This is a genomic window from Dactylosporangium sp. NPDC050688 (genome assembly GCF_040654515.1).
Taxonomy (GTDB): Bacteria; Actinomycetota; Actinomycetes; order Mycobacteriales; family Micromonosporaceae; genus Dactylosporangium.
The window spans coordinates 113,258-168,734 of sequence record NZ_JBFAIC010000001.1 but is presented as its reverse complement, the minus strand read 5'-3'; the positions used below and the strand labels follow the sequence as shown (position 1 = coordinate 168,734).

The window sequence follows — 55,477 nt, the reverse complement described above, 5'->3', positions numbered from 1 at the left end:
CGTCGATGTCGGGGTCGTCGGGGGTCACGAGGACCGCCCGGCCGCCGGAGGCGTGCACCGCGTGCACGTAGGACAGCGGGAGCACGGCCGAGAAGGTGTCGTTGAGCCCGAAGCGGGTCTCCTCGGCGTAGGTGGTCAGGCCGATCACCGGTCGCGACATGTCATCAACCTAGTCCCACGGGTGCGAGGTCGTGCAGGATCTCCAGCGCCCTGTCCCGGGCGGCGGCGGGCTCCAGGCCGGCCAGCGGATCCCAGTTGAGGTCGTAGAAGACCTCGGTGACGCCCTGCGTGGCGAGCCAGGCGGTGCCCTCGCGGATCTGCTCGTAGCTGCCGGCCAGCGGCGGGCGGCCGTCGGCGGGCAGCTCCGCGCCGGTGAGCTTGAGCACACCCCGGCAGACGATGCGCGGCTCGGGGCGGCCGGAGGACTCGGCGCCCTGCCGTACCAGCGCGATGTCGGCGGCGATGCCGGACAGGTCGGTCGCGGACCGGCTGACCCAGCCGTCGCCGATCTCGCCCGCCCGGCGGATCGCGGCCGGGACGGCCCCGCCGAGCAGGATCGGCACGCCGGGGCGCTGCACGGGCCGGGGCTCCATGCGGCTCGGCGGCACGGTGTAGAACTCGCCGTCGAAGGAGGCCTCACCGGACCACAGCGCCCGCAGCACCGCCACGTATTCGCGGGTCCGCCGGGCCCGGTGGGCGCTCGAGGCGCCGGTCGCGGTGAACTCGTCCGGCGACCAGCCGCCGCCGAGGCCGAGGTCGACCCGGCCGTCGCTGAGCACGTCGAGGGTCGAGATCTGCTTGGCGAGCACCACCGGCGACACGAACGGCAGGTTGATCACGGCGACGCCGAGCCGGATGCGGCTGGTGCGGGCGGCCGTGAAGGCCAGCGCGACGATCGGGTCGAGGACGCTGCGGTACACCGGAGCGTCGGCGGACAGCAGCCGCTGGAAGGTCCACAGCGAGTCGTAGCCGAGCCGCTCCGCCTCGGCGGCGACCTCCGCGAGGATGTCCGGTGCGGCCCACGACCCTGACACCGGCAGTCCGAAACCGACGCGCATGCGCCCAACCTACCCAGGAATCGCCCGCACGAGCGCGGCGAACGGCCGGACGTCCGCGGCTTCCTCCGGATGCCACTGCACGCCGAGCACGAAGCGGCGCGCCGGGAGCTCGACGGCCTCGATGACGTCGTCGTCGGCCCAGCCGGTCACGGTCAGGGTGCCCGGGTCGTCGACGGCCTGGTGGTGGTACGAGTTGACCTCCGCCACCGCGCCGAAGATCTCGGCGGCCCGGGAGCCGGGCGCGAAGCGGGCCGGGTGGGCGCCGTAGACGCCGGGCGCCGGCTGGTGCCGCTCGTTGCCCAGCACGTCGGGCAGGTGCTGGATGAGCGTGCCGCCGCAGGCCACGGCGAGCAGCTCCATGCCGCGGCAGACGCCCAGCACCGGCAGGTCGGCGTCCAGCGCGGCGGCGAGCACGGCGAGCTCGCCGCTGTCGCGGTCCGGCCGGGTCTTCGTCAGCGGGTGGGCCGGCGCGCCGTAGTGCGCCGGCTCGATGTCCGCGCCGCCGGCCAGGACCAGCCCGTCGAGGCGGCGGATCAGGTCGGCGGCGTCGTCCGGGGACGGGGGCAGCACGACCGGCAGAGCACCCGCCTCCCGCACCATCCGCACGTACCCCGCGGGGACGAGCACGGCCCGGGTGTCCCAGACACCCCAGCGGGCCGGCTCGACGTACGCGGTGATGCCGACGACGGGGGTCACAGCGGGGTGACGTACGCGCCGGTGATGCCGCCGTCGACGACGAACGTGGAGGCGGTGATGAACGAGGCGTCGTCGCTGGCGAGGAACGCGACCGCGCCGGCGATCTCCTCGGGCTCGCCGAAGCGGCCCATCGGCACGTGCACGAGGCGCCGCGCGGCCCGCTCCGGGTCCTTGGCGAACAGCTCCATGAGCAGCGGGGTGGCGATCGGCCCGGGGCACAGCGCGTTGACCCGGATGCCCTCGCGGGCGAACTGGACGCCGAGCTCGCGGGTCATGGACAGCACGGCGCCCTTGCTCGCGGTGTAGGCGATCTGCGAGGTGGCCGCGCCCAGCAGCGCCACGAAGCTCGCGGTGTTGATGATCGAACCCTTGCCCTGCGCGCGCATATGCGGGATGGCGTACTTGCAGCAGAAGTAGACGCTGGTCGTGTTGACCTTCAGCACCCGCTCCCAGGCCTCCAGCCCGGTGTCGAGGATCGAGTCGTCGTCGGGCGGGGAGATGCCGGCGTTGTTGAACGCGATGTCGAGCCGGCCGTACCGCTCGGCGACGCCGTCGAAGAGCGCCTTGACGGCCTGCTCGTCGGCGACGTCGGCGGCCACGAACTCGCCGCCCACCTCCTCGGCGGCGGCCCTGCCCGCGTCGGGGTTGAGGTCGACCGCGACGACCTTCGCGCCCTCGGACGCGAAGCGGCGCGCCGTGGCGAGCCCGATGCCGCTGCCGGCGCCGGTGATGACCGCGACCCGGTCCTGGAGACGAGCCTGCACTTAGACCTCCGTGCTGAAGAAGACGTTCTTGACTTCGCTGAACGCGGCGAGCGCGTCCGGGCCGAGCTCACGGCCGAGGCCGGACTGCTTCACGCCGCCGAAGGGCGTCCAGTACCGCACCGAGGAGTTGGAGTTGACGCTGAGGTTGCCGGCCTCGACGCCCCGGGCGACACGGATGCCGCGGCCGAGGTCGCCGGTCCAGATGGAGCCGGACAGTCCGTATTCGGTGTCGTTGGCGAGGCGGATCGCGTCGGCCTCGTCGTCGAAGCGCAGCACCGACAGCACCGGGCCGAAGATCTCCTCGCGCCAGTGCCGGTCCTGGACCGATGACGCCTCGATCACGGTCGGCGCCATCCAGTAGCCGGGGCCGTCGGGCGCGGAGCCGGTGAACGCCACGTCCTGCACGTAGGACCGCACGGACGCCAGCTGCCCTTCGCTGATCAAAGGCCCCATCTGTGCGGTCTCCAGGGCCGGGTCCTCGCAGCGGAACGCCTTGACCGACTCCTCCAGCAGGCCCATGAACCTGTCGTACACGCTGGACTGGACCAGCAGGCGGGACCGGGCGCAGCAGTCCTGGCCGGCGTTGTCGAAGACCGCGCCGGGCGCGCCCGCGGCGGCCTTGGCCAGGTCGGCGTCGGCGAAGACGATGTTGGCGCTCTTGCCGCCGAGCTCGAGGGTCACCCGCTTCACCTGCTCGGCGCAGCCGGCCATGATGCGCTTGCCGACCTCGGTGGAGCCGGTGAAGCAGACCTTGCGCACGAGCGGGTGGGTGACGAAGCGCTCGCCGACGACGGAGCCCTTGCCCGGCAGCACCGTGAACACGCCCTCGGGCAGCCCGGCGTCCAGCGCCAGCTCGGCCAGGCGGATGGCGGTCAGCGGGGTGAGCTCGGCGGGCTTGAGGACCACGGTGTTACCGGCGGCGAGCGCCGGGGCGAAGCCCCAGCCGGCGATCGGCATCGGGAAGTTCCACGGCACGATGACGCCGACGACGCCCAGCGGCTCGTAGAACGTGACGTCCATGCCGCCGGCGACGGGGATCTGCCGGCCGCTGAGCCGCTCGGGCGCCCCGGCGTAGTAGTTGAGCACGTCGCGGACGTTGCCGGCTTCCCACCGCGCGTTGCCGATGGTGTGCCCGGAGTTGCGGACCTCCAGCTGCGCGAGCTCCTCGTTGTGCTCGTCGACGAGCGCGGCGAAGCGGCGCAGCAGCCGGGCCCGGTCGCCGGGGGCCACGGCCCGCCAGGACCGGAACGCCTCGTGTGCCCGCGCGATCGCCGCGTCGGTCTCTTCCAGGCCCGTGGCGGGCACCGACGCGATGACCTGTCCGGTCACCGGCGAGATGACGTCATGCATGTGGTTCTACAGCCTTTCGAAGCCGCGCTGGAGTTCCCAGTCCGTAACCGCCGCGTCAAACGCTGCCAGCTCGACCCGGGCGTTGTTGGCGTAATGGGCGACGACGTCCTCGCCGAACGCGGCGCGGGCCAGGCCGCTTCCCTCCCAGAGGGTGAGCGCCTCGCGCAGGGTGGAGGGCACCCGCGGCGCGGTGCCGTCCTGGTAGGCGTTGCCGGTGAAGATGTCCTCCAGCGGCAGCTCGTTGCGGATGCCGTGCAGCGCGCCGGCGGTCATCGCGGCGATCGCCAGGTAGGGGTTGACGTCGGCGCCGGGGACCCGGTTCTCGACCCGCAGCGACGCGCCGTGGCCGACGACGCGCAGGGCGCACGTGCGGTTGTCGTTGCCCCAGCGCACGGCGGTCGGCGCGAACGAGCCGGGCTGGTAGCGCTTGTAGGAGTTGATGTTCGGCGCGTACATGAGGGTGAACTCGCGCATGGTGGCCAGCAGGCCGGCCATCGCGTGGTGGAAGGTGGGTTCGTCGACCCGCTGCCCGTCCCTTCTCAGGGAGAAGTGGATGTGGCAGGAGTTGCCCTCGCGCGCGTTCGGCTTGGCCATGAACGTGATGGACACGCCCTCCAACGCCGCGATCTCCTTGGCGCCGTTCTTGTACAGCACGTGCCCGTCGGCGTTGCGCAGAGCCTCGTCGTAGCGGAACGCGATCTCGTGCTGGCCGAGGTTGCACTCGCCCTTCGCACTCTCGGGGACGAGGCCGGCGCCGGCCATGTCGTTGCGGATGCGGCGCAGCAGCGGCTCGATCCGGGCGGTCTGCAGCAGCGAGTAGTCGGCGTTGAACACGTTGGCGGGGGTGAGGTCGCGGTACCCCTTGGCGTACGCCTCCTCGTAGGAGTCGCGGTACGCGACGAACTCCAGCTCGGTGCCGGTGTAGGCGGTGTACCCGGCCTCGGCCAGCCCGGCCAGCTGGGCCTGCAGGATCTGCCGCGGGGAGGCGGCGACGGGCCGCTCGCCGTCGAGCCAGCGCAGGTCCGCCAGGACGAGCGCGGTGCCGGGCTGCCACGGGATGCGCCGCAGGGTGCTGAAGTCGGGGATCATCGCGAAGTCGCCGTAGCCGCTGGACCAGGACGACATCGCGTAGCCGTCGACGGTGTTCATGTCGACGTCCACGGCGAGCAGGTAGTTGCAGCCCTCCGTGCCGTGCGCGACGACCTCCGCCAGGAAGTGCTGGGCGTGGAACCGCTTGCCCTGCAGCCGGCCCTGCATGTCGGTGATCGCCACGACGACGGTGTCGATCTCGCGTTCGGCCACGGCGACGCGCAGCTGCTCGAGCGTCAGCATCGATGCACCCCTAAAGGTCTAGAAACAAACCATAAACTCAACCGAGCAGGCCGCGCAACAGGGCCGCGGTCGCGTCGCAGTGCTCTTCCATCCCGGTGCGCGCCACCACCGGGTCGCCGGCGAGGATCGCCTCGACGACCCGCTCGTGCTGGGCGTCGGAGTGGTCCAGGTTGCGGCGCAGCACCGGGATCGCGGCGAGCAGCCGGTCCAGGCGCAGCTGCACGTCGGCGATCGAGGCGGCCACCGACGTCGAGCCGCTCGCCGCGGCGATCGCCAGGTGCAGCCGGGAGTCGTTGACCCGCCGGGTCCGCGGGTCCCTGGTCCGGGCCGCGGCCAGGCAGGCGACCAGGTGCGCGCGGTCGGCGGCGGACAGGGCGCGGGTCGCGGCCAGCGCGGCGGCGCCGGGCTCCAGGACCCGCCGGAAGTCGAGAGCGTCGTGCAGCGCGTCGCCCATCTCGCGGGCCAGCGCGGCGGCGTCCTGCTCGGCCGCGTCGGCGTGCGATTCGCCGGTGGAGCGCACCACGAACGTGCCGCCGGAGCGCCCGCGCCGCGACTCGAGGAAGCCGGCCTCCCGCAGCGCGGCGATGGCCTCGCGCAGCGTCACCCGGCTCACCTGGAGGCGCTCGGCCAGCTCCCGCTCCGGGGGAAGGCGCTCGCCGACCGGGACCAGACCCAGCCGGATCGCCTGGGCCAGCCGCGCCACGGTGATCTCGAAGGCGTTGCCGCCCCGCACCGGTCGCCACATCGGCACACCCGACAGGGGCTCAGTGGCCACCGGCATCCGCCCTCCTCGCCTCGTGGTCCGGGCGGCGTTCGCACGCCGCCCGGACCACATCATTCCCTAATCGACCGAAGCGGCGGTGTCCTCCGCGACCGCTTCGTCGATCGTGCGGATCGGCCCCTTGAACCAGTGCTTCGCCGACAGCGTCCACCACAGCGCCGCCCCGCCGATGACCAGCAGGATCGCCAGCGGCGCGTAGTTGACGTTCAGCCAGGAGAAGTCCTTGTTGCCGGGGATCGCGGCCGGCGACAGCGGCAGCACGAAGTAGACCGAGATGATCGCGATCTCGGCGACCGCGATCCAGCCCAGCACCTTGTACTTGCTGCCGAGCGTCCACGGGCCGGGCACGAACCGGTCGCCCATCTTCAGCCGCAGGTAGATCGGGATCAGGAAGGCCAGGTACAGGCCGATGACCGCGACGGAGACCACCGCGTAGAAGGCGGTGGGCACCCCGAGCGGGCTCTTCCACAGCGCCGGCAGCGTCAGCACGAGCCCGGCCATCGAGGCGCCGAGGATCGCGTTGACCGGGGTGCCGTTGCGGTCCACCTTGGACCACAGCTGCCAGCCGGGCACGGCCCGGTCCCGGCTGAACGCGTAGGTCATCCGGGACATGCTCGTCACGCAGCTCATGCCGCAGAAGAACTGCCCGATGGTGGAGATGAGGATGACCGCCTTGAAGAAACCGGAGCTCAGCGCCGTCTCGAACACCGCACCCGAGAACCCGTAGGCCGCGGTGATGGCCTCGACGTCGTTCGCCGCGAACAGGAACGACAGCAGCAGGATCCAGCCGCCGATCGCCGAGTAGAAGATGGACCGCCACAGGCCCTTCGCGGCGGCCGTGGACGCGCCCTTGGTCTCCTCCGACACGTGCGCGCACGCGTCGAAGCCGGTGATCGTGTACTGGGTGAGCAGGAAGCCGAACGGCAGCACCAGGAACCAGTACAGCGCGTCGGAGTAGCCGGAGTTGTTGAACCGCTCGGTGAACACGAACTCCAGGCTCTGGTGCTTCTCCGGGACGAACACCAGGATCAGCACGACCGCGGCCGCGCCGAACACGTGCCACCACACCGAGACGTTCTGCAGCACGTCGATGACGTTGTGGCCGAAGATGTTGATGGCCGCGTGCAGCGCCAGGATGATCACGAAGAGCAGGAACGTCAGGTACAGGTTCCCGCTGTCCCACGAGGTGTACGCGTCGAGCACCAGGCTCATGAACGTCGCGCAGCCGTAGTCCACCGACGCCGTGACGGCGATCAGGCCGACCAGGTTCAGCCACCCGGTGAACCAGCCGTGGATCGGCTTGCCCATCTTCGCGGCCCACCAGTAGATGCCGCCGGCCGTCGGGTACGCCGACACCAGCTCCGACATGCAGAAGCCGATGATCAGGATGAAGACCGAGATGAGCGGCCAGCCCCACGAGATGGCGACCGGGCCGCCGTTCATCCACGCCTGGCCGAACGTGGTGAAGCAGCCGGCGAGGATGGAGATGATGGAGAACGAGATGGCGAAGTTGGAGAAGCCGCTCCACTTGCGCCGCAGCTCCTGCTTGTAGCCCAGCTCGGCGAGCCGCTGTTCGTCGGCGTCGACGGTCGGTGATGCCATGGGCACCTCCTTGCGTTCTTAGGGGTGGGGGGTCCTTCCGGAGACCGCCGCCAGGAGCCTGCCGAGTCCGGGGTCGTCCAGTGCCTCCTGGGCCTGACCCCACTTGTCGGCCGCCTCCGCCGCGTAGTCGAACGCGCCTTGGTCCCGGGCCGACAGCAGTCCGTGGTGGACGGTGAACCACAGCGTCCAGGTGACGTTGGACGCGACTTGATACAGCCGGACCCTCGCGCGGAGGGTCTCGTCGGCGTCGGCGAAGTACTCCCCCGCCAGCAGGCCGGCCAGATCCGGGTCGTAGTCGGCCTCCGCGGCGACGTCGCCGAGCTCGAAGGCGGGGTCGTTGTTGCCGGACAGTTGGTAGTCGATGATCCGCACGCCGTCGCCGGTGGCGATGAAGTTCTCCGCCAGCAGGTCGTTGTGGCACGGCACGCTCGGCAGCGGTGCCACGGCGAGCGCGGCCGCGATGGCATCCACTGTGGACGAACGGTCCAGGTAGCCGCCGGGCAGCGGCAGGTCGTGCCGCGCGCAGACGTCGAGCAGTTCGGCGCGCTTGACGAAGATGTCGAAGTCGTTGCCGAACGCCGGCCCCGCGTGCAGCCGCCGGCAGGCGGTCGCGATGGACGGGATGATCTCGGGGCGGCGCACCTCGGCGGCGCCGAGGGTCCGTCCCGGGAGGTACTCGATGACGACCGCCGGCACGTCCGGCAGGACCTCGTAGACCTGCGCGCCGACGGTGTGCGCTGCGAGGACGGTGTTGGCGATCTCCTGCTCCGGCGGGATACCGAGGCCGGCGGCGGACACCGCCGGCTCGAGAACCCGCAGGACGTAGGGCACGCAGTCGACGTCGACCCGGTAGATGTGGTGGGACAGCCCGCCCTGCAGCCGCTGCCATTCGACCGCGCGGCCCATCCACGACGGGACCCGCTCCAGCAGGTCCGCGATGGACGGCACCGCAGTCATGGCACCCGGCCCCTTCGCCGCGCGGTCCGACGCCGGTTACAGACCTTTTACACCCTGCGGGCTGTAGTGACCGGCGTCATAGTGGGGCACAGTTAACGCCTGCCACAGCCGGCCGTCAAGAGGGATCTTCGCGTTTACCGGTATTGCTTCAGACCTTTTACAAGCCCGCCACGTGGGATCACAATCATGCAATGTCGGAGCTTCCAGAGGCTTCCCGTGTCGTGGTGATCGGCGGCGGCGTCGCCGGTTGCAGCGTGGCGTACCACCTGGCGCGGCTCGGCTGGACCGACGTGGTCCTGCTGGAGCAGCACGCGCTGACCGAGGGCACGACCTGGCACTCGGCCGGCTTCGTCGGGCAGCTGCGCTCCACCGTCAGCCAGACCCGGATGATCATGTACTCGTCCGGCCTGTACGCGGAGCTGCGCGACCTGACCGGCCTGGACCCGGGCTGGCGCGGCGTCGGCGGGCTGCGGCTGGCGACCACGCCGGAGCGCGTCGAGGAGCTGCGGCGGCAGGTCAGCTCCGCCACCACGTACGGGCTGGAGCTCGACCTGCTGAGCCCGGCCGAGACGAAGGACCGGCTGCCGCTGCTCAACGTCGGCGACGTGCTCGCCGCGGGCTGGCTGCCCGGCGACGGCTGGCTGGAGCCCGCACAGCTGGCCGCCGCCCTCGCCGCCGGCGCCACCGCGCTCGGCGTACGGATCGTCACCGGAGTCCGGGTCACCGGCGTCGAGACGGCCGCCGGACGGGTCACCGCCGTGGTCACCAGCGCCGGGCGGATCGCCACCGAGGTCGTCGTCGACGCGGCCGGCGCCGCCGCGGGGCACGTCGGCCGGCTCGCCGGCGTCGACGTCCCGATCGTGCCGATCAAGCACCAGTACGTCATCACCGACGCCATCCCGGACGCCGGGTCCACGGTGGACATCCCGACGGTGCGCGACCCCGACCGGATCGTGTACTTCCGCGGCGCCCCCTCGCCGGAGGGCGGGCTGCTCGTCGGCGGCTACGTCCGCGACCCGTCGCTGTGGGACGACCCCGACCCGCTGTCGGCGCCGCGCACCCTGTTCGAGCCCGACCTGGGCAAGTTCGCCGAGTCGTGGGGCAACGCCCGGCACCGGGTCCCCGCCCTCGCCGCGCTGGGCATGGACCGCGTCGTACACGGGCCGGAGGCGTTCACACCCGACGGGGAGTTCCTGCTCGGCGAGACCGCGGTCGCCGGCTTCTGGGTCGCCGCCGGCTTCTGCGTCCACGGGCTCGCCGCGGCCGGCGGCGTCGGCAAGGTGATCGCCGAGTGGATCGTCGACGGCACCCCGGAGTGGGATGTGTCCACGATGGACGTCCGGCGCTTCGGCGCGCACGCCGCGAGCCGCACCTGGGCCGCGACCAAGGCACTCGACGGCTACTCCCGTTACTACGACGTCGTGTACCCGGGGCAGGAGTGGACCGCCGGGCGGCCGCTGCGCCGGTCCCCGGTGTGGCCGCGCCTGGCGACCCTGGACGCCGCGCTCGGTGAGAAGGCCGGCTGGGAGCGGGCGAACTGGTTCGGCGTCAACGCCGCGCTCGCCGGCGACGGCGTGACCGCGCCGCGCGGCTGGGCCGGGCGGTCCTGGTCGCCCGCGATCGCCGCCGAGGTCGCCGCGACCGCCACCGCCGCCGGGCTGTTCGACCAGTCGTCGTTCGCGAAGCTCGACGTGCGCGGGCCGGACGCGCTCGGGCTGCTGCAACGGCTGTGCGCCAACAACGTCGACCGGCCCGTGGGCACCCTCACCTACACCGCGATGCTCAACCACCGCGGCGGCGTCGAGGCCGACCTGACCGTCGCGCGGCTCGGCGAGGCACACTTCCGGCTCGTCACCAGCACCGCCAGCGGCGTGCGCGACGCGGCCTGGATCCGCCGCCACGCCGCGGCGGCCGGTGCCGGGGTGACGGTCGACGACGTCACCTCCGCCCACGGCTGCCTGTGCCTGTGGGGACCGGCCGCCCGCGACATCCTGCAGCCGCTCACCGACGCCGCACTGTCCGACGTGGACTTCCCGTTCATGCGGGCCCGCCGCCTGACGGTCGGCCCGGTGCCGGTCCTCGCCCAGCGGGTCACGTTCGTCGGCGAGCTGGGCTGGGAGCTGTACGCCCCGGCCGAGTACACGCTGACCCTGTGGGACCTGCTGATGGCGGCCGGCGCGCCGCTCGGGCTGCGGCCCGGCGGGTACCGGGCGATCGACGCGATGCGCCTGGAGAAGGGGTACCGCGTCTGGGGCTCCGACCTGACCACGGACACCGACCCGATCTCCGCCGGCCTCGGCCCGTTCGTCGACCGGTCGAAGGACTTCATCGGCCGGGACGCCCTTCCCGACGCCCCCGACCGGGTGCTGCGCTGTCTCGTGCTGGACGATCCCGCCACCGTCTGCCTCGGCGGGGAGCCGGTCCGCGTCGGTGGCGTGCCGTGCGGCCGGGTCACGTCCGGCGGGTTCGGATACCGGGTCGGCGCGTCGATCGCCTATGCCTATCTGCCGGCGACGACGGCGGTCGGCACCCCCGTCGAGGTCTCCGTCTTCGACCGCTGGTCCCCCGCCGTCGTGCGCGCCGAACCCCTCTACGACCCGAAGATGCTCCGCGTGCGCGCCTAAGGTTGCTCGGGCCGGTCAATGACGCGCAGCCAGCTGCCGTCGGGCTGGCGGCGCACGACCTGGACGCGGCCGCCCTTGCCGTCGGCGGAGCGGGTGCCGGTCAGGGCGAGGTCGCCGTTGACGACCGTCGGGATCAGCGGCTCGAGCTCGAAGTGCGGCACGTGCCGGAGCATCTCCTCGCAGACGGCCCGGATCGCGGCCCGGCCGGCGGTGGTCGAGCCCGGCGGGTAGGCCAGGACGGCGCCCTCCTCGTACAGCGCGGCGAGCCCTTCGGCGTCGCCGGCGTTGGCCCGCTCGACGAACAGGCGGGTCAGGTCCTCGGGTGTCTTCGCTGTGCTCGTCATACCTCCACCCTGCCCACCCCGCGTCCATAACGCCAAGAGCACTTCCTGCTGACTTCTAGAATCACTACTTATGGAGTTGCATCAGCTGGCGTACCTCGTGGCGGTGGCCGAGGAGGCGAGCTTCACCCGCGCGGCGGACCGGCTGCGGATCGCGCAGCCCGGGGTGAGCGCGCAGGTCAGGAAGCTGGAGCGGGAGCTGGGCCAGGACCTGCTGGACCGCTCCGGGCGGCGGGTGCGGCTCACCGCGGCCGGCGCGGCGGTGCTGCCCTACGCGCGGGCCGCGCTCGCCGCCGTCGAGGGCGCCCGGCGCACCGCCGCCGAGCTGGCCGGCCTGGCCCGCGGCCGGGTCGCGATCGGGACCGTGACCTCGCACGACGTCGACCTGGCCACGGTGCTCGCCGACTTCCACGCCGCGCATCCGGGCCTGGAGATCACCCTCGCCGAGGACACCACCGACCGGCTGGTCGACGGGCTGCGGGAGGGGCGCCTGGACGCGGCGATCATCGCGTACGACACCCCGCCGCCCGACCTCGACGTGCGGGTGCTGACCGACGAGGCCGTCGACGCCGCCGTCGCCCCGGGGCACGAGTGGGCCGGGCGCCCGGCCGTGCGGGTGGCCGAGCTGCGCGGGCGGCCGCTGGTCTGCCTGCGGGTCGGCACCGGCATCCGCGGCATCCTCGAGTCGGCCTGCGCGGCGGCCGGCTTCGCGCCGCTGGTCGCGTTCGAGGCCGGCACGCCGCAGGTGGTGGCGCAGCTGGCGGCGCGCGGGCTCGGGGTGGCGATCCTGCCGGCGTCGATCGCGCGGGGGCACGCGGGGCTGCATCCGCTGCGGATCACCCGGCCGGCCCTCAGCGGGCGGCTCGGCCTCGCGTGGCGCCGCGAGGGCCCACGCCCGGCGGCGGCCGAGGCGTTCCTGGCCCATTTCGCGCGGTACCGGTAGCGCCCGCCCGCCGGTGGCCGTCCTCGCCGGCCGCCCTGACTCGGAACCGTCCTCCCGCGGCGGCCAGGGTCAGTGGCGGGCGCCCTCGGCGAGGGGGTTGCGGTTGAGCACCGGCCGCAGGGTCGACGCCTTCGCCGACTCGTGGGTCAGGCGGGCGCTGAGCAGCCCGCCCTGCCGGGCGGTGCCGGCGGCGAGGGCCGGCACCAGCGGCAGCAGCCAGTCCACGACGAAGCCGCGGGTCGGCAGCTGGGCGACGACCAGCACCGCCAGCGCGACCACCACCCCCTCCACCAGCCCGCGCCAGGTGGCCCGGCCCGAGGCGGCGAGGGTGGCCCGGCGGGTGATCGTGGCGGTGTCGATCGCGTCGAGCGCCCGGGTGTCGCGGCGGCCGAGGTTGAAACAGGCGCACCCGGCGGCGGTGGACAGGCCGAGCACGGTCGCGGCGACGGTGCTCCTGGTCAGCAGGAACGTCACCCCGAACACCGCGCACCCGGCACCGCAGGCGACGAGGGCGCGCAGCCACTCCTTCTTGTCCCCCGGGTACCAGTAGTAGCGCGTGGTGTTGGGCGATATCTGCCGGATGATCTGGCCCATACGAAGCTTCCCTTTGTTCAGCCGGGTGGCCTCTTGATCATCCTGCACACAGGGGGCGGTTTGTCGGGAAATCCCGGTTTAGAACAGCACCGTGGCGAAGGTGCCCACCTGCTGGAACCCGCAGCGCTCGTATACCGCGCGAGCTGGGGTGTTGTAGTCGTTGACATACAGGCTGACCGATGGCGCCACCCGCCGCAGCGCGTCGCGCACGATCGCGGCGATCCCGCCCCTGGCCAGCCCCCGGCCGCGCCACTCCGGCGCCGTCCAGACGCCCTGGATCTGGGCGGTGTGCTTGGTGACCACGGCCAGCTCCGCCTTGAACACGACCTGCCCGTTGATCACGCGGGCGTACGCGCGGCGGGCCCGGACCAGTTCGCCGACCCGCTCGCGGTACGAGCGCTCGCCGCCGTCGGCGGTCGGTGAGACGCCGACCTCCTCGGTGTACATGGCCACGGCCGCCGGGAACAGCAGGTCGATCTCGTCCGGCCGCACGAGCCGCACCGCGGGGTCGGCGGGCACGGGCGCCGGCGAGGAGGTCGCCATCAGCGGCTGGTTCGGGCGTACGTCCCGCGACGGCCCCCACGACGAGGCCAGCCGGCTCCACAGCCCGAGCACCGCGTCGGCGGAACCGACGATCGACGAGCAGCCGCGGGGCTCGCCGGCGACCATGTCGGCGAAGGCCGCGACGGCCGCGGGCGAGGCGGTGACGGGGATGAGGTTGGCCCCGAGCCAGCACAGTGACTCCAGGTGCCGGCGCGAGCCGTACCCGAAGATCCGGGCGTCCTGACGCCACCAGGCCAGCCCGGCCATCGAGATCCGCTCGGCCACCTGCGCGCCGCCGAACGGGTCACCGTCGAGCAGGCGCTCGACTGAACCGCGTTCAGCGTCGCCGAGGAGCCTCGCCGCCGCCGTCAGCATGCGTACAAGCCTGCCATGCCCGGCTGGGGACGGCCGCACATACCCTGCCCAGTCTCCCCCGTGTCCGCTTCGGGAAGCGCCGCGGGCACCGGGAGCACCGCAGACGCCGGCGGCTCGCGGCGCGGCGCCGGCGGTGGTTTCAGTGCACCGTCACGGACGGGCCGAGGCCGCGCAGCTCCTCCGGCAGGTCGACACCCATCTCCTCGGCGAGGCGCAGGGCCTCCTCGACCAGGGTCTCCACGATCTGCGACTCGGGCACCGTCTTGATGACCTTGCCCTTGACGAAGATCTGGCCCTTTCCGTTGCCGGACGCCACGCCGAGGTCCGCCTCGCGGGCCTCGCCGGGGCCGTTGACGACGCAGCCCATGACCGCGACCCGCAGCGGTGCCGGGAACCCGTCGAGCGCGGCGGTGACCTGCTCGGCCAGGGTGTACACGTCGACCTGGGCCCGGCCGCACGACGGGCAGGAGACGATCTCCAGCCCGCGCTCGCGCAGCCCGAGCGCCTCGAGGATGGCGTTGCCGACCTTGATCTCCTCGACCGGCGGCGCGGACAGCGAGACCCGGATCGTGTCGCCGATGCCCTCGGCGAGCAGCGCGCCGAACGCCACGGAGGACTTGATCGTGCCCTGGAACGCGGGGCCTGCCTCGGTCACGCCCAGGTGCAGCGGGTAGTCGCACTGTTCGGCCAGCTGCCGGTACGCCCGGATCATGACCACCGGGTCATTGTGCTTGACCGAGATCTTGATGTCGCGGAAGTCGTGCTCCTCGAACAGCGAGCACTCCCACAGCGCCGACTCGACCAGCGCCTCGGCGGTCGCCTTGCCGTACTTCTCCAGCAGGCGCTTGTCCAGGGAGCCGGCGTTGACGCCGATGCGGATCGGGATGCCCGCCGCGGAGGCCGCCTTCGCGATCTCCTTCACCTTGTCGTCGAACTGACGGATGTTGCCAGGGTTGACCCGGACCGCCGCGCAGCCGGCGTCGATCGCCGCGAAGACGTACTTCGGCTGGAAGTGGATGTCGGCGATGACCGGGATCTGCGACTTCTTCGCGATCGCCGGCAGCGCCTCGACGTCGTCCTGGCTGGGCACAGCGACCCGCACGATCTGGCAGCCCGAGGCGGTGAGCTCGGCGATCTGCTGGAGCGTGCTGTTGACGTCCGCGGTGAGCGTGGTCGCCATCGACTGCACGGACACCGGCGCGCCGCCGCCGACCGGCACCGGGCCGACCATGATCTGGCGGGACTTCCGGCGCGGCGCGAGCGCCGGCGGGGGGACGGTAGGCAGGCCGAGGCTGACAGCGGTCATGGAGTGCGCCACCTGTTTCAGGGTGATCGGATTGTCCGGTTTACTTCAGGGTGATGGGGTTCACGAAGTCGGCGGTCACCGTCAGCAGGACGAAGACGCCGAGGATGCCTATCACGCCGAGCGTGATGGGCGCCAGCTTGTAGTAGTCGACCCGACCTGGGTCGGGTTTGCCCAGCTTGGCCGCGAACCAGGACCGCAGGCGCTCGAACCAGGCGATCGCGATGTGGCCGCCGTCCATCGGCAGCAGCGGGAACAGGTTGAAGATACCGAAGAACAGGTTGAGGCTGGCGAACAGCAGCAGCAGCGAGGCCCAGTCGCCGAGCTCGAACAGCTCGCCGCCGATGCGGCTGGCGCCCACGACGCTGACCGGGGTCTCGGGGTCGCGCTGCTCGCCGAAGATCGCCTTGAAGAGGTTGGGCACCTTCTCCGGGATGTCCTTGAACGACGCGAACGTGCGCTCGACCAGCGACCAGGTGATCGTGAACGTCTTGTCGACGCCCTCGACCGGCCCGTAGGAGACGTGCGGGATGTCGGAGGTCCGCGGGGCGATGTTGATGCCCAGCAGGCCGCCTTTCTCGAGGTCGCCGGCGGTGATCTGGTCGAAGGTCTTGGTGGCGGGCAGGTCGGCCTTGAGCCGCTCCGCCTCCGGGATCTGCACGGTGCCGCTCATCGTCTTGCCGTCGCGCGTCCAGGTCACCGCGACGGTCTTGTCGGTGACCTTCTTGAGCTCCTCGCGCAGCGTGCCTGAGTCGGGCACCGCGACCCCGTCGACGGAGACGATCAAGTCGCCGGGCTTCAGTCCGAGCTGCGCGGCCGGGCTCTTCGGGTCCTTCGCCGGGTCGCACGCCTTCGGCCCCTTGGTGACCGGGTCGTACTCCCACTTGGTGGAGATGCACTGCGCGACCGGGCCGACACGGACCGGCCAGTCCTCGCTCTTGGTCTCGGGGTCCGGGATGCCCACGAACGAGAACAGCACCCACAGCGTGGTCAGCGCGAGCGCGAAGTGGGTGATCGACCCCGCGCTCATCACGATCGTCCGCTTCCACACCGGGAAGCGCCACATCGCCCGCGGGTCGTCCGCACCGGACTTGCCGGTGGCCGGGTCGATCTCGTCCTCCTGGGGCGTCATCCCCACGATCTTGACGAACCCGCCGAAGGGCAGGGCCTTGATGCCGTACTCAGTCTCGCCGCGCTTGAACGACCAGATCGTCGGGCCGAACCCGGCGAAGTACTTGGTCACCCGCATGCCGAACCACTTGGCGGTCAGCATGTGCCCCGCTTCGTGCAGACACACCGCGACCAGGATCCCCACTGCGAACAGGACGATCCCCACCGTGAACGCCATCAGGCCCCTTTCCCGCCCGCGATCCGCTCGCGCGCATAGGCCCGCGCCCAGGATTCGGCGGCGAGCACGTCATCGACGGTACCTGGTTCGGCAAAGTCCGGTGCGTCCGTCAGCGTCTGCTCGAGCGTATCGACGATGCCGAGGAAAGGAAGGTCACCCGCTGTGAACGCGGCAACACACTCCTCGTTGGCCGCGTTGTAGATCGCCGGGCGGCACCGGCCCGCCTCACCCGCCGCCTTCGCCAACGCCACCGCGGGGAACGCCTCCTCGTCGAGCGGGCGCAGCTCCCACGTGTGCGCGGTGGTCCAGTCCACGCCCGGCGCGGCGTCCGCGACCCGGTCGGGCCAGCCGAGGGCGAGCGCGATCGGCAGGCGCATGTCGGGCGGGCTGCACTGCGCGAGGGTCGAGCCGTCGTGGAACTCGACCAGCGAGTGGATCACCGACTGCGGGTGCACCATGACGTAGATGTCGCGGTACGCCACACCGAACAGCTCGTGCGTCTCGATCACCTCGAGGCCCTTGTTGACGAGCGTGGCGCTGTTGATCGTCACGACCGGTCCCATGTCCCAGGTCGGGTGGGCGAGGGCCTCCTGCGGCGTGACCCCGACGAGCTGCTCGCGGGTCCGCCCGCGGAACGCGCCGCCGGACGCGGTCAGCACCAGGCGCCGGACCTCCCGGGCCGTCCCGCCGCGCAGTCCCTGCGCCAGGGCCGAGTGCTCCGAGTCGACGGGGACGATCTGGCCCGGCTTCGCCACGGCCCGCACCAGCGGACCACCGGCGACCAGGGACTCCTTGTTGGCCAGGGCCAGGACGCGACCGGCGCGCAGGGCAGCGAGGGTCGGCGCCAGGCCCAGGGAGCCGACGACCCCGTTGAGCACCGTGTCGCATGGCCACTGCGCCAGCTCGGTCATCGCGTCGGGACCGGCGAGGATCTTCGGCAGCCGGAAGTCGCCGGTGGCCCAGCCGCGGCGGGTGGCCTCGCGGTAGAAGGCGAGCTGCAGGTCCTGCGCGGCGGTCGCCTTGGCCACCCCGACCGCGTCGACGCCGAGCTCCAGCGCCTGCTCGGCGAGGAGGCGCACGTTGCCGCCGCCGGCGCCGATGGCGACCACGCGGAACTTGTCGGGATTGCGCCGGACGATGTCGATCGCTTGGGTGCCGATCGACCCGGTCGAGCCGAGCAGGACGATCTCGCGGGGGGTCACCCATCCATTGTCTCAGGCGCGCACGTGTGGGGCGCCGCCGATGCCGCGGGGGCACACAGTGGTGCACCCCCGCGACCGACCGTCATCGCGGTGAATCCCAGATGCCATCCCCGTTAGTACGCATGTACCAATTATAGATCATCACTTGTATCCGTGCAATCGATTTACGGGGCGAGACGGTGCAGGTCACGCGGGAAAAGCGTGGTCTCGCGGACGTTCGCCGCGCCGGTCACCCGGGCCACGAACCGCTCCAGCCCGATCGCGAACCCGCCGTGCGGCGGCATGCCGTGCCGGAACGCCTCCAGGTAGGTGCGCAGCGGCCCGGCGTCCATCCCCCGCTCGGCGAGCGCGGCCAGGTAGTCGGCGTGCCGGTGCAGGCGCTGGCCGCCGGTGACCAGCTCGACGCCCCGGAACAGCAGGTCGAAGGAGTTCGACCAGCGCGGCTCGCCGGGCTGCGGGTGCGTGTAGAAGGGGCGTTTGCGCATCGGGTACCCCTCGACGAACACGAAGTCCGAGCCGTGCACCCGCGCGGCCCACTCCCCCAGCGCGCGCTCGTGCTCGGGGGCGAGGTCGGGCTCGTCCTCGGGCGCTCCGGCGAGCTGCAAGGCTTCGCGAAAATGCAGCACCGGTACGTCCACCGGCAGGTCGACCTGGTAGCCGTACGGCCGCACCGCCTCGACCATCGCCCGGATCACCTCGGTGAGCACGGCCATGACGTCGCGGTGGTCGCGCACGAAACCGAGCTCCGCGTCCAGCGACGTGTACGTCGCCAGGTGCCGGGACGTGTCGTGCGGCTCGGCACGGAAGACCGGGCCGACCTCGTACACCCGCTCGAACACCCCGACCATCGTCTGCTTGTAGAACTGCGGCGACTGCGCGAGGTACGCCGGAGCACCGAAATAGTCCAGCCGGAACACGTTGGCGCCGCTCTCCGTCGCGGTACCGACGATCTTCGGGGTGAACACCTCGGTGAACCCCTGCCGGTCCAGCGCCGCCCGGAACGCCCCGACCGCGGCCGCCGACGCCGCGAACACCTTCCTGCGCGCCGGGTGCCGCAGCGTCACCGCGGCGTGGTCCAGCAGCGCCGGCAGCGCCGCCTTGAGCTCGGGCCGGAACAGCTCCACCGGCGGCGGCTCGGCCGGCCCGAGCAGCGTGAACACCGGGTCGGCCAGCTCCGCCCCACCGGGCGCGGCGGCGTTGGCGACCACCCGCCCGGTGACCTCGACGACCTGCTCCTCGCCCGGCGGCTCGGGCTCCCGGCTCACCACCTGCAGCAGCCCGGCGCGGTCGCGCACGACCACGAACGCGACGTTGGCCAGGGTCCGCCGCCGATGGACCCAGCCGGCGACCGTGACGGTCTCGCCGACGTGGCGCGGCAGCTGGTCGGACAGAATGCGATGCATGACACCTCCTGAGGGACTCCGCTCCCCGGAGGTGTGGGCGATGGGGCCGGTCGCGGTGCCACCACACCTTCGCCACGACACGCCGTCGTGACCTCGCTGCATCCGGCTCCGCGGCCGCGCCGCCGTGCGCTTGTCAGGCGCCGGCACGTCCGCATCGTCACCGTGCCCTTCGATGGTAGGCAAGTTTTCCGTTTCGCCGCGACGGGAATTCACGCGCTGTGAGCAGCACCCGGCAGGTCCCCGAGACGCGCCTGATGGCCCGCGACGACCTCTCCGCCGACGACGCCTGGCATGCCCTGCGCCGGCACGGCGGCTGGTGCCTGCTGCGCGACGCCTTCCTGCGTTTCCGGTACGGCGACGGCTTCAGCCACGCGCGCGCCCTCGGCCTGCAGCTGTGCCTGGCGATCGTGCCGTTCCTCATCGCGCTCAGCGGCCTCGTCAGCGACCTGGGCGTCGCCGAGGGCGGCGAGGTGGTCGCCGACACGGTCCTCGCCCTCACCCCCGGCGCCAGCGACGACCTCGTCCACGACCTGCTCGCCGACACCGAGCGCGCCGAGGACATCGGCGAGTTCGCCCTCACCGCCGGCCTGCTCACCGGCATGGTCGCCCTCACCACCGCGATGGCCCAGCTCGAACGCGGCGCCAACCGCATCTACGGCGTCGAACGCGACCGCCCCGCCCACGTGAAGTACGGCCGCGCCGCCCTGCTCGCCGCGGGCGCCGGCCTGCCCGCCCTCACCGGCTTCCTCATGCTCGTGGCCGGCGGCGACCTCGGCCGCTCGGTCCGCGCCCATTACCCCTGGGGCGGCATCTTCGACACCGTCTGGCAGGTCCTGCGCTGGCCCGTCAGCCTCGCCCTCGTCATCACCGCCGTCGGCGCGATCTTCCACTTCGCCCCCCGCCGCCGCCAGCCGTCCTTCTCCTGGCTCCTCTTCGGCGCCGCCCTCTCCACCCTCCTGTGGTGGCTGATCAGCGCCCTGCTCGCCGTGTACGTCAGCAGCAGCGACGCCTTCGGTGCCACGTACGGCGCCCTGACCGGCATCATGGCCCTCCTGCTGTGGGCCAACCTGACGGGCATCGCCCTGTTCCTCGGCATCGCCTTCGGCGCCCAGCTGGAGGCCCTGCGCGTCGGCGTCCCCGAACCGGTCGTCGAGGACCAGTGGGTCCCCGTCGACGAACAAGTCGACCGCGACCCGGACACCGACCCCCAGGCCCTCGCCCACGACCAGCTCGACCCCCCACGCTGACCCCTCGGCCGGCGCCCCACTTGCTCGCCCGCGACATCGATCACGAGCGGCGGAGGGCGGCGCGACCGTGCCACGGCAGGGCGGCAAGGGTCGGTTGGCCGGCCGAGGGCCGCCCCACCAGCACGAGCACCCGTACGGCGAGGAACCACAACACCACCATGAACCCGGTGAATGTTCGTGACCAATCTGGCAGAACAGATATACCGTGCAAATCGCCTCGGAGCGACCTCATTCTCGGACTTCGCCAGCCATGCAGGAGACCGACAACCCGGCACGACCCGGCCAACGGCCCGGCACGGCCCAACGGCACGGACCTCGCAACCCGGCACGACCCGGACGGCACGGCACGACCCAACGGCACGCCCCCACAGCCCGGAATGCCCCCGCAGCCTGGCCCCGCGCGGTCCGACGGCGCGGCACGGCATGCGCCCCGGCCAGCCCGGCCCGGCGACGGCACGGTCCCCCGCGCTTCGCGCGACTCGCCGCAGCGCGGCACGGCTCCACCGCCCAGCGCAGGCGCGGCACAGCCCCGCGCGCCGGAGGTCAGCTGGGTAACCGCTGGCGGGCGGCAGTCGCAACTCGTGGGCTGCCCAGGTCGGCGCGCTGGCCGGCGGCGTTGCCCGCGTCGAAGCCGCCGCCGGTCAGGCGGCGAGGGCGGGCGGTGCGCAGGTCCGGATACTGCTCGTCGACCGCCACGTCGACGGCGCGGTCGCGGTCGGCCAGGACCAGGGCGGTGCCGGGCTGGTCGGGGGCGGCGGCGCGGTTGCGGCGGTCGGCCTCGGCGAAGCGGTGGGCGACCGCCGAGCTGAAGCCGATGAGCCACGAGCGGCGCCAGGCGGCGACCTGCTCGCCCGGCGGGACGGGCTCGGTGAGGACGCCGCGGGCGGCCTGGACGAGCAGGGACGCGAAGAGCAGCTCGACGCCGGCGACGTCGGACTCGAAGCCGAACAGGTGCATGGAGATGCGCAGGCCGTCGCGGGTGCGGTGCTGCAGGCGCACCGAGCGGCAGCGCAGCGACGCGGCGACGACGTGCAGGAGGTGGGCCTTCTCGCGCAGATACGGCGGCTGCAGCTCGACCAGGCGGTTGCCGACGGCCTGCGGGCGGTGGCCCTCGGTGGCGGCGAGCAGGGCCTGGTCGATGCCGTACTTCCCGATGAGCTCGGCGGCCTTGGCGGTGAGCGCCTCAGCCTCCTCACGGGTGCACGCGGGGTCCTCCGCCTTGGCGAGCAGCTTCCGAACCTTCTCCAACACGCACGAAGGCTACCGCCGACCTACGACATTTCCGCGGACGCCGGCTCCGAAGCCGGCACCTCCTCACCCACCCCCGCGCGACGCGAGCGCAGCTCGTGACCCACGCTGGTCAGGCAGCGCCCGCTGGGCAGGTCGAACTTCCACCCGTGCAGCTGGCAGGTCAGCGTGTTGCCCTCGATGACGCCGAAGCGGGTCAGGTCGGCCTTCAGGTGCGGGCAGCGGCGCTGGGTGATCCAGTCGCCCAGCTTGATGTCCTCGGCGTCGGGCTTCTGCTCGGCGAACCAGCCCTCCGCGTACTGCAGCCGCTCCTCCGACAGGCACTTGAAGAACGAGTAGACGAACTCGTTGTACTGGCCGATGCGGGTGGCGGTGAAGCGGCACGACAGGAACAGCGAGTTGACCCAGTCAACCTCCTCGATGAACAGGAGGTGCTCGATCAGCGCCCGCTCGGTGCGGAAGCGGTAGCGGACCTTCTCGTCGGCGTACGGGCGGACCTGCTTGCCGGGGAAGTCCACGACGATCGACTCGACGGAGGTGCCGTCGTAGCCGACGAGGTCGAAGCGGACCGGGCCACCGACGCCCTTCGCCAGGTAGACCGACTCGTCCAGCAGCGGCTCGATGCGCGCCTTCATCTCCTTGAGCACGTCGACCTCGGGATGGCGCCAGGTCGCCTTGGCGGCCTCGATGACGGGGCGCTTGCGCTCCCGCATCTCCTCCAGGTGCTCCCGCTTGTGCGCGAAGAACTCCTCGACGTCGACCGGGTGGGACGTCTGCGCCGAGTCCGGGGTGAGGGTCATCACCGAGCCGGGCAGCAGGACCGTGGAGTTGGTGCCGCCGTACTTGGCGTACTCCTGCTGGAACACCCACTGGTCGGGGAAGATGTTGCCCTCGTCACCGAAGATGTCGTTGAACTGCCACAGGTCGTCGTCGAGGAAGCACGGCGGGCCGGCGATGGGCACCACGTGCGAGGCCTTGAGGTCGTCGATGTACCGGAACGTCCGGTCGAACTGGCGGTCCCGCTTCTGCTTGCCGAACGCCGTCTTCGCCGCCTGCGGCAGGTCGTAGACCATCGGGTACCAGATGGCGCCGGAGAACTGCAGCAGGTGCGCGTGCACGTGGCCGAGCGCGGCGTAGGTGGTGAGGTCGGTCGGGCGGGCGTCGTTCTGGTTGAGGATGCGCACGCCGTCGTATTCGACCCACAGCGAGGAGTCACCGATCGGGCCGTCGGTGGGCGAGGTCAGCGCCTGGATCATGATCTTCAGGCCGCCGTCGAGCTCGTGGACGTGGTCGCTCTTGGTCTCCAGGAACCTGGTGAAGCCGAGCGCCTCCAGCTCGTCACGCATCTCCGAGGTGGGGAACTCGGGCAGCAGTACCGTCGCCTTCTTGGACACGAAACGCTTGAGGTGCTCGGCGTCGAAGTGGTCCCGGTGCAGGTGCGACACGTAGAGGTAGTCGCAGTCGCCGAGGGTCTCCCACTCGAGCAGGGAGTTGTCGGGGAACGGGAACCACGACGCGAAATACGCCGGGTTGACCCACGGGTCGCACAGGATGCTGCCGGCGTCGGTGTCGATGCGCAGGCTGGCGTGTCCGGTCCCGGTGATCCGCACCGCGTTCCTCCCTTGAAACCACAGAAACGTGCCGCACCGACGCTACCCGACCGACCCGCAACCGTCGGTCCGGGTGCCGCATGCCAGACTTTGTCGCGAAGCACACCTGCCAGCGAAAGGACGCGCCGTGGCCGAGCACGAGCCCGTGACCTCCCCCGACCAGCTCAAGCCGGGGCACCCGCGGGCGGCCCGCATCGGTGCCGCCGTCACCGCGCTGCTCATCCTGTCGATGGTGATCGGCAACCACGAGGGTCGAGTCGAGGACATCTGGTTGATCGCGAGCGCCGGTGTACTGGTGCTGGTGCTGGTCGGCGACTGGGTGCTGCGCCGCAACGGCCTGCGGTAGACGCGCCGGTCGGACACGTGGAAAAGGCGCACCGGAACACCGGTGCGCCTTTTCGCGAGCCTGGGTCAGCGGCGCCGGATCACGATGTCGCGGACCTCTTTGAGCGCGGCGTCGACCTCGGCCTCGAAGTAGCCGCCGGGCACCAGGTTGAGGTGCGACGGGTCGAGGTCACCGTCGGTCAGCGGGCCGCCACGGCCGGACAGCGACGCCATGACGCCCTCGAACAGCCGGTCAACCTGGGCGCGGTCGTAGCCGCTGCCGAAGCGACGCAGCTGGAACGTGCGGCGCAGCTGGTCGATGCGGGCCACCTCGGTCGACTGGTGCTGCACCGGCGCCGGCGGGGGCGGGCCGCCGTAGGAGTCGCCGTACGGGTCCCGGTCGGGGCCACCGCCATACGGGTCGCGGTCCGGGCCGCCACCGTACGTGGCCGGCTCGGGACGGTCGCGGTCCATGCGGATCTCGGCGGTCATGTCGGCGCGCGGCGGGCGCGGCGCATCGTAGCCCCGGTCGTCGTCGAACGCGCCACCGTAGGTGGGCTCGTCATACCGGCCGTAGTTCTGGTCGCGGGGCGGGCCTGCGGGGGCGGGCGCGGGTCGCGGCGGCAGGGGCGGGGGCGGCGCCATCGGCGGCGGGCCCATCCGCTCGGGCTGCATCCGCTCCATCGGCGGCGGACCCATCCGCTCCGGCTGCATGCGCTCCATCGGCGGGGGCCCCATGCGCTCGGGCTGCATCCGCTCCATCGGCGGCGGGCCCATCCGCTCGGGCTGCATGCGCTCGGGCATCCGCTCCGGCGCCATGCGCAGCTCGCCGCTGCGGGAGTCCAGCGCCCGGCCGAAGCCACCGCCGCCGCGCTCCTCCAGCTCGGCCAGCTGGCGCTCGACCCGGTCGAGATGCAGGTCGACCTGCCATTCGTCGTAGCCGCCGAAGCGCACGCGGAAGACCACGTCGTGGACCTCCTGCGCGCTCACCGGCGCGCCCATAGGGTCACCGGAGAGGGTGGCCTCAACCCGGTCGAGGAACGAGTCGACCTCGTCGACCTTGTATCCCCGCCGCAGCGCACGGCGCCGGAACCGCTGACCCTGACTCACTGTGTCTCCTCGTTCGCTCGCCGTGCTAGCAAGCCTGTTTCACGCTCTCCCACTGTGCCACCGTTTGAGGCGGCAAGCTGCCCGCAGGCCCCGTCGATCTCCCGGCCACGGGTGTCACGCACCGTGGTCGCGACACCAGCGGCCCGGAGGCGTCGGACGAACTCTCGCTCCACCGGCTTAGGACTAGCGTCCCACTTACTGCCGGGTGTCGGATTGAGCGGGATGAGATTGACATGCGCGAGACGGCCGGACAAGAGCCGGCCGAGCAAATCAGCCCGCCACGGGTGGTCGTTCACATCCCGGATCATTGCGTACTCAATGGACACGCGCCGACCGGTGCGAGCCGCATACTCCCACGCGGCATCAAGCACTTCGGCGACCTTCCAACGTTGGTTGACCGGCACGAGCGTGTCGCGCAGATCATCATCAGGTGCGTGCAGCGACAGCGCAAGCGTCACCGACAGCCCCTCCTGCGTCAACCGCCGCATCGCCGGCACCAGCCCGACGGTGGACACCGTGATGTGCCGCTGGGACAGTCCGAGCCCCTCCGGGGCGGGGTCGGTGAGCCTGCGGACCGCCGCGACGACCCGGTTGTAGTTGGCCAGGGGCTCGCCCATGCCCATGAACACGACCCGCGACAGCCGGTCAGGGCTGCCGGGCAGGACCCCGCGGGCGGCGAGCCCGGCGAACCAGACGACCTGGTCGACGATCTCCGCCGTGGACAGGTTGCGGGTCAGGCCGGCCTGGCCGGTGGCGCAGAACGGGCACGCCATCCCGCAGCCCGCCTGGCTCGACACGCACACCGTCACCCGGTCTGGATATCCCATGAGGACGCTCTCAACGAGAGCCCCGTCGTGAAGGCGCCACAACGTCTTGCGGGTGGCCCCGTCGTCGGTGGCCATCTCCCGTACCGGATGCAGCAACTTCGGCAGGAGCGCTCCGGTGATCGCGTCGCGGCTGCGCGCGGGAAGATCCGTCATGTCGGCGGGGTCGCGGATGAGGCGGCCGAAATAGTGCGCCGACACCTGCCCGGCCCGGAACGCCTGCTCGCCCAGCTCGGCGACGGCGGCACGACGCCCGGCAAGATCGAGGTCGGCCAGGTGCCGTGGTGGCATGGTCGCACGGCGGCCGTCACTGGTCGTGCCGGTCGCGGTGGATGACAGGTTCAGAACGGGCAGCTGTGTCATGACGTCTTCAAGTGTCCCATGCCGAGTCGCGTGATCTTCAGTACCGCTGGCCAAGGGCACTAGGACGGGGGGACCAGGAACGCCAGAACGGCGTACGCGGTCGGCAGGGCCAGCAGGATCGAGTCGAGCCGGTCCATGAGCCCGCCGTGACCGGGCAGCAGGCTGCTCATGTCCTTGACGCCCAGGTCACGCTTGATCAGCGACTCGCCGAGGTCGCCGAGCACCGAGGCGATCGAGACGGCGATCCCGAAGATCGCGCCGTGCCACCAGACGGCGTCGGGCAGCAGCAGCGGCAGCGCCACCGCGCTCCCGGCGCCTGTCCACACCACCGACCCGGCGAAGCCCTCCCAGGACTTGGCCGGGCTGACCGACGGCGCCATCGGGTGCCTGCCAAGAAAGACACCTGTCGCATATCCGCCCGTGTCGGACAGCACCACGGCGAGGATCGTGATCAGGACGCGCACGGCGCCGTCGGACACATCCCGGCCGGGGTGCGCGAGCAGGGCCGCGAACGCGCCGAGGAACGGCACGTAGACCGCGATCAGCGCGCCGGCGGTGACGTCGCGCTGATAGTCGCGGGCGCCGCCGGCGAACCGCCACACGAACGTCATGAGCAGCGTCGCGAGCAGCCCGAGGGGCAGGAGGTCGGCGCCGCCGAACCACGCCAGCACCACCGTGCACGGGCCGCCGACGAGCAGCGGGACCAGCGGCGGGTGGGCCTTGCGGACGCTGACGGCCCGGACCATCTCCCAGATGCCGACGACGACGGCTATCACGACCAGGGCGAGGAACGCCGGGATCCACACAAAGAGCGAGGCGAGCACCGCGCCGCCGAGCGCGACGCCGACACCGATGGCGGCCGGCAGGTTGCGCCCGGCGCCCTTGCGCTTGGGCTGCTGGGCCGCCGGCTGCGGCGCTTCTGCCGGCGCCTGCGCTTCTGCCAGCTGCGGCGCGGCAGGCTGCGGCTGCGCGGTCGCCGCCGGCGGGGGCGGCGCTTCTGCCGGCGGCTGCGCTTCTGCCAGCTGCGGCGCGGCAGGCTGCGGCTGCGCGGTCGCCGCCGGCGGGGGCGGCGCTTCTGCCGGCGGCTGCGCGGCCTCGTCCGGGTGCGGCTCGTCTGAGTGCGGCTCGTCTGAGTGCGGCTCGTCCGGCTGCTGTTTTCTTGGCATAGACGCCTCGGGCGCGGCATCAGTGTGCCGCGCCCTGGTCGAAGGGTTACCGGGGGGCGTCATCAGACCTCGAGGAGCTCTGATTCCTTGTGCTTGAGCAGCTCGTCGATCTGAGCGACGAACCTGTGCGTCAGGTCGTCGAGCTCCTTCTCACCGCGGCGCCCGTCGTCCTCACCCGCCTCGCCGTCCTTGACGATGCGGTCGAGCTCCTCTTTGGCCTTGCGGCGCACGTTACGCACGGCGACGCGCGCGTCCTCGGCCTTGTGCCGGGCGATCTTGATCATCTCGCGGCGGCGTTCCTCGGTCATCTGCGGCAGGTTGATCCGGATCTGGGTACCCTCGTTGTTCGGGTTGACGCCCAGGTCCGAATCGCGGATGGCCCGCTCCATCGCGCCGATCACGCTCGCGTCGTACGGCTTGATGATCGCCATACGCGGCTCCGGAATGGCGATCGACGACATCTGCGGCAGCGGGGTCGGCGTGCCGTAGTAGTCGACCATCACCTTGCCGAACATCGCCGGGGTCGCTCGACCGGTCCGGATGACCGCGAACTCCTCCTTGGCGTGCTCGATCGCGCGCTCCATCTTCTCTTCGGCCTCGAAGAGTGCTTCTTCGATCACGTGGTCTTTCCTCCTCGATCCGGGATGGACTCAGCGGTGATGAGCGTGCCGATCCTCTCACCACTCAACGCGCGAGCCACGCTGTCCTCCCCCTCGGCGCCGAAGACGAGCATCGGCAGCGCGTTTTCCTGGCAGAGGCTGAATGCGGTCTGGTCGACCACCCGCAGGCCCTGCAGCAGGGCCTCGGCGAATGTCAGGCTGTCGAGCTTGCGTGCCGCCGGGTCGGTGCGAGGGTCGGCCGTGTACACGCCGTCGACCCCGTTCTTGCTCATCAGGACCGTGTGGGCGTGGATCTCCAGCGCCCGCTGCACAGCGACGGTGTCGGTCGAGAAGTACGGCATGCCCGCCCCGGCGCCGAAGATCACGACCCGGCCCTTCTCCAGGTGACGGATCGCGCGGCGAGGGATGTACGGCTCCGCGACCTGCGCCATGCTGATCGCGCTCTGCACCCGCGTGTCGATGCCTTCCTTCTCCAGGAAGTCCTGCAGCGCGAGGCAGTTCATGACGGTGCCGAGCATGCCCATGTAGTCGGCGCGGGCCCGGTCCATGCCGGCCCGGGACAGCTCCGCGCCGCGGAAGAAGTTGCCGCCACCGACGACCACGGCCACCTGGACGCCACGGCGGACCACGGTCGCGATCTGGGTGGCCATGTGCCGCACCACGGTCGGGTCGACACCGACCGCGCCACCACCGAACACCTCGCCGGAGAGCTTCAGCACGACGCGCCGCACCCCGATCGGGGCCGGCGTCAGTGCCTGCCTTGCCGCTTCCACAGCGGTGTGCGTCATCTGGGCAACCTTCCCATGTCCGTTCTGCCGCTGAAGGGGATATGACGAGGGGGTCCCGGCCTCCAGTGTGGATTCCGTGACCCCCTCCGCGCCCTGCTATCAGGCCTGGCCGACCTCGAAGTGGACGAACCGCGTCACCTCGATGCCGGCCTCTGCCAGCACCTGCTTGACGGTCTTCTTGTTGTCGCTGACCGACGGCTGCTCGATGAGGACGAAGTCCTTGAAGAAGCCGTTGACCCGGCCCTCAATGATCTTCGGCAGGGCGCCTTCCGGCTTGCCCTCCTCGCGAGCGGTCTGCTCGGCGATGCGGCGCTCCGACTCGACCACGTCCGCCGGGACGGCGTCACGGGTCAGGTACTTCGGCCGCATGGCCGCGATCTGCATCGCGACACCACGGGCGTCGGCGACGGCGGCCTCGTCGTCCTTGCCGCTGAACTCGACCGCGACGCCGACCTGCGGCGGCAGGTCCGGGCTCTTACGGTGCATGTAGATCGCCACCGGCGAGCCCAGGACCGCGAAGCGGTTGATGACGAGCTTCTCGCCGATGCGCGCCGACTCGGTCTGGATCAGCTCGGCCACCGTGCTGTCGCCGAGCTTCGAGCCCAGCAGGGTCTCGAGGTCGGCCGGCTTCGTCTCGTCGATGTGCTTGGCCAGCTTCTGGCCCAGCTCGACGAACGCCTCGTTCTTGGCGACGAAGTCGGTCTCACAGTTGATCTCGACCAGGCCCGAACCGTAGTGCGCGACCAGGCCGTTGGCGGTGGTGCGACCGGCACGCTTGCCGACGTCCTTGGCACCCTTGATACGCAGCAGCTCAACGGCCTTGTCGAAGTCGCCCTCGGCCTCCTCGAGCGCCTTCTTGCAGTCCATCATGCCGGAGCCGGTCAGATCGCGGAGTCGCTTGACGTCCGCGGCGGTGAAGTTGGACATGACTCTCTCTCGCTTGAGTTCGCTCTGTCAGGCCTGGGTGGGTTCGGCGGCGGGAGCGGCGTCGTCGGGCTTGGCACCCTCGAGCAGCTCACGCTCCCACTCGGCGAGCGGCTCGTCGCCGGCCACGACGCCCGGCTCGGGCTTCTGGTCGGCGCGGGTGGCACGGCCCGACCGGGCGATGAGACCGTCCGCGACCGCATCGGCGACCACGCGGGTCAGCAGCGCGGCGGAGCGGATGGCGTCGTCGTTGCCCGGGATCGGGAAGTCGACCTCGTCGGGGTCGCAGTTGGTGTCGAGCACCGCGATGACCGGGATGCCCAGCTTGCGGGCCTCGTCAACCGCGATGTGCTCCTTCTTGGTGTCGATCACCCAGATCGCCGACGGGAGCTTCTGCATGTCGCGCAGACCGCCGAGCGTGCGGCTCAGCTTGGTCTGCTCCCGCGACAGCTGCAGGGTCTCCTTCTTGGTGTAGCCCTGCGCGGTGCCGGTGAGGTCGAGGGACTCGAGCTCCTTCATCCGCTGCAGCCGCTTGTAGACGGTCTGGAAGTTGGTCAGCATGCCACCCAGCCAGCGGTGGTTGACATACGGCTGACCGACACGCGTCGCCTGCTCGGCGATCGCCTCCTGCGCCTGCTTCTTCGTGCCCACGAACAGCACCGAGCCGCCCTCGGCGACGGTGTTGCGGATGTAGTCGTAGGCCTTGTCGATGTAGTCCAGCGTCTGGCGCAGGTCGATGATGTAGATGCCGTTGCGCTCGGTGAAGATGAAGCGCTTCATCTTCGGGTTCCAACGGCGGGTCTGGTGCCCGAAGTGCACGCCGCTTTCCAGCAGCTGGCGCATGGTCACAGCCATGTTCGCGGGATCCTTTCGATCCTGGTTGACACGGCGGTCCGGTCGGTCCGCCGTCCTGGCGCCCGGTCGTCGGCCGTCTCACCCGAGTCAGCGCGAGGCTGTGGATCGGGACCAGGGCGGCCGCCGCCCTGTTTCTCTCGCCCGGCGCGAGAAAGCGGCGGGCTGCGGGAGGGCGCGCGAGGTCGACCGTGCGTGCACGGTCGCCGTTCGGAAGTGTACGCGCAGCGGCGGCCGACTCACGAATCCGCCCCCGGATGCCGCTTTTCGGGGCACGCCCGGCCACCCATAGCGGCTGCTTTACGGATAAACCGCCCAGGGCGGGCGTGGCGCTGCATCGCGGGGCGTCGATCCACCTGATGGACGCCGGCCGTCGGCCGCGGAACCGGGGTGGGCGCCGCGTGGACACGCCGGCGCTTCCCCCGGCCCGCGTGGCCGGCCCTCAGGCGGTCAGGTGGACAGCGCCGCCGCGACGAACAGCACGACGGCGATCGGCAGGTACGCCAGCGGCGTGCGCGACCAGGCCCGCACGCCGGGGGCGGAGGCCGCCGCGCCGCCGATCAGGCCGTACAGGCCGAGGGCGAACATCGGCAGCCCCAGGATCATGAAGATGCTCGCGAGGGTGCCCGCCGCCTCGATCTTGTCAGCGGTCACCGCGGTCAGGAACAACCGCAGCACCGGCAGCTCGAACACGACCGTGAGCACGACCAGCACGACGGCCAGGCCGGGGCGCTTCGAGCGGTACACGGCGCCACCCGGCTCGGCGGCGGCAGCAGCCGGCGGCGGCGGCACCGCGGCGGTCAGGGCGGTCGGCGCGGCGAACGCGTTCTGGTGACTCGGCTGGCTCGGCTGGCTCGGCTGACCGAAGCTCGGGGGCGGCGGGGTCGGCACCGTCACCGCGGGCGGCGGCGGGGCCACGGGCGCGCCCGGTGCGCCACCGGACACGGGCCGCTGCAGGGCGCTGCGGTCGATCGCCTCCGACCGCCTCGACCTGGACACCGACTCTGCGGCGTCGACGAGCTCGGGGCCCGCCCCGGGGCCCGCCGGCAGCGGAGCGCTGAACACGCCGCTCGGGCTGTCCCCGTACGCCAACGGGTCGCCGTAGCTGCGGGCGGCGCTGCGCGGCTCGGGAACCCGGTAGCCGTCGTCGTAGTCGCGGTCCTCGGCGTACCGCGTCGGCGTGTACCCGCGTTCCTCCGCGTAACCCCGCTCGTCGAGGCGGTCGTCCCGGCGGTCGTCCCGGCCGCGGTCGTCATATCCACGGTCGTCCGGATACCAGCGGGGTTCCGCATCCGGGTCCGGGGAGTAGTTCCGGCGTCCATCCACGGTCCGTCACGGTAGGCGCTCCGGATGATCCCCGCCACTCCACGATCCTGCGAGAAACACGACGGTGACCCGAGTCGCATACTCGGTGGGTGACTGACGCCACCCGTGATCAACTCGTCGCCCGGATGCGCCCCTTCGGCACGACCATCTTCGCGGAGATGTCGGCACTCGCCGTGCGGACCGCTTCGGTCAACCTCGGCCAGGGCTTCCCGGACACCGACGGCCCGGCCGCCATGCTCGACGCGGCCGCCGCCGCGATCCACGCGGGCCACAACCAGTACCCGCCGGGCCCCGGCGTCCCCGAGCTGCGCGCCGCGATCTCCGCGCACCAGAAGGCCTTCTGGGGCCTCGACTACGACCCCGACGGCGAGATCATTGTCACGGCCGGCGCCACCGAGGCGATCGCGGCCAGCATCCTCGCCCTGTGCGAGGCCGGCGACGAGGTCGTGTGCTTCGAGCCGTACTACGACTCCTACGCCGCCTCGATCGCCCTCGCCGGCGCCGTCCGCCGCCCGGTGACCCTGCGCGCACATGAGGGCGGCTACGCCTTCGACCCGGCCGAGCTGCGCGCCGCCTTCGGCCCGCGGACCCGGCTCGTGCTGCTCAACTCGCCGCACAACCCGACCGGCAAGGTCTTCACCCCCGACGAGCTGACCCAGATCGCCGCCCTCTGCGAGGAGTTCGACGCGGTCGCCGTCACCGACGAGGTCTACGAGCACCTGGTCTTCACCGACGCCGACGCTCCGCATGTGCCGATCGCGTCGCTGCCCGGCATGCGGTCGCGGACGCTGCAGATCTCCTCGGCCGGCAAGACCTTCTCCTGCACCGGCTGGAAGATCGGCTGGATCTGCGGCCCCCGCGACCTGGTCTCCGCCGCCCTGCGGGTCAAGCAGTTCCTCACCTTCGTCAACGCCGGTCCGCTCCAGCCCGCGGTGGCCGTCGCCCTGGACTCCCCGCCGTCCTACTACGAGCAGTTCCGAGCCGACCTGCAGCGCAAGCGCGACCGCCTGTGTGAGGGCCTGACCGCGGCCGGGTTCGCCGTCCTGCGCTCGGAGGGCACCTACTTCGTCACCGCCGACATCACACCCCTGGGCGGCACCGACGGCGTCGACTTCTGCCTGGCCCTGCCCGAACGCTGCGGCGTGGTCGCGGTGCCCACCCAGGTCTTCTACGACGACGCCTCCGCCGGCCGCCACATCGTGCGGTTCGCCTTCTGCAAGCGCGACGAGGTCATCGAGGAGGCGATCACCCGGCTCGGCCGGCTCTGACACCGCCGCCGGCCACCGCACGCCGCACCGCCGCGACGGCCACGGCGGACACACGAGCCAGCGAGGGCGGCCCGCCAGGACCAGCCCGGCAAACGGCGGCATGGTCGATCCGGCAACCGGCGGAACGGTTGACCCGCAACCGGCTGCACGGGCCGCACGACCGGTGGGCAAACGGGCAGGACCCGTCGCCCGGACCGGCTCGCGCAGCACCCGTCACGATTGCACCGACGACCGGCCCGGCACGCACAGCACCGGCACGGTGCGAGCGCGCAGCAGTCACGGGCGGCTCCTGGGGGCGAGGCGGTAGCCGCCGTCGGCGTGGACGACGAACCCGTGCTGCTCCAGCACCGGCAGGGTCCGCCGGGCGTCGCGCCCCGCGACGCCCGCGACCGCGGCGATCTCCTCCGCCGTGCGGACCGTCCGCGGCGCCACGGCGTCGAGGACGCGCGCCTGGGTCGCGTCCAGGGCGTCCTCGGGGCGCTCCTCGCCGTGGATGGGCTCGGCGAGCTCGCCGATGTGGCCGATCTCCTCCACGATCTCCTCCACCCTGGTGACCAGCACCGTGCCGGGGATGCGCAGCTCCACGTGACAGCCGACCGACATCGCCGAGGTGACCGGGCCGGGCACCACCATGGCTGAGCGCTCCAGCCGGCGGGCGTAGCCCAGCGTGTTGCGGGCGCCGCTGCGGGAGCCGGCCTCGACCATGACGGTGCCGCGGGTCGCCGCCGCGATGACCCTGTTGCGGGTGAGAAACCTGGTCTTGTGCGGCCGCGTGCCCGGCGGCCACTCGGTCATGAGCAGCCCCTCATCGGCGATCCGCTCGAACACCGCCGAGTTGGACACCGGATACACCTGGTCGATGCCGCAGGCGAGCACAGCACAGGTCACGCCGCCGGCGGCGAGGGCGCCCCGGTGCGCGGTGACGTCGACGCCGAGCGCGCCGCCCGACACGACCGTCCAACCGCGCTCCGCCAGCCCGAACGCGAACTCGGAGGCGACGAACTGCCCGTAGGAGGTCACGGCCCGCGCCCCGACCACCGACACGGACCGCTCCAGGGCCTCGTCGAGCCGGACCGGGCCGCGCAGCCACAGGCACAGCGGCGGGTCGGTGTCGCGGCGCAGCACGTCGCCACCGTCCCGGCTGACCCGGGTGAGGTCGTCGAGCGCGGCGGGCCACTCGTCGTCGGCGGCGGTGACGATCCGGGCGCCGAGCTCGCCGGCCCGCTGCGTCATCGCGGCGGCAAGGGTGTCCGCGACGTGCCCGGTCCAGGCATCGGCGGAGCCGGTGCCTGGACCGAGGCCGGCCGCGTCCAGGCGGGTCCGGACGGCACCGGCGAGCGGCTCGCTGACCCCGCCGCGCAACGCCTTGAGCAGCGCCTCCGGCGCGCCCTCCCGGCGCACCAGCAGGCCGAGCTCCCGGCTGCCGGGCTCGACCAGGTGGGCCAGCGCCAGCCGCGCGGCCCGGTCGGTGGTGCTCATCGCCCTCTCCTTGATCGCATCTCGAGTGCCTCGTAGACGTCGTCGAGGCCTGGGCGGTCGCGGCCGTCGAGGTCGGCGACGGTCCACGCGACCCTGGTCATGCGGTCCAGCCCGCGCGCCGACAGCTGACCGCGGTCCATCGCGGTGGACAGCGGCCGCACCACGGTGCGCGGCAGGCGGAACCGCCCGGCGCGCAGCACGGCGGCGGGGACCTCCCCGTTGGACCGGGCGTGCGGTGCCCACCGGGCCGCCGCGGCCTGCCTGGCCCGCCCGACGCGCGCGGCGACCGTCGCCGACGACTCGGCCGGCTCGGCGTCGAACAGCGCCGCCGACCGCACCGCCACGACGTCGACCTGCAGGTCCACCCGGTCCAGCAGCGGCCCGGAGAGCCGGGACCGGTACCGGATGCGCGCTCCCGGCGGGCACTGGCACATCGCGTCGCCGCCGGGCTTCGCGCAGGGGCAGGGGTTGGCGGCGAGGACCAGCTGAGCGTTGGCCGGGTAGACCGTCTCGCCGTGGACGCGGCGCAGCCGCACCTCGCCGTGCTCCAGCGGCTCGCGCAGCGCGTTGAGCGCGCTCGCGGCGAACTCGGCGCACTCGTCGAGGAACAGCACGCCGCGGTGGGCGAGGCTGATCGCGCCGGGCTTGGCGATGCCGGAGCCGCCGCCGACCAGGGCCGCGATCGAGGCGGTGTGGTGCGGTGCCTGCAGCGGCGCCCGGCGGATCAGGCCCGCGCCCGGCGGCAGCTCACCGGCGACGGAGTGCAGTGCCGTGACCTCGATGGCCTCCTCCTCGGTCAGCTCGGGCAGGATGCCGGGCAGCCGCTGGGCGAGCATCGTCTTGCCCGCGCCGGGCGGGCCGAACATCGCCAGGTGGTGCCGGCCGGCCGCGGCGAGCTCGACGGCCCGCCGGCCGCGCTCCTGGCCGAGGACGTCGGCGAGGTCAGCCCAGGGCGGCTGCGCCGGCGGTGTCCCCGGCGGCGGGTCGAGCAGCGCCTCGGTGCCGTGGACGAACCCGATGATCCGGCCGAGGCAGTCGGCGGCGCGGACGCGGATGTCGGGCACCAGCCGGGCCTCCTCGACGTTGCCGGGCGGGACGACGACGAGGTCGGCGCCGGCCCGGCTCGCCGCGAGCACGGCCGGCAGGACGCCGCGGACCGGCCGGAGGGTGCCGTCGAGGCCGAGCTCGCCGAGGACGACCGCGTCGACGAGCAGCCCGGTCGGCAGGTTGGCACCCGCGGCGAGCACCGCGAGGGCCATGGCGGTGTCGAAGCCGGAGCCGTGCTTGCGCACATGCGCCGGTAGCAGGTTGACGGTGATGCGCTGCTGGGGCCAGACGGCCCCGGAGTTGTGCACGGCGGCCCGGATGCGGTCGCGGGCCTCGGTGAGCGCGGCGTCGGGCAGGCCGGACACGACGAGGCTCGGCAGGCCGGGGGCGACGTCGGCCTCGACGACGATCACCTGCCCGACGACGCCCTGCAGGGCGACCGAGCGGATCTTCGCGTAGCCCATCAGAACACCCCGCGGAGGTGTTCGACGCCGACGGTGCGGCCGCCGAGCAGGACGCTCACCACGTCGAAGCGGACCTGCGGCCGCCGGCCGCCGGCGTGCAGGGCCAGCCACCGGGCGGCGAGCCGGCGCAGCCGGACCGCCTTGCGCGCGTCGACCGCCTCGGCCGGCGTGCCGAACCTGCCGCCGCGGCGGGTCTTCACCTCGACGAACACCAGCAGCGGGCCGTCCCGGGCGACCAGGTCGATCTCGCCGGACGGGCAGCGCCAGTTGCGGTCGAGCACGACGAGGCCGCGGGCGAGGAGGTGCCGTGCGGCCAGGCGCTCGCCATAGCGGCCGACGAGCTGGTTGGTGTTCGTCATGCCGGGCAGCCTGCCGCGATTCCGCGGGCGGCGCGCGGCGGTGGCGGCGGATCTGTGGACAACGGGCCGCTTGTGGAAAACCTGCGGCGCGCCGCCCCAGACCCCGCGGACAACGCGCCGCTTGTGGAAAACCTGCGGCGCGCCGCCCCAGACCCCGCAGACAACGCGCCGCTTGCGGTGAACCACGGAGCGCCGTCTCACCCCCTATGGACGACGGACCGGGAAACCGCGGAGCGCCGTCTCAGACCAGTGACAACCGCCATTGCTCCTCGACCACGTCGACGCCGTAGACCGCCGCCGGCGTCGCGCTCTCCAGCACGAACCCGGCCCGCTCGTACAGATGCCGCGCGGCCGTCAGCACGTCGTGCGTGTACAGGACCATCTCGCGGTACCCCACCCGCTTCGCGAACCGCACGCACTCCTGCACCAGGGCCCGGCCGGCCCCCATCCCCCGCGCCGACGGCTCGACGAACAGCAGCCGCAGCTTGGCCACCCCGTCACCGGCCCGCACGCAGAAGATCGAGCCGACGGGCGCCCCGTCGACCTCCGCGATCCACCCGGCCTCGGTACGCGGGTCGTGCGACGTCGCGTAGTCCGCCACGATCCGGGCGACCATCGCCTCGAAGGTGGCGTCCAGCCCGTACTCCGCCGCGTACAGCGCGCCGTGCCGCTGCACGACCCAGCCGAGGTCCCCGGGCAGCGGTGGGCGCAGCACGACGGTGCGGGCCGGCAGTACCCCGTCGAACACGGACCGGATCGTGGTCATCGCCGCGACCAGACGCCGCCGGTCGACCTCCCCCACGCCGGCGAGCAGCCCGGCGATCTGCTCCTCCGAGCGGGCGTCGAGCGCCGCGAACGCCTCCCGCCCGGCCGGGGTCAGCTCGATGCGGCGGCGGCGCGCGTCGGCCGCGGAGCGGGAGCGCGCGACGAGCCCGTCGGCCTCCAGCCGCCCCAGGATCCGGCTCAGGTACCCGGCGTCGATGTCCAGCAGCCTGCGCAGCTCGGCGGTGTCGTGCGCCCGGTCGACGGCCAGCTCGTACAGCACCCGCACCTCGGCCAGCGAGTACGCCGAGTCGAGCAGTCCGGCCCGCAGCACGCCGATCAGGTTCGTGTAGTAGCGGTTGAACTCGCGTACCGCCGCGATAGTCATAGTTGACATAGTCAACGATTCTCTTGACGGGGTCAACAATGCCGAAAGCCCACCGACGTGGCGTCGTAACTCCAAGGAAACGCTGCGTCGTCAGGCTTGCCGCATGTCGCTACGTCACGTGATCGTGCAACTGCCGGACCGGCCCGGCTCCCTCGGTCAGGTCACCACGCTGCTCGGCCGCCTCGGCGTGGACATCCGGCAGATGCGGGTGCTGAGCCGCGACGGCACGGTCGCCACCGACGAGTTCACCGTGAGTGTCCCCGGCGTCGTGATCGACCGCTCCCTGCCCGGGCTACTCGAGGAGATCCAGGGCGTACGGGTCCTCGAAATGTGGGCCGTCGATGCCCCCAGCGAGATAGCGGGCGCTATCGTGTAGGACTATGACCGCTCCGGCCGACAAGCTCGTGGAGCTGCTCGAGACGCTCCCCGCCACCACCCGCCAGGAGATCACCGCCTGGCTCCTCGACCGCGGCGCGCCGTCGCAGGCCAGCAGCGGCAGCCTGCTCGCGGCCGCCGCCGAACTGCGCACCGGGGCGCTGACCGGCGCGCACAGCGCTCTCGGCGGCGTCCTGCCGGCGGGTGAGGAGAGCCAGCTGGTCACGTTCCGCCTGCCCGCCGAGCGCCACGCCGAGCTGCGGGCCTGGTGCTCCGAGCACGGGTTCACGATGGCGGCGGTGGTCCGCGGGCTGATCGAGCGGTTCCTCGAAGAGCAGCTGCGCCGCAAGTGACCAGAGCCGAGGCGGACGGTGTCAGGGCGACGCACGAGCAACTGCCCGAGGCGATGCGCGCGGCGGTCGACGACTTCGCCAGGCACCTGGCCGGCGAGCGCAACCGGTCGGAGCACACGGTGCGCGCCTATGTCGGCGACGTCGTCTCCCTGCTCGCCCACGCCGCCCGCGCCGGCACCACCGCGCCAGGCGAGCTGACGCTCATGGTGCTGCGCGGCTGGCTCGCCCGCCGCCGGGCCGCCGGGGCCGCCCGCACCAGCCTGGCCAGGCACGCCGCGGCGGCGAGGACGTTCACCGCCTGGGCGCACCGCGAAGGGCTCCTCTCCACCGACCCGGGCCAGCGCCTGGCCAGCCCGAAGGCGCACCGGGACCTGCCGACCGTGCTGCGCGCCGACCAGGCCGAGACCTTGGTGACGGCGCCGGCCGGCCGCGACGACGCCGTCGGCCTGCGCGACCGGCTGGTCCTGGAGCTGCTGTACGCGACCGGCATCCGCGTCAGCGAGCTGTGCGGCCTCGACCTCGGCGACGTCGACCGGATGCGCCGCGTCGTGCGGGTCGTCGGCAAGGGCGACAAGGAGCGCGCGGTGCCGTACGGGCTGCCCGCCGAGCAGGCGCTCGCCGCATGGCTGCGGCACGGCCGTCCGGCCCTCGCCGGGCCGGCCAGCGCGGCGGCCCTGCTCCTCGGTGCCCGGGGCGGCCGGCTGCAGCCCACCGCCGCCCGCCGCCTCGTCGACGGCCACGCCAGGGCGGCCGGCCTGCCCCACACATCCCCGCACGACCTGCGCCACAGCGCCGCGACCCACCTGCTGGAGGGCGGCGCCGACCTGCGATCGGTGCAGGAGCTGCTGGGGCACGCCTCGCTGTCCAGCACCCAGATCTACACACACGTCTCGATCGAGCGGCTGCGGTCCGCGTACGAGCAGGCCCACCCCCGCGCATGACGCCGGCGACTCCGAGCAAGCCGGCCCGGCGCGGCGGCGCAGGACATTAAGATCGTGGATGTGTCCGCACCGGAGCCGATTCCCGGCGCGCGGCTGCTGTTCTCCAACGACGCAGCGGTCGCGCAGCTCAACCACGGCTCGTTCGGCATGGTGCCGGTCCCGGTGCAGCGCGCCCAGCAGCGGCTGCGCGACGAGATGGAGGCCAACCCGCCCCGGTTCTTCAGCGTCGGACTGGAGGAGCGGATCGCGCACGTACGCCGGCACCTCGCCGCATTCGTCGGAGCCGATCCCGACGGCAGCGCCCTGATCGAGAACGCCACGACGGGCGCGGCGACCGTCCTGGCCGGACTCGACGTTGACGCCGGCGACGAGATCGTCACCACCGATCACGGGTACGGCGCGGTCGACCTCGCCGTCGACGAGTTCTGCCGCCGCACCGGCGCGCGGCGGCGGGTGGCCCGGATGCCGCTCGCCCCGGACGACGACACCGCCGTCGCCGCGGTCCTGGACGCCGTCACCGGCCGGACCCGGCTGGTGATCGTCGACCAGATCACGTCGCCGACCGCCCGGCTGCTGCCGGTCCACCGGATCGTCGAGGCGGTCCGCGCCCGGGCCGGCGAGCGCGTCGCGGTCCTCGTCGACGCGGCGCACGCACCGGGCCTGTTGCACGAGCCTGCGGCAGGTCTCGGCGCCGACTTCTGGGTCGGCAACTTCCACAAGTGGGCCTACGCGCCCCGCGGCACGGCCCTGCTCTCGGTGGCGCCCCGCTGGCGGGAGCGGCTCCGGCCGCTGGTCGTGTCGTGGAGCCAGCCCGCCGGCTTCCCCGGCAACCAGGAGTGGGTCGGCGCCCGCGACTACACCCCCTGGCTCGCCGCGCCCTCCGGCCTGTTCGTGCTGCGGTCCCTCGGCGTGGATGCGGTACGCCGGCACAACGTCGCGCTCGCCGAGCACGGCCAGGCCCTGCTCGCCGCCGCGCTGGGCGTGACCGCGCCCGCCCGCACCGGGCTGCCGATGACGGTCGTGCCGTTGCCGCCGGGCGCCGCGGACGACTCGGCGGCCGCGGCCGCCCTGCGCCGCCGCATCTCGGACGAGCTCACCACCGAGGTCGGCCTGAACTCCTGGCGCGGCCGTGGCTACCTGCGGTTGTCGGCGCAGGTGTACAACCGCGCCGAGGACTTCCGGCGCCTCGCCGACGGCCTGCCCGAACTGCTGCGCCGCTGACCGGCACACCGCCGCGACGGCCGTAACCTGCCGCGGGAGGCGGGCCCGGCGCGGCGGGGTCACCAGGGCAGGAGGCGGACTCGGCCGCGGTGCAGCAGGCTCAGCGGGTCCAGGTACACCTCCCCCGAGCGCAGGCCCCAGTGCAGGCAGGCGGGTGCCGGGCAGCCGGTGTGCCCCGCCCGCAGCGTGCCCAGCGGCGTCCCGGCCGACACCACGGTGCCGGCGCGGACGGCGGCGTCCACAGGCTCGTACGTGGTCCGCAGACCGCCCGGGTGCGACACGCTCACCACCGGCCGCCCGGCGACCATGCCGGCGAAGGCGACCACCCCGGGACCGGCGCTGCGCACCTCGGCACCGGGCGCGCCCAGCAGGTCCGCCCCGCGGTGTCCGGCCTGGTACGGGTCCGGCGGCGCCGCGAACCGCCGGGTCACGGTCACCGGCGGCGCCAGCGGCCAGCGGAAGGTCCCAGGACCCCGCTCGAAGGCCGGCGGACCGCGGAACACCACCGGGCCGGCGAGCGACGGGCCATGAAGCGGCACGACATGGGCCCGGCCAGCGGCTTGCGGAGCGAAGAGCAGCCGCGCGAAGGCCGGCCGCTCAGCCAGGACAGGGGCGGCAGCGGGGGCGGAGAACGAGAGCGCTACCAGTACAAGAGCGAGAAGGCGCATCGGCATGCGGCGAAGACTCGCCGATCCCGCCCCCACCGGCAACCGGCCGGCCGCGGATCTGTGGACAACGCGGCGCTTGTGGACAACCGTGCGAAGATCGCCGCATGAACGGCGTGCGGGTCGTGCTGATGACGATCGGGATCATCCTCGTGGGGATGGTCGCCTGGTGGTTGGTGAAGCTGCTCTTCGGGCTGGCGTTCTACCTGGTCCTCGGCCTGGTGGTGCTCGCCGGCGGCTACTACCTGTTCCTGAAAGCGACACGGCCGACCCGGCGCCGCTAGCGGGGCGCCGAGCCGGCCGGGGCAGCGGCGGTCAGCCGCCGAAGCCGTTGTCAGGCAGCGAGATGTCGGGCTTCTCCAGCTCCTCGACGTTGACGTCCTTGAAGGTCATCACCCGCACGTTCTTCACGAACCGGGCGGGACGGTACATGTCCCACACCCAGGCGTCGTGCATCTCGACCTCGAAGTAGACCTCGCCGTCGGAGTTACGCACGTGCAGGTCCACCTGGTTGGCCAGGTAGAACCGGCGCTCGGTCTCCACCACGTAGGAGAACTGGCGGACGATGTCGCGGTACTCCCGGTAGAGCTGGAGCTCCATCTCGGTTTCGTACTTCTCGAGATCTTCGGCGCTCATCGCGGTCCGCCTTCCATAGCCACATTGTCGCCCACTTGCGCCGGCACCGTCGCGGCCTCGCCGGGCGCCACGCCGACGTTACCGCGCCTTGGCCCCCGCTGCCCCACCGCCGCCACGTTCGCGTAGGAGAAACGGTGCTCGGCGCACGGACCGTGCGCCACGAGCGCCGCCTGGTGCACCGGCGTGCAATACCCTTTGTGCTCGTCGAAGCCGTATTCAGGGTGCGTCGTGTGCAGCGCCCGCATGATCCGGTCCCGGGTGACCTTCGCCACCACACTCGCCGCCGCCACACAGGCCGCCACCTGGTCGCCCTTCCACACGGCGAGGCCGGGTGCGCCGAGGCCGTCGACGCGGAAGCCGTCGGTGAGGGCGTAGTCGGGCCGCTCGGCCAGGCCGGCGAAGGCGCGCCGCATGCCGGCGAGGTTGGACACGTGCAGCCCCCGGCGGTCGATCTCACCCGGCGGGATGACCACCACCGACCAGGCGGTGGCGCGCGCGACGACCTCGTCGTAGATCCGCTCGCGGGCCGCGGCGGTGAGCAGCTTCGAGTCGTTGAGCTCCTCGATCTCGCCGCGGCGGCCGTGCGGCAGGATGACCGCGGCGACCACGAGCGGCCCGGCGCAGGCGCCCCGGCCGGCCTCGTCGGCGCCGCCGACCCGCTCGAAGCCACGCCGCTGCAGCGCCCGCTCCAGGGCCCACAGCCCGGCGGCGCGGTGCACGACGGTGCGCGGCGGGGCCAGCATCAGGCCACCGCCCGCAGCAGGTCGGGCAGGTCCGGCGGGTAGAAGCGGTCGTTGGTGGTCTCCAGCGCCGCGGCGGACCACCAGCGGGCCTCGTCGATGCAGCCCTGCTCCACGTCGTTGAGCCGGGACAGGTCGATCTGCGTGTCGGCGGCCCGCGCGACGAAGAACGACTGCTCCTGGGAATACCAGTGACCATCGAAGGGGAACGACACGGTGTCGGTGCGGACCGGCCCGATCAGGTCGGCGGCGGCGAAGCGCAGGCCCGTCTCCTCGAACGCCTCGCGCACCGCGGCCTCGAGCAGGCTCTCCCCCGGCTCCAGGCCGCCGCCGACGGTGAACCAGTAGGTGTGCTCGGGGCGCGCAGGGTCCCAGCCGTGCAGCATCAGCACGCGGCCGGCCGGGTCGAGCAGGAGCACCCGCGCGGCCCGGCGGTCGATGTGTCCCCCGACGTGGGTCATACGACGAGACTACGACGTCTCACTTCGCTGTCGGCGCCGGCACCTTGTCGAACGTCTCGGGCACGCTGAGCCATTTCGCCCGGGAGAACGGCCAGAAGACCACGAACGCCCTGCCCACCACGTCGTCCTCGGAAATGGTGGCCTGGATGGGATCCTTGTTGTGGCGCAGGAAGTTGTACCGGGAGTCGCCGGATCTCGACCGGTGATCGCCCATCACCCACAGCCTGCCCGCCGGGACGGTGACGTCGAACTGCTCCTCGCTGGGGAGGTCCTGCAGCCCGCTCTCGTCGGCGTAGATGTAGGTCTCGTCGAGGGCCTTGCCGTTGACCGTGATGCGCTGCTTGTCGTCGCAGCAGACCACGTGGTCGCCGCCGGTGGCGATGACCCGCTTGATGAAGTCCTCCTCGGACGGGTCGTTGCGCCACGAGTCGGGGGCTTCGAAGACGATGACCTCGCCCCGGTGCGGGGACCGGAAGTCATAGACGAGCTTGTTGACGAGCACTCGGTCGCGGATGAGGAGGGTGTTCTCCATCGACTCGGACGGGATGTAGAACGTCTGCAGGACGAAGGCCCGGACCACGACTGCGACGATGATCGCCACGCCCAGAAGCACGGGCAACTCGCGCCAGAACGTGTTGGGGCGCTTGGTCTGCTCGTCAATCACGCCCTGAGGGTACGTGTTCCTCACCATCGACGACGCCTCAACCGCTCCTGACGCGCCGAACGGGTCGAAACCGTGAGAGAAACCGCGAGTGGGGCAAGCACCATATCGGGCACCAAAGGTAATTCGGGCGCCTTCGTCACTCTCGGACCCACCGGCCCGGATGCGTTCTTCGGCACATTCTTGAATGTGTCGGGTACCGGCAGCCAACCCCATCGCCCGCTCGGCCACAGGATGACGAAGGCTCGCCCGATGACGTTGTCGATCGGCACCTGTCCCTGGCACCGGGAGTCCTGCGACACGCCGCGGTGGTCGCCCATCACGAACATCTGCCCGGGCTCGACCTTGATCGGCCCGAACCGGCGGGCCGTGCACTGTTTCGGGTTGGGCGTAGCGTCCAGGGGTGAGTCCTCGTAGACATACGCCGACTCGTCCAGCGGGTAACCGTTGACGAACACCCGACCCTGCACGTCGCAGCACGACACGGTGTCGCCGGGCAGGCCGATGACCCGCTTGATGAAGTCCTTCTCGCCGGGCTGGCTGAAGCCGACGAGGTCGCCGACGGTGCGGCCGAGCTCGGCGAAGAAGCCGGCGTCCTTGTCGACCTGGTTCTCCGGCGCCCAGTTGGCCGGGCCCTGGAACACGACGACCTCGCCGCGCTGGGGCTCGCGGATGTCGTAGAGCACTTTGTTGACCAGCACCCGGTCGCCGACGAGGAGGGTCTCCTCCATCGAGCCGGACGGGATGAAGAACGCCTGCACGAGGAACGTGCGGATGAGCACCGCCAGGCAGAACGCGACGATCAGCAGCAGCGGCAGCTCCTGCCACAGCGGCATGTTCTTGCGCTTCTTGCGGACCTTGCTGCGCCAGGAGGTGGCGCTGTCGTCGTCGTAGGCGCCACGGGTCCGGGCCGACGCGCCCCGGCCGCGGTCGTAGCCACGCTCGCCGGTGCGCTCGCCGGTGCGGCGCCCGTCGTGGCCGCCGCGCTCGTCGTATCCCCGCTCGTCATAGCCGCGGGCGTCGTATCCCCGCTCGTCGTATCCACGCGCGTTATAGCCCTCGGCGTCGTAGCCTCGCGCGTTGTAGCCCTGGGCGTCGTAGCCGCGGTCGTCATACCCACGGCCGTCGTAGCCGCGGCGGTTGTAGCCCCGCGCGTCGTAACCGCGCTCGTCATAGCCCCGGGAGTCATACCCGCGGTCGTCGTAGCCCCGGTCGTCGAAGGCGCGGTCGCGCACGATCGGCGGCTCGTCGCGGTCCCAGCGGCCCCGTCCGGGGTCGCGACCACCGTATGGGTCCTCCCAGCGGTCGTCGCCGCGATAGGACCGGTCGTCGCCACGGTGGGCCGCGCGGGCGTCGCCGCGGCCCCAGGCGTCGAACGTCGGCTGGCTCTCGTGCCGGCCGCCGCTCGGCTGGCCCCAGTAGTCGTGGTCCGGGTAGGTGTTGCCGCCGAAACCGAGCTGCCCACGCTCTCCGCCCTCCTGGTCGAGGGGGCGGCGGCGTGGGGGTATGTCATCGCCGCGATCGTCGTAACCATCGCGGCCATAGTCGCTTGCCATCGGCGTCAGCCTAGAGGCACAAGACCAAATTGGGGAGCCCGGCACCGGTTCACCGGAAAGCGAGCTTTCAGGTGAACGACTTCGAGGAGGACCCGTGCGCGGGCCCTCCTCGAAGAAAGTCGATCAACGGTGCGGCTCAGCCGACCTTGGTCTCGCGCTTCTCCTTGATCTTGGCCTTCTTGCCCCGGAGGTCGCGCAGGTAGTAGAGCTTGGCCCGGCGCACGTCGCCACGGGTGACGACCTCGATGCGGTCGACGGCGGGGCTGTTGACCGGGTAGGTGCGCTCGACACCGACGCCGAAGCTCACCTTGCGGACCGAGAAGGTCTCCCGCAGGCCGTCACCCTGGCGACGGATCACGACGCCCTGGAAGACCTGGACCCGGGACCGGTTGCCCTCGACGACCCGCGCGTGCACCTTGATGGTGTCGCCGGCGCGGAAGCTCGGGATATCGGTCCGCTGCGACATTGCGTCGAGCGCGTCCAGCGTGTTCATCGCGGCAGTTCCTCGTCACTCAAGGCACGCCCGAATCCATGGCGCGCGAATGTCAGATGATCATGGGTGCGCAGGCGTCGGCCCGCAGCAACCCCACTACTTTGCCACATCGACGCCCGGAACCTGAAATCCGGCCCCCGGGAGGAGGTCGGGGCGGCGTTCGGCGGTGCGGCGGAGTCCTTCCTCGCGCCGCCAGCGGGCGATCCTGCCGTGGTCGCCGGAGCGCAGCACGTCCGGCACGTCCAGGCCACGCCAGGTCGGCGGTTTCGTGTACATCGGCGCCTCCAGCAGCCCAGCCGCGTGCGACTCCTCCACAAGGGAGTCGGCGTTGCCCAGCACCCCGGGCAGCAGCCGGGTGACCGCCTCGAGGATCACCAGCACCGCGACCTCGCCGCCGAAGAGCACGTAGTCGCCGAGGGAGACCTCGCTCACCCGCATCCTGGTCGCGGCGTGCTCGATCACCCGCTGGTCGATGCCCTCGTACCGCCCGCAGGCGAACAGCAGGTGCGGGTCGTCGGCCAGCGACCGCGCCGCGGCCTGCGTGAACGGCGTCCCTGCCGGGCTGGGCACGACCAGGTGGGTGTCGGGGCCGGCCAGCTCGTCCAGGGCCTGCCCCCACGGCTCGGGGCGCATGACCATGCCGGGGCCGCCGCCGTAGGGCGTGTCGTCGACGGTGCGGTGCACGTCGTGGGTCCAGCGGCGCAGGTCGTGCACGGCCAGCTGGAGGATCCCGGTGCCGCGGGCCTTGCCGATCAGCGACAGGTCCAGCGGGGCGAGGTAGTCCGGGAAGATCGTGACGACGTCGACCCTCATAGGTCGAACAGGCCTTCCGGCGGGGTGATGACGATCCGCCCGCCGGGCACGTCGACCTCGGGGACGATCTCGCGGACGAACGGCACCAGGCCGGTGCGGCCGTCGGTGAGCCGCACGACCAGCAGGTCGTGCGCGGGCGCGTGGTCGATGCGCAGCAGCTCGCCGACCTTCTCCCCGGCCGCGTCGACGACGGCGAGACCGACGAGGTCGTGGTCGTTGAACTCGTCGGGATCCGTCGGGGCCGGGATGGTGGCGCTGTCCACGCAGAGCAGCACGCCGCGCATGTCCTCGGCGAGGTTGCGGTCGTAGATGCCCTCGAACACGACGAGCAGCTTGCCCTGGTGGGGGCGGACCGACTCGACGGTGAGGGTCGCCGGCGGGCGCCAGGCACCGGCCGGGACGTTCTGCAGATGCCGGACCGCCGTCGAGTCGGTCACCAGGACCGACCCGACGGCGAAACGATCTGCCGGATCATCGGTGCGGACGTCAACCACGACCTCGCCGCGGATGCCGTGCGCCCGAAATATCTGACCGACGACGAGGAGCATGGATCAGTACGCGTCGACGATCTCGACGCGGACGCCGCGGCCGCCGATCGATGTGATCACCTGGCGAAGTGCCTTCGCGGTGCGACCACCGCGACCGATCACCGTGCCGAGATCCTCCGGGTTGACGCGGACCTCGAGGCGCTGGCCGCGCCGGGAGTCGACCATGCGGACGCGGACGTCGTCGGGGTTGTCGACGATGCCCTTGACCAGGTGCTCCAGCGCGGGGCGCAACACGTCAGGCCTCCGTGCCGGCGCCGGCACCGGTCTGCTCCTCAGCCTGCGCGGCCGGGGCCTCGGCCTCGGCCTTCTTCTTCGGCTCGGCGGCCTTCTTCGCCTTCGGCGCCTCGGCGAGACCGGCGGCGGCCTGCGCCTCGGCCTCGTAGGTGGCGCGACGGTCGGGCGCGACGGCCCGGACCTTCAGCGGCTCGGCCGGCGCGGGCAGACCCTTGAACTTCTGCCAGTCACCGGTCTTGGAGAGGATGGCCTGCACGGCCTCGCTCGGCTGGGCGCCGACCGACAGCCAGTGCTGGACGCGCTCAGAGTTGACCTCGATGCGCGAGGGCTCCTCCTTCGGGTGGTAGAGCCCGACGAACTCGATCGCCCGACCGTCACGCTTGGTGCGTGCGTCGGCGACGACGATGCGGTACTGCGGGTTGCGGATCTTGCCCATCCGCAGGAGCCGGATCTTGACGGCCACTTGGTTGCTCGCTCCTGGATCTGTGTGGAAGCCGAGCGAACGTCCGGACACCGTGGGGATTGGCGCCTTCGGCTGCTCTGACGGAAAGGACCCGACGCCGGGTTAGAGGGCTCGACGCGAAACCTGATACCAGCGGTCCATTGTGCCAGACCCGTTACCGACCGCAAAAACGGATGCCGGTTATCGGGCCGGCGGCCGGTCCCAGCCGCGCTCCAGCGAGGGCAGCGTCCAGTGCGCCGGCGGGGTGAAATCGGTCCAGGTGCCGTCGAACGGGAACTGGCCCGCCTCGATCTCCTTGACGACCCGCTCACCCTCGGCGCGCACCGTGGCCTCGTCGGGCACCCAGTAGTGCTCCGGCAGGGCGAGGCGCTCCAGGAACTCCTCCTCGTCCTTCCAGCGCCACACCCGGTCCGGGGCCACGACGATGTCGAGGTCCCAGTCGGTGACGTCGACGCCGCTGGTGCCGTCCTCGTCGCGCCAGCGGACCGCGGGGAGTTCCAGGTTGACGTACCAGTTGGTGAAGCGCCCCTCGTCGTCGTGGAACCACCAGACCGAGTGCGCGGGGTCGCCGGGCCGGTGCAGCTTGAGCACGCCGGGCCCGTTCCAGATGCCCTCCTTGAGCGCGGTGCCCCGGGTCACGAACTCGGCGAAGGGCATCGTGCGCATGCCGAACCCGTCGCCGGAGACCTCGTTGACGACCGGCGTGCCCCGCGCGATCCACACCAGCAGGCCGCGCTCGTCGTCGGAGACGACCCTGGCCGGGCGGACCCAGCCGAGCCTGCCCCGCCGCACGTTGCGGTGCATGATGACCTGCCCGGGCGTGAACCTCACGGTCAACGGCGCTCCCTCGGTCGGTCCCAGCCCTCGGTGACGGGCGGCGGGACGCTCCAGTCGGCCGGTGGGCGGAAGTCGGTCCAGGTGCCGTCGAACGGCCAGGCGCCGGCCTCGATCGCCGGCACGACCTGCCGCCCCTGCTCCCAGACCGCCTCGGCGTCGCCGACCCAGTAGTGGTCGGGAAAGGCGAGACGCTCGGTGAACTCGTCCTCGTCCTTCCAGTCCCAGCGCCGGTCCGGCCACACCCAGATGTCCAGGTCCTGGTCGGTGAGGTCGATCCCGGCCACGTCGCCGTCGTCCCAGGTTACCGACGGCTCCTCCAGGTTGACGTACCACGCCCGGAAGCGGCCGGCCGGGTCGAACAGCCACCACACCGAATACGCGGCGCCGCGCGGGTTGAACTTCAGGATGTCGGGTCCCCGGTACACATCCTGGATGATCTTCTTCGGCGTCTCCACCCATTCGGCGAAGGACATGTCGCGCGGCCCGCGGCCGTCGACGGTGACCTCACGGATGAGGGGGCTGCCGGTCGTCATCCACAGCCGCATGCCGAGCGCGTCGTCGGCGACGACCCGGGCCAGCGGGGCCCAGACGAGCGTCTCACGAGCGAAGTGCCGGTGCAGGACCACCCGTCCGGAACTCAGCGCCACCCGTCGATCATAGGACGACGCGCCCCTTGAGAACGATGCGCCGAGGCCGCAGCAGCTCGGTCAGGTCGTGGCGCGGATCACTGTCGTAGACGACGAGGTCGGCCAGACCGCCCTCGACCAGGCCGGGGAAGCCGAGCCACGCCCGGGCGCCCCACGAGCCGGCCCGCAGCACGTCCGCCGCCGGGATGCCGGCCTCGCGGTGCAGCAGCAGCATCTCCTCGGCGGCCAGACCGTGCGCGATGCCACCGCCGGCGTCGCTGCCCACGTAGATCGGCACGCCGGCCTCGTACGCCTGGCGCACCACCGACGGGAAGCGGTCGCGCAGCGCGAGCATGTGCCGGGCGTAGGCGGGGAACTTCGCCTCCGCCGCCGAGGCGATCCCGCCGAACGTGGCGATGTTGATCATCGTGGGGACCAGCGCGGTGCCCTGCTGCGCCATCACGGCGATGTCGTCGCCGGACAGGCCGGTGCCGTGCTCGACGGAGTCGACGCCGGCGCGCACGAGCGCGGCCACGGACTCCTCGGCGAACGTGTGCACCGCGACCCGTGCCCCGGCGGCGTGCGCCGCGGCGACGGCGCCGGCCATCGACTCCAGGTCCCAGGCGGGGGCGAGGTCGCCGACGCCCCGGTCGATCCAGTCGCCGACGAGCTTCACCCAGCCGTTGCCGAGCCCGGCCTGCCGGGTGACCTCCTCGGCGAGCGACCCGGCGCCCACCTCGACACCGATGTCACGCAGGTAGCGCTTCGGCGGCGCGACGTGCCGCCCGGCCCGCGCCAGCCGCGGCACCTCCGGGTCGTCGTCGAGCATCGGGTACGGAATCGGCGAGCCGGCGTCGCGGATCGCGAGCACCCCGGCGTCACGGTCGACGAGCGCCAGGCTGCGGGCCGCCTCGACCCCGGCGGAAGGGTGCCCGCCGGGCGCGATGCCCAGGTGGCAGTGCGCGTCGACCAGCCCCGGCAGGACGAACCCGCCGTCGGCGACGGTCTGCGACCCCGGCACCGGCTCGAACGTCACCCGGTCGCCGACCAGCCACAGGTCGCGGCGGGTGTCGTCGGGCAGCAGCACGCCCCGGACGTGCAGCGGGTCAGGAGTCCTTGTCACGCTTCTGCAACTTCGAGAAGTCGAGCTTCGGCAGCTTGAACCCGGCGGGCAGGCCGGCCGCGTTGGGGTCCATGGCGGCCGGGTCGAACCCCGGCGGCAGCTGCGGCATGCCGGCGCCGAGCCGGGGCTGGCGCATGCCGCCACCGCCGCCGCCCTTGCCGCCCTTGCGCTTGTTCTTCGGCGACTTGGTCGCCTTGCGGCGCATGCCGGGCACACCCATCATGCCGCCCATCTGCTTCATCATCTTCTGCGCGTCGGCGAAGCGGCTGAGCAGCTGGTTGACGTCGGTGACGGTGACGCCCGAACCGTTGGCGATACGGACCCGGCGGGACGCGTTGAGGATCTTGGGGTTGGTCCGCTCGCCCGGGGTCATCGAACGGATGATCGCGGTGACCTTGTCGAAGTGCTTGTCGTCGATCTCGGCCAGCTGGTCCTTCATCTGCCCCATGCCGGGCATCATCGCCAGGACGTTGGCGATCGGGCCCATCCGCCGCACCGCCTGCAGCTGCTCGAGGAAGTCCTCCAGCGTGAACGTCTCGCCGCCCATGATCTTGGCGGCCATCCGCTCCTTCTGGTCGTCCTCGAAGGCCGCCTCTGCCTGCTCGATGAGGGTGAGGACGTCGCCCATGCCGAGGATGCGCGAGGCCATCCGGTCGGGGTGGAAGACGTCGAAGTCCTCGAGCTTCTCACCGGTGGAGGCGAACATGATCGGCTGGCCGGTGACGTGCCGCACGGACAGCGCGGCACCACCTCGGGCGTCGCCGTCGAGCTTGGACAGCACCACGCCGGTGATGCCGACGCCGTCACGGAACGCCTGGGCCGTGGTGACCGCGTCCTGACCGACCATCGCGTCGATGACGAAGATGACCTCGTCGGGGTCGACCGCGTCGCGGATGTCGGCGGCCTGCTGCATCATCTCGGCGTCGATGCCCAGCCGGCCGGCGGTGTCGACGATGACGATGTCGCGCATCTGGCGCCTGGCGTGCTCGATCGACTCGCGGGCGACGCTGACCGGGTCGCCGACGCCGTTGCCCGGCTGCGGCGCGTAGACCTCGACGCCGGCCCGGCCGCCGAGCACCTGCAGCTGGTTGACGGCGTTGGGGCGCTGCAGGTCACAGGCGACGAGCAGCGGCTGGTGGCCCTGCGCCTTGAGCCAGCGGGCGAGCTTGCCGGCCAGGGTGGTCTTACCGGAGCCCTGCAGACCGGCGAGCATGATCACGGTCGGCGGGGTCTTGGCGAACTGGAGCCGGCGGGCCTCACCGCCCAGCGTCGCGACCAGCTCCTCGTGCACGATCTTGATGACCTGCTGGGCCGGGTTGAGCGCCTTGGACACCTCGGCGCCGCGGGCACGCTCCTTGAGCCGGCTGATGAAGTCCTTCACCACCGGCAGGGCGACGTCGGCCTCGAGCAGCGCGAGGCGGATCTCCCGCGCGGTCGCGTCGACGTCCGCGTCGGTGAGCCTGCCCTTGCTCTTCAGCTTCGAGAAGATGCCGGAGAGCCGGTCACTGAGGGTGTCAAACACGACGAATCCGTCCTCGAGGTAGGCGCTGTTGCAAAGGGTAACCGACGCCGGGGAGTCTCTAGGCGGGTGTCGCCGCCTGCAGCACGGCATCCTGCACCCTGGCACGGTCGTCGTCGGACAGCTCACCGGCCAGATAGAAGGCGTCGACCACCTCGCCGCCCAGGGTCGAGATCCGCGCGGAGCGCACGTCGGCACCCACGTCCTCCAGCGCCCGCGCCACCCGGAAGAGCAGCCCGGGGGTGTCGGAGGCGCGCAGCTCCAGCACGGTGGCGGCGGTCGCGGCGCTGGCCGGCTGCCACACCACCCGCGGCGGGACCGCGCTGCGGTGCCTGGCGGAGCGCTCACGGGCGGCCAGGCGCTCGGCGACGGGCAGCTCGCCGAGCACGGCGCGGCGCAGCTCGCTGCCGAGCGCCTCCCGGTCGACCTCCCCGCCGTAGCGGGGCTGGACCGCGCACACCATCCTGGCCAGGCCGCCGGTGCTGACCGTGTCGGCGGTGACCACGTCGAGCCGGTGCAGCGACAGGCAGCCGGCGACCGCGGCGAGCAGCCCGCGCCGGTCCTGGGCGGTCACGGACACCACGTCGGTCTCGATGCGCACCGACGGCAGCTTCTCCGGCTTGGGCAGCGCCGCGGCCGGCGACGGCGGCGGGGCGACCACGCCGGTGTCCAGGGCCCGCTCGACGTGGCGGACCAACTCGGCGATCAGCCGGCCCTTCCAGTCCGACCAGGCGCCGGGCCCGGTCGCGGCGGCGTCGGCGCGGGCGAGGGCGTGCAGCACGGCGAGGGTCGAGGCGTCACCGACGGCGGCGGCGACGGTGCCGATGGTGCGCGGGTCGCTGAGGTCGCGGCGGGTCGCCGTGTCCGGCAGCAGCAGGTGCAGCCGGACGACCTTCTCGACCAGGGCGACGTCGGCGTCGGGCAGGCCGAGCCGGGACGCGATGTCGGCGGCGATCGGCGCCCCGACCGTGCTGTGGTCGCCGGGCAGGCCCTTGCCGACGTCGTGCAGCAGGCCGCAGAGCACCAGCAGGTCCGGGCGGTCGACGTCGCGGGACAGCTTCGCCGCGTGGCGGGCCGTCTCGACCAGGTGCCGGTCGACGGTGAACAGGTGCACCGGGCTGTGCTGCGGCAGGCTGCGGACCCGGGCCCACTCGGGCAGCCAGTTCACGACCAGCCCGTAGCGGTCGCAGGCCTCCCAGATCGAGATCATCGACGGGCCGCTGCCGAGCAGCGTGAGCAGGGCGTCGCGGGCGGGCGCCGGCCACGGCTGCGGCATCGGCGCGGCGAACCCGCCGAGCCACTCCAGGGTCGCGTGGGCGATCGGCAGCTCGGCGCGGGCCGCGGCGGCGGCGACCCGCAGCGGCAGCGTCGGGTCGGGCCGCGGGGTCACGGCGGCCCGGGCGAGGACCACCTCACCGTGCTGCTCGACGACGTCGCGGGCGAGGGGGCGGCGCTCGGCGTGCCCGCGCATGCCGGGCGAGGACCAGCGCTCCACCGCCCGCCAGGCGTCGTCGCTGGCATACGCGATGGTGCGGGCCGCCTCGGCGATGCGCCGCAGCACCTCGTCACGGTCGCCGAGGTCGAGCAGCTCGGCGACCTCGTCGCGGTCCTGGGCGAGGAGCCGGTCGACCCGGCGGCCGCGCACGGCGTGCAACGCGTCGCGGACGTCGAGCAGGGTGCGGTGGGCGCCGCGGACCGCAGGGCGGGGTCCGTCGGCGACGCCGGCGAAGCCGATGCCGCGCAGCACGCCCACGTCACGCAGGCCGCCGCGGGACTCCTTGACGTCGCCCTCGAGCAGGAAGGCGAGCTCGCCGTGGGCGGACCAGCGGGCTTGGGTCAGCTCGCGCAGCACGGGCAGCAGGTGCCGCGCCTCGCGCCGCCACTGCGCCACGGCGGCGGTGTGCAGGCCGGCGAGCAGGGTGGCGTCACCGGCGATGAGCCGGGCGTCGAGCAGGCCGAGGGCGACCTTGAGGTCCTCCCGGGCCAGCACGAGGGCCTGCTCGGGGCTGCGGGTGGAGTGGTCGAGGGCGAACTTCGCGTCCCAGATCTGGTACCACATCCGGGTGCCGAGCGCGTCGGCCGTGGCCTCGGCGCCGGGCTCCCCGCTGTGCAGCAGGACCAGGTCGAGGTCGCTGCGCGGGGCGCACTCGCGCCGGCCCAGCCCGCCGACGGCGACGAGCGCGACACCGTCGGTGCCGCCCCCGGCATCGGCGTAAACCTTGGACAGCCAGGCGTCCAGCGCCGCGGAGCGCTCGGCACGCGCGACGGCACCCGCCCCGGTGGAAAGGACCGGAGCGGGTGCCGTCGGTTGCGTCATGTGCTCAGTATTCAGACAGTGATCAGGACTCGACTACAGGGCGTCGAGGCCGCGCTCGCCGGTGCGGACCCGGATGACCTCGTCGACCGAGGTGACCCACACCTTGCCGTCACCGATCTTGCCGGTGCGTGCGGCGGTGACGATGGCGTCGACGACCTTCTCGAAGTCCAGCTCGTCGGTGACGATCTCGACCCGGATCTTCGGCACGAACTCCACCGTGTACTCCGCGCCACGGTAGACCTCGGTGTGCCCCTTCTGACGTCCGTACCCCTGAACCTCGCTCACGGTCAGGCCGGCCACACCGAGTGCGTGCAGCGCCTCCTTCACCGCGTCGAGCTGGTACGGCTTGATGACCGCGGTCACCAGCTTCATGCCCATTCCCTCCGTCATCCCTCGACGCTAACCGGCAACTGATTCCGACGCCGGGGCTTGCGCCGCCGGTGCTGCTGATGCGCTTCCACCGATCCCGGCCATCGCGAAGGCACCGGCCGCCGCGCCGCCGCCCGCGGTGTTCAGGTCGTAACCACTCTCGGCGTGCTCGGCGATGTCGATGCCCTCGACCTCCGCCTCCGCCGAGGCCCGGAAGCCGATCGTCTTGTTGATGATCCACGCGAGGCCGAAGGCGATCACGAACGACCAGACGGTCACGATAGCCGCAGCGGCGGCCTGGCGGCCGAGCTGGGTGGCACCGCCACCGAAGAACAGGCCGTCACTCGCGCCGAGCGCATCCGTGATCGCGCCGTTGGCCTTGGAGTTGGCGAACAGACCGAGCCACAGGGTGCCGATCCAGCCGCCGACGAAGTGCACGCCGACGACGTCGAGCGAGTCGTCGAAGCCGAACCGGTACTTGAGGCTCACCGCGAGGGCGCAGACGGCACCGGCGACGAGGCCGAGCAGCACCGCGGCCCACGGGTCGATGAAGCCACAGGCGGGGGTGATGGCGACCAGGCCGGCGATGGCGCCGGACGAAGCACCGACCAGGGTCGGCTTCCGGTCACGGATCCACTCGACGAGAATCCAGCCGAGCACCGCGGCGGACGTCGCGACCTGGGTGTTGATGAAGGCCAGGCCGGTGACGCCGTCGACGGTCAGCTCGGAGCCCGCGTTGAAGCCGAACCAGCCGAACCACAGCAGGCCGGCGCCGAGCGCGACGAACGGCACGTTGTGCGGCTTCATGCTCTCCCGCGGCCAGCCGATGCGCTTGCCGACGACCAGTGCGACACCGAGTGCGGCGGCACCGGCGTTGATGTGCACGGCCGTGCCACCGGCGAAGTCGAGCGGGTGGAACTTCTGGGTGATCCAGCCACCGCCCCACACGTTGTGGGCGACCGGGAAGTAGACCAGCGTGGCCCAGCCGAAGGCGAACAGCAGCCAGCCGGCGAACTTCGTCCGGTCGGAGAGTGCACCGCTGATCAGCGCGACGGTGATGACCGCGAACGTCATCTGGAAGGCCATGAAGACGTAGGTCGGGATGCCCGTGGCGCCCCAGAGGTCGGTCTCGGCGAGGAAC

Annotated in this window: 58 protein-coding genes and 1 pseudogene (2 of these 59 cut by a window edge); 10 read left to right on the top strand and 49 right to left on the bottom strand. The window is 72.2% G+C overall.

Annotated features, from left to right (window positions below; translation table 11 throughout):
* From AB0H83_RS00825 to AB0H83_RS00785, 9 genes are all read right to left on the bottom strand, one after another.
* Positions 1 to 160, bottom strand: partial view of a gamma-glutamyl-gamma-aminobutyrate hydrolase family protein gene (locus AB0H83_RS00825; RefSeq protein WP_360084648.1) — the 5' portion only. 560 nt of this gene lie to the left of the window's left edge; only the first 160 of its 720 coding nucleotides appear in the window; its start codon is at positions 158 to 160; its stop codon lies off the left edge, out of view.
* Between the two features lie 4 nt (positions 161 to 164).
* Positions 165 to 1,058 (bottom strand): TIGR03619 family F420-dependent LLM class oxidoreductase, encoded by an 894-nt coding sequence (locus AB0H83_RS00820; RefSeq protein ID WP_360084645.1) that lies wholly within the window; start codon positions 1,056 to 1,058, stop codon positions 165 to 167.
* Positions 1,059 to 1,067: 9 nt separating this feature from the next.
* The gene (locus tag AB0H83_RS00815) at positions 1,068 to 1,754 is read right to left on the bottom strand and encodes a gamma-glutamyl-gamma-aminobutyrate hydrolase family protein (protein ID WP_360084641.1); all 687 of its coding nucleotides are present in this window, start codon (positions 1,752 to 1,754) and stop codon (positions 1,068 to 1,070) included.
* A complete protein-coding gene (locus AB0H83_RS00810) occupies positions 1,751 to 2,518 on the bottom strand; it encodes a 3-oxoacyl-ACP reductase (RefSeq protein ID WP_360084638.1) in 768 nt (255 codons plus the stop codon). The genes AB0H83_RS00815 and AB0H83_RS00810 overlap by 4 nt, the downstream gene beginning before the upstream one ends.
* A complete protein-coding gene (locus AB0H83_RS00805) occupies positions 2,519 to 3,868 on the bottom strand; it encodes an aldehyde dehydrogenase family protein (RefSeq protein WP_360084635.1) in 1,350 nt (449 codons plus the stop codon).
* 6 nt (positions 3,869 to 3,874) lie between these two features.
* Positions 3,875 to 5,200, bottom strand: a complete 1,326-nt coding sequence (locus tag AB0H83_RS00800; protein WP_360084632.1) for a glutamine synthetase family protein — start codon at positions 5,198 to 5,200, stop codon at positions 3,875 to 3,877.
* A 37-nt stretch (positions 5,201 to 5,237) separates the two neighbouring features.
* On the bottom strand, positions 5,238 to 5,975 hold the full coding sequence (locus tag AB0H83_RS00795; RefSeq protein ID WP_360084629.1) for an FCD domain-containing protein: 738 nt from the start codon (positions 5,973 to 5,975) through the stop codon (positions 5,238 to 5,240).
* A 66-nt stretch (positions 5,976 to 6,041) separates the two neighbouring features.
* On the bottom strand, positions 6,042 to 7,583 hold the full coding sequence (locus AB0H83_RS00790; RefSeq protein WP_360084626.1) for an amino acid permease: 1,542 nt from the start codon (positions 7,581 to 7,583) through the stop codon (positions 6,042 to 6,044).
* A gap of 18 nt (positions 7,584 to 7,601) precedes the next feature.
* A complete protein-coding gene (locus AB0H83_RS00785) occupies positions 7,602 to 8,531 on the bottom strand; it encodes a phosphotransferase (RefSeq protein ID WP_360084623.1) in 930 nt (309 codons plus the stop codon).
* 200 nt (positions 8,532 to 8,731) lie between these two features.
* Here AB0H83_RS00785 and AB0H83_RS00780 point away from each other — a divergent pair, with 200 nt between their 5' ends.
* Positions 8,732 to 11,164: an FAD-dependent oxidoreductase gene (locus AB0H83_RS00780; RefSeq protein WP_360084620.1), complete on the top strand. Its 2,433-nt coding sequence runs from the start codon at positions 8,732 to 8,734 to the stop codon at positions 11,162 to 11,164.
* On the opposite strand, the gene AB0H83_RS00775 is transcribed toward AB0H83_RS00780, so the two are convergent.
* Positions 11,161 to 11,508, bottom strand: coding sequence for a nuclear transport factor 2 family protein (locus tag AB0H83_RS00775; protein ID WP_360084617.1), 348 nt, complete (start codon positions 11,506 to 11,508; stop codon positions 11,161 to 11,163). The genes AB0H83_RS00780 and AB0H83_RS00775 overlap by 4 nt on opposite strands.
* 70 nt (positions 11,509 to 11,578) lie before the next feature.
* Here AB0H83_RS00775 and AB0H83_RS00770 point away from each other — a divergent pair, with 70 nt between their 5' ends.
* Positions 11,579 to 12,448 carry a LysR substrate-binding domain-containing protein gene (locus tag AB0H83_RS00770; RefSeq protein WP_360084614.1) on the top strand — a complete coding sequence of 290 codons (870 nt, stop codon included), beginning with the start codon at positions 11,579 to 11,581 and terminating at the stop codon, positions 12,446 to 12,448.
* A gap of 69 nt (positions 12,449 to 12,517) precedes the next feature.
* Here AB0H83_RS00770 and AB0H83_RS00765 read toward each other — a convergent pair whose 3' ends face one another.
* The 6 genes from AB0H83_RS00765 to aspS all read right to left on the bottom strand — a co-directional run bounded on the left by AB0H83_RS00765 (position 12,518) and on the right by aspS (position 19,216).
* Entirely contained in the window at positions 12,518 to 13,042 is a 525-nt protein-coding gene (locus tag AB0H83_RS00765) for a hypothetical protein (protein WP_360084611.1), read from the bottom strand.
* A gap of 78 nt (positions 13,043 to 13,120) precedes the next feature.
* Positions 13,121 to 13,960, bottom strand: coding sequence for a GNAT family N-acetyltransferase (locus tag AB0H83_RS00760; RefSeq protein WP_360084608.1), 840 nt, complete (start codon positions 13,958 to 13,960; stop codon positions 13,121 to 13,123).
* Positions 13,961 to 14,099: 139 nt separating this feature from the next.
* Positions 14,100 to 15,266: a flavodoxin-dependent (E)-4-hydroxy-3-methylbut-2-enyl-diphosphate synthase gene (gene ispG, locus AB0H83_RS00755; protein ID WP_360084605.1), complete on the bottom strand. Its 1,167-nt coding sequence runs from the start codon at positions 15,264 to 15,266 to the stop codon at positions 14,100 to 14,102.
* A gap of 40 nt (positions 15,267 to 15,306) precedes the next feature.
* Positions 15,307 to 16,611, bottom strand: a complete 1,305-nt coding sequence (locus tag AB0H83_RS00750) for a site-2 protease family protein (protein ID WP_360084602.1) — start codon at positions 16,609 to 16,611, stop codon at positions 15,307 to 15,309.
* On the bottom strand, positions 16,611 to 17,798 hold the full coding sequence (dxr, locus tag AB0H83_RS00745) for a 1-deoxy-D-xylulose-5-phosphate reductoisomerase (protein ID WP_360085536.1): 1,188 nt from the start codon (positions 17,796 to 17,798) through the stop codon (positions 16,611 to 16,613). The genes AB0H83_RS00750 and dxr overlap by 1 nt, the downstream gene beginning before the upstream one ends.
* A 179-nt stretch (positions 17,799 to 17,977) precedes the next feature.
* On the bottom strand, positions 17,978 to 19,216 hold the full coding sequence (gene aspS / locus AB0H83_RS00740; RefSeq protein ID WP_360084599.1) for an aspartate--tRNA(Asn) ligase: 1,239 nt from the start codon (positions 19,214 to 19,216) through the stop codon (positions 17,978 to 17,980).
* Positions 19,217 to 19,434: 218 nt separating this feature from the next.
* Between aspS and AB0H83_RS00735 the strand changes: the two genes are divergently transcribed.
* On the top strand, positions 19,435 to 20,463 hold the full coding sequence (locus AB0H83_RS00735) for a YihY/virulence factor BrkB family protein (RefSeq protein ID WP_360084596.1): 1,029 nt from the start codon (positions 19,435 to 19,437) through the stop codon (positions 20,461 to 20,463).
* A 543-nt stretch (positions 20,464 to 21,006) separates the two neighbouring features.
* On the opposite strand, the gene AB0H83_RS00730 is transcribed toward AB0H83_RS00735, so the two are convergent.
* Positions 21,007 to 21,714, bottom strand: coding sequence for a DUF2786 domain-containing protein (locus AB0H83_RS00730; RefSeq protein WP_360084593.1), 708 nt, complete (start codon positions 21,712 to 21,714; stop codon positions 21,007 to 21,009).
* Positions 21,715 to 21,734: 20 nt separating this feature from the next.
* Entirely contained in the window at positions 21,735 to 23,321 is a 1,587-nt protein-coding gene (locus AB0H83_RS00725) for a Rieske 2Fe-2S domain-containing protein (protein ID WP_360084590.1), read from the bottom strand.
* Between the two features lie 127 nt (positions 23,322 to 23,448).
* On the opposite strand from AB0H83_RS00725, the gene AB0H83_RS00720 reads away from it, so the two are divergent.
* On the top strand, positions 23,449 to 23,667 hold the full coding sequence (locus tag AB0H83_RS00720; RefSeq protein WP_360084587.1) for a DUF2631 domain-containing protein: 219 nt from the start codon (positions 23,449 to 23,451) through the stop codon (positions 23,665 to 23,667).
* A 65-nt stretch (positions 23,668 to 23,732) separates the two neighbouring features.
* Here the strand turns inward: AB0H83_RS00720 and AB0H83_RS00715 are convergent, their stop codons facing one another.
* From AB0H83_RS00715 to AB0H83_RS00680, 8 genes are all read right to left on the bottom strand, one after another.
* Complete coding sequence (locus tag AB0H83_RS00715; protein WP_360084584.1) at positions 23,733 to 24,755, bottom strand: DivIVA domain-containing protein; 1,023 nt, start codon at positions 24,753 to 24,755, stop codon at positions 23,733 to 23,735.
* Positions 24,752 to 25,942, bottom strand: a complete 1,191-nt coding sequence (gene rlmN, locus AB0H83_RS00710) for a 23S rRNA (adenine(2503)-C(2))-methyltransferase RlmN (protein WP_360084581.1) — start codon at positions 25,940 to 25,942, stop codon at positions 24,752 to 24,754. The genes AB0H83_RS00715 and rlmN overlap by 4 nt, the downstream gene beginning before the upstream one ends.
* 59 nt (positions 25,943 to 26,001) lie before the next feature.
* A complete protein-coding gene (locus tag AB0H83_RS00705; protein WP_360084578.1) occupies positions 26,002 to 27,108 on the bottom strand; it encodes a phosphatidate cytidylyltransferase in 1,107 nt (368 codons plus the stop codon).
* Positions 27,109 to 27,170: 62 nt separating this feature from the next.
* Positions 27,171 to 27,728, bottom strand: coding sequence for a ribosome recycling factor (gene frr / locus AB0H83_RS00700; RefSeq protein WP_360084575.1), 558 nt, complete (start codon positions 27,726 to 27,728; stop codon positions 27,171 to 27,173).
* The gene (gene pyrH / locus AB0H83_RS00695) at positions 27,725 to 28,516 is read right to left on the bottom strand and encodes a UMP kinase (RefSeq protein ID WP_360084572.1); all 792 of its coding nucleotides are present in this window, start codon (positions 28,514 to 28,516) and stop codon (positions 27,725 to 27,727) included. The genes frr and pyrH overlap by 4 nt, the downstream gene beginning before the upstream one ends.
* A 99-nt stretch (positions 28,517 to 28,615) precedes the next feature.
* Positions 28,616 to 29,443 carry a translation elongation factor Ts gene (tsf, locus tag AB0H83_RS00690; RefSeq protein ID WP_360084569.1) on the bottom strand — a complete coding sequence of 276 codons (828 nt, stop codon included), beginning with the start codon at positions 29,441 to 29,443 and terminating at the stop codon, positions 28,616 to 28,618.
* A 27-nt stretch (positions 29,444 to 29,470) separates the two neighbouring features.
* Positions 29,471 to 30,295 carry a 30S ribosomal protein S2 gene (rpsB, locus tag AB0H83_RS00685; RefSeq protein WP_344507918.1) on the bottom strand — a complete coding sequence of 275 codons (825 nt, stop codon included), beginning with the start codon at positions 30,293 to 30,295 and terminating at the stop codon, positions 29,471 to 29,473.
* A 447-nt stretch (positions 30,296 to 30,742) separates the two neighbouring features.
* Entirely contained in the window at positions 30,743 to 31,618 is an 876-nt protein-coding gene (locus AB0H83_RS00680) for a hypothetical protein (protein WP_360084565.1), read from the bottom strand.
* An 89-nt stretch (positions 31,619 to 31,707) separates the two neighbouring features.
* Here AB0H83_RS00680 and AB0H83_RS00675 point away from each other — a divergent pair, with 89 nt between their 5' ends.
* On the top strand, positions 31,708 to 32,886 hold the full coding sequence (locus AB0H83_RS00675; RefSeq protein WP_360084562.1) for a pyridoxal phosphate-dependent aminotransferase: 1,179 nt from the start codon (positions 31,708 to 31,710) through the stop codon (positions 32,884 to 32,886).
* A 276-nt stretch (positions 32,887 to 33,162) separates the two neighbouring features.
* Here the strand turns inward: AB0H83_RS00675 and dprA are convergent, their stop codons facing one another.
* The 5 genes and pseudogenes from dprA to AB0H83_RS00650 form a co-directional block, all read right to left on the bottom strand.
* The gene (gene dprA, locus AB0H83_RS00670) at positions 33,163 to 34,365 is read right to left on the bottom strand and encodes a DNA-processing protein DprA (protein WP_360084559.1); all 1,203 of its coding nucleotides are present in this window, start codon (positions 34,363 to 34,365) and stop codon (positions 33,163 to 33,165) included.
* Positions 34,362 to 35,876, bottom strand: coding sequence for a YifB family Mg chelatase-like AAA ATPase (locus AB0H83_RS00665; RefSeq protein ID WP_360084556.1), 1,515 nt, complete (start codon positions 35,874 to 35,876; stop codon positions 34,362 to 34,364). The genes dprA and AB0H83_RS00665 overlap by 4 nt, the downstream gene beginning before the upstream one ends.
* Complete coding sequence (locus AB0H83_RS00660) at positions 35,876 to 36,235, bottom strand: YraN family protein (protein WP_360084553.1); 360 nt, start codon at positions 36,233 to 36,235, stop codon at positions 35,876 to 35,878. Before AB0H83_RS00660 ends, AB0H83_RS00665 begins: the two co-directional genes overlap by 1 nt.
* Positions 36,236 to 36,476: 241 nt before the next feature.
* Positions 36,477 to 37,049, bottom strand: a complete 573-nt coding sequence (locus tag AB0H83_RS00655; RefSeq protein ID WP_360085533.1) for a GNAT family N-acetyltransferase — start codon at positions 37,047 to 37,049, stop codon at positions 36,477 to 36,479.
* Between the two features lie 45 nt (positions 37,050 to 37,094).
* A pseudogene (locus AB0H83_RS00650) lies at positions 37,095 to 37,385 on the bottom strand (helix-turn-helix domain-containing protein); the annotation flags it as partial.
* A gap of 103 nt (positions 37,386 to 37,488) precedes the next feature.
* Between AB0H83_RS00650 and AB0H83_RS00645 the strand changes: the two are divergent.
* Genes AB0H83_RS00645 through AB0H83_RS00630 form a run of 4 tightly spaced genes read left to right on the top strand, consistent with a single transcriptional unit; the run spans position 37,489 to position 40,275 of the window.
* Positions 37,489 to 37,761, top strand: a complete 273-nt coding sequence (locus AB0H83_RS00645) for an ACT domain-containing protein (protein WP_360084550.1) — start codon at positions 37,489 to 37,491, stop codon at positions 37,759 to 37,761.
* 4 nt (positions 37,762 to 37,765) lie between these two features.
* A complete protein-coding gene (locus AB0H83_RS00640; RefSeq protein ID WP_360084547.1) occupies positions 37,766 to 38,113 on the top strand; it encodes a hypothetical protein in 348 nt (115 codons plus the stop codon).
* A gap of 53 nt (positions 38,114 to 38,166) precedes the next feature.
* Complete coding sequence (locus AB0H83_RS00635; RefSeq protein WP_360085530.1) at positions 38,167 to 39,054, top strand: tyrosine recombinase XerC; 888 nt, start codon at positions 38,167 to 38,169, stop codon at positions 39,052 to 39,054.
* A gap of 60 nt (positions 39,055 to 39,114) precedes the next feature.
* A complete protein-coding gene (locus AB0H83_RS00630) occupies positions 39,115 to 40,275 on the top strand; it encodes an aminotransferase class V-fold PLP-dependent enzyme (protein ID WP_360085527.1) in 1,161 nt (386 codons plus the stop codon).
* 59 nt (positions 40,276 to 40,334) lie between these two features.
* Here AB0H83_RS00630 and AB0H83_RS00625 read toward each other — a convergent pair whose 3' ends face one another.
* Positions 40,335 to 40,943 (bottom strand): M23 family metallopeptidase, encoded by a 609-nt coding sequence (locus AB0H83_RS00625; RefSeq protein WP_360085524.1) that lies wholly within the window; start codon positions 40,941 to 40,943, stop codon positions 40,335 to 40,337.
* Positions 40,944 to 41,047: 104 nt separating this feature from the next.
* On the opposite strand from AB0H83_RS00625, the gene AB0H83_RS00620 reads away from it, so the two are divergent.
* Complete coding sequence (locus AB0H83_RS00620; RefSeq protein ID WP_360084544.1) at positions 41,048 to 41,224, top strand: hypothetical protein; 177 nt, start codon at positions 41,048 to 41,050, stop codon at positions 41,222 to 41,224.
* Between the two features lie 31 nt (positions 41,225 to 41,255).
* Here AB0H83_RS00620 and AB0H83_RS00615 read toward each other — a convergent pair whose 3' ends face one another.
* From AB0H83_RS00615 to AB0H83_RS00535, 17 genes are all read right to left on the bottom strand, one after another.
* Entirely contained in the window at positions 41,256 to 41,576 is a 321-nt protein-coding gene (locus AB0H83_RS00615; protein WP_033357832.1) for a DUF2469 domain-containing protein, read from the bottom strand.
* A complete protein-coding gene (locus tag AB0H83_RS00610) occupies positions 41,573 to 42,319 on the bottom strand; it encodes a ribonuclease HII (protein WP_360084540.1) in 747 nt (248 codons plus the stop codon). The genes AB0H83_RS00615 and AB0H83_RS00610 overlap by 4 nt, the downstream gene beginning before the upstream one ends.
* Complete coding sequence (locus tag AB0H83_RS00605) at positions 42,319 to 42,777, bottom strand: NUDIX domain-containing protein (RefSeq protein ID WP_360084537.1); 459 nt, start codon at positions 42,775 to 42,777, stop codon at positions 42,319 to 42,321. Before AB0H83_RS00605 ends, AB0H83_RS00610 begins: the two co-directional genes overlap by 1 nt.
* A gap of 19 nt (positions 42,778 to 42,796) precedes the next feature.
* Positions 42,797 to 43,441 carry a signal peptidase I gene (lepB, locus tag AB0H83_RS00600; protein ID WP_360084534.1) on the bottom strand — a complete coding sequence of 215 codons (645 nt, stop codon included), beginning with the start codon at positions 43,439 to 43,441 and terminating at the stop codon, positions 42,797 to 42,799.
* A 20-nt stretch (positions 43,442 to 43,461) separates the two neighbouring features.
* Positions 43,462 to 44,274 (bottom strand): signal peptidase I, encoded by an 813-nt coding sequence (gene lepB / locus AB0H83_RS00595; RefSeq protein WP_360085521.1) that lies wholly within the window; start codon positions 44,272 to 44,274, stop codon positions 43,462 to 43,464.
* An 856-nt stretch (positions 44,275 to 45,130) separates the two neighbouring features.
* The gene (gene rplS, locus AB0H83_RS00590; protein WP_033357828.1) at positions 45,131 to 45,487 is read right to left on the bottom strand and encodes a 50S ribosomal protein L19; all 357 of its coding nucleotides are present in this window, start codon (positions 45,485 to 45,487) and stop codon (positions 45,131 to 45,133) included.
* 96 nt (positions 45,488 to 45,583) lie between these two features.
* On the bottom strand, positions 45,584 to 46,300 hold the full coding sequence (gene trmD / locus AB0H83_RS00585) for a tRNA (guanosine(37)-N1)-methyltransferase TrmD (protein ID WP_360084531.1): 717 nt from the start codon (positions 46,298 to 46,300) through the stop codon (positions 45,584 to 45,586).
* Positions 46,297 to 46,848 carry a ribosome maturation factor RimM gene (rimM, locus tag AB0H83_RS00580; protein ID WP_360084528.1) on the bottom strand — a complete coding sequence of 184 codons (552 nt, stop codon included), beginning with the start codon at positions 46,846 to 46,848 and terminating at the stop codon, positions 46,297 to 46,299. Before rimM ends, trmD begins: the two co-directional genes overlap by 4 nt.
* Positions 46,849 to 46,851: 3 nt before the next feature.
* Positions 46,852 to 47,109: an RNA-binding protein gene (locus AB0H83_RS00575; RefSeq protein ID WP_033357826.1), complete on the bottom strand. Its 258-nt coding sequence runs from the start codon at positions 47,107 to 47,109 to the stop codon at positions 46,852 to 46,854.
* On the bottom strand, positions 47,084 to 47,545 hold the full coding sequence (rpsP, locus tag AB0H83_RS00570) for a 30S ribosomal protein S16 (protein ID WP_360084524.1): 462 nt from the start codon (positions 47,543 to 47,545) through the stop codon (positions 47,084 to 47,086). Before rpsP ends, AB0H83_RS00575 begins: the two co-directional genes overlap by 26 nt.
* A 180-nt stretch (positions 47,546 to 47,725) precedes the next feature.
* Entirely contained in the window at positions 47,726 to 48,376 is a 651-nt protein-coding gene (locus AB0H83_RS00565) for a DUF402 domain-containing protein (RefSeq protein ID WP_360085518.1), read from the bottom strand.
* Between the two features lie 2 nt (positions 48,377 to 48,378).
* Positions 48,379 to 49,029, bottom strand: coding sequence for a DUF402 domain-containing protein (locus AB0H83_RS00560; protein ID WP_360084521.1), 651 nt, complete (start codon positions 49,027 to 49,029; stop codon positions 48,379 to 48,381).
* 7 nt (positions 49,030 to 49,036) lie between these two features.
* Positions 49,037 to 50,131, bottom strand: coding sequence for an amidohydrolase family protein (locus AB0H83_RS00555; protein ID WP_360084518.1), 1,095 nt, complete (start codon positions 50,129 to 50,131; stop codon positions 49,037 to 49,039).
* Positions 50,115 to 51,653, bottom strand: a complete 1,539-nt coding sequence (ffh, locus tag AB0H83_RS00550) for a signal recognition particle protein (protein ID WP_360084515.1) — start codon at positions 51,651 to 51,653, stop codon at positions 50,115 to 50,117. Before ffh ends, AB0H83_RS00555 begins: the two co-directional genes overlap by 17 nt.
* 58 nt (positions 51,654 to 51,711) lie before the next feature.
* Positions 51,712 to 53,967: a [protein-PII] uridylyltransferase gene (locus AB0H83_RS00545; RefSeq protein WP_360084512.1), complete on the bottom strand. Its 2,256-nt coding sequence runs from the start codon at positions 53,965 to 53,967 to the stop codon at positions 51,712 to 51,714.
* A gap of 33 nt (positions 53,968 to 54,000) precedes the next feature.
* Positions 54,001 to 54,339 (bottom strand): P-II family nitrogen regulator, encoded by a 339-nt coding sequence (locus AB0H83_RS00540; RefSeq protein ID WP_033358035.1) that lies wholly within the window; start codon positions 54,337 to 54,339, stop codon positions 54,001 to 54,003.
* A gap of 27 nt (positions 54,340 to 54,366) precedes the next feature.
* Positions 54,367 to 55,477, bottom strand: partial view of an ammonium transporter gene (locus AB0H83_RS00535; protein WP_360084509.1) — the 3' portion only. Its footprint extends 266 nt past the window's final position; only the last 1,111 of its 1,377 coding nucleotides appear in the window; its start codon lies off the right edge, out of view; it ends in the stop codon at positions 54,367 to 54,369.

What these genes read in the sequence shown, in the direction of transcription:
- AB0H83_RS00805 (WP_360084635.1), bottom strand. Translation starts at nt 3,868, where the DNA reads ATGCATGACGTCATCTCGCCGGTGACCGGACAGGTCATCGCGTCGGTG.
- rlmN (WP_360084581.1), bottom strand. Translation starts at nt 25,942, where the DNA reads ATGACACAGCTGCCCGTTCTGAACCTGTCATCCACCGCGACCGGCACG.
- AB0H83_RS00635 (WP_360085530.1), top strand. Translation starts at nt 38,167, where the DNA reads ATGCGCGCGGCGGTCGACGACTTCGCCAGGCACCTGGCCGGCGAGCGC.
- AB0H83_RS00545 (WP_360084512.1), bottom strand. Translation starts at nt 53,967, where the DNA reads ATGACGCAACCGACGGCACCCGCTCCGGTCCTTTCCACCGGGGCGGGT.
- AB0H83_RS00770 (WP_360084614.1), top strand. Translation starts at nt 11,579, where the DNA reads ATGGAGTTGCATCAGCTGGCGTACCTCGTGGCGGTGGCCGAGGAGGCG.
- rplS (WP_033357828.1), bottom strand. Translation starts at nt 45,487, where the DNA reads ATGAACACGCTGGACGCGCTCGACGCAATGTCGCAGCGGACCGATATC.
- AB0H83_RS00640 (WP_360084547.1), top strand. Translation starts at nt 37,766, where the DNA reads ATGACCGCTCCGGCCGACAAGCTCGTGGAGCTGCTCGAGACGCTCCCC.
- AB0H83_RS00620 (WP_360084544.1), top strand. Translation starts at nt 41,048, where the DNA reads ATGAACGGCGTGCGGGTCGTGCTGATGACGATCGGGATCATCCTCGTG.
- lepB (WP_360085521.1), bottom strand. Translation starts at nt 44,274, where the DNA reads ATGCCGCTGTGGCAGGAGCTGCCGCTGCTGCTGATCGTCGCGTTCTGC.
- tsf (WP_360084569.1), bottom strand. Translation starts at nt 29,443, where the DNA reads ATGTCCAACTTCACCGCCGCGGACGTCAAGCGACTCCGCGATCTGACC.
- AB0H83_RS00605 (WP_360084537.1), bottom strand. Translation starts at nt 42,777, where the DNA reads ATGACCCACGTCGGGGGACACATCGACCGCCGGGCCGCGCGGGTGCTC.
- rpsB (WP_344507918.1), bottom strand. Translation starts at nt 30,295, where the DNA reads ATGGCTGTGACCATGCGCCAGCTGCTGGAAAGCGGCGTGCACTTCGGG.
- AB0H83_RS00780 (WP_360084620.1), top strand. Translation starts at nt 8,732, where the DNA reads ATGTCGGAGCTTCCAGAGGCTTCCCGTGTCGTGGTGATCGGCGGCGGC.
- AB0H83_RS00540 (WP_033358035.1), bottom strand. Translation starts at nt 54,339, where the DNA reads ATGAAGCTGGTGACCGCGGTCATCAAGCCGTACCAGCTCGACGCGGTG.
- dprA (WP_360084559.1), bottom strand. Translation starts at nt 34,365, where the DNA reads ATGAGCACCACCGACCGGGCCGCGCGGCTGGCGCTGGCCCACCTGGTC.
- AB0H83_RS00625 (WP_360085524.1), bottom strand. Translation starts at nt 40,943, where the DNA reads ATGCGCCTTCTCGCTCTTGTACTGGTAGCGCTCTCGTTCTCCGCCCCC.
- AB0H83_RS00800 (WP_360084632.1), bottom strand. Translation starts at nt 5,200, where the DNA reads ATGCTGACGCTCGAGCAGCTGCGCGTCGCCGTGGCCGAACGCGAGATC.
- AB0H83_RS00750 (WP_360084602.1), bottom strand. Translation starts at nt 16,611, where the DNA reads ATGGCGTTCACGGTGGGGATCGTCCTGTTCGCAGTGGGGATCCTGGTC.
- AB0H83_RS00820 (WP_360084645.1), bottom strand. Translation starts at nt 1,058, where the DNA reads ATGCGCGTCGGTTTCGGACTGCCGGTGTCAGGGTCGTGGGCCGCACCG.
- AB0H83_RS00705 (WP_360084578.1), bottom strand. Translation starts at nt 27,108, where the DNA reads ATGCCAAGAAAACAGCAGCCGGACGAGCCGCACTCAGACGAGCCGCAC.
- AB0H83_RS00765 (WP_360084611.1), bottom strand. Translation starts at nt 13,042, where the DNA reads ATGGGCCAGATCATCCGGCAGATATCGCCCAACACCACGCGCTACTAC.
- rimM (WP_360084528.1), bottom strand. Translation starts at nt 46,848, where the DNA reads ATGCTCCTCGTCGTCGGTCAGATATTTCGGGCGCACGGCATCCGCGGC.
- aspS (WP_360084599.1), bottom strand. Translation starts at nt 19,216, where the DNA reads ATGCATCGCATTCTGTCCGACCAGCTGCCGCGCCACGTCGGCGAGACC.
- AB0H83_RS00645 (WP_360084550.1), top strand. Translation starts at nt 37,489, where the DNA reads ATGTCGCTACGTCACGTGATCGTGCAACTGCCGGACCGGCCCGGCTCC.
- AB0H83_RS00660 (WP_360084553.1), bottom strand. Translation starts at nt 36,235, where the DNA reads ATGACGAACACCAACCAGCTCGTCGGCCGCTATGGCGAGCGCCTGGCC.
- pyrH (WP_360084572.1), bottom strand. Translation starts at nt 28,516, where the DNA reads ATGACGCACACCGCTGTGGAAGCGGCAAGGCAGGCACTGACGCCGGCC.
- AB0H83_RS00610 (WP_360084540.1), bottom strand. Translation starts at nt 42,319, where the DNA reads ATGCTGGCCCCGCCGCGCACCGTCGTGCACCGCGCCGCCGGGCTGTGG.
- AB0H83_RS00790 (WP_360084626.1), bottom strand. Translation starts at nt 7,583, where the DNA reads ATGGCATCACCGACCGTCGACGCCGACGAACAGCGGCTCGCCGAGCTG.
- ispG (WP_360084605.1), bottom strand. Translation starts at nt 15,266, where the DNA reads ATGACCGCTGTCAGCCTCGGCCTGCCTACCGTCCCCCCGCCGGCGCTC.
- AB0H83_RS00615 (WP_033357832.1), bottom strand. Translation starts at nt 41,576, where the DNA reads ATGAGCGCCGAAGATCTCGAGAAGTACGAAACCGAGATGGAGCTCCAG.
- trmD (WP_360084531.1), bottom strand. Translation starts at nt 46,300, where the DNA reads ATGAGGGTCGACGTCGTCACGATCTTCCCGGACTACCTCGCCCCGCTG.
- AB0H83_RS00775 (WP_360084617.1), bottom strand. Translation starts at nt 11,508, where the DNA reads ATGACGAGCACAGCGAAGACACCCGAGGACCTGACCCGCCTGTTCGTC.
- AB0H83_RS00760 (WP_360084608.1), bottom strand. Translation starts at nt 13,960, where the DNA reads ATGCTGACGGCGGCGGCGAGGCTCCTCGGCGACGCTGAACGCGGTTCA.
- AB0H83_RS00665 (WP_360084556.1), bottom strand. Translation starts at nt 35,876, where the DNA reads ATGGGCTACGCGAAGATCCGCTCGGTCGCCCTGCAGGGCGTCGTCGGG.